Raw genomic sequence first — 57,671 nt, 5'->3', positions numbered from 1 at the left:
CTCGCAGGTAATTCATTCATTAGACCACCTTTTAAACTTATAATCCTAATAAAAAGAATAGCAACCAATAGTATATTGTGGCAGATTTATTTAATAAATATATGGGATTTGTTAACTTCTTCTATTTTCCAGAATAAATAACCGATATTTTTGTAGCATAGTAGCAAAATCATCTAATCCACAAAATGCGATGCTTTCATTATCGTAGTAGCTCATCCCTTCTTCTAAATCATCGGTTTCAAAATGGAGAGTATTCGCCCTTACCATAATTTCCTCATCATCAATAGATAAGCTGTATTCTTTACCAATCAATTGCCACTGTTTCTCACTACCTTTAACTTCGTCCATCTCAGTCAAAATTTGATCGATTAAGCTGATATCACCTTGGATCTCATCATTTAACCAATAACCAATCGCCTCATGATCCATTGAAAAACGGGCCAATATACCGCCAGTAAGATCACGCTGAAATTCATAGTCCATGGTGTATGCCCCTTAAATTAGCTGTCGCCTTTTTCTATATAAAATATCTATTGTTATTATGGCAAAAATAACAAAAAAACAGGAGGCATTGCCTCCTGTTTCAGACTGCTGAACAACGTTATATGTTGGAATGCAGTTGTAATCAATTTTTAGTGAAAAATCAAACTCAGTTATACCGTGGTTTGGAAAATCACTTGTGTTGCTTTATCTGTATATTGCTCTAGTTGGTCAAAATTGAGATAACGGTAAGTATCTTCCGCCGTTTCATCGACTTTATTGATGAAATCAAGATACTCTTGTGGCTCTGGTAGACGTCCTAACAGTGAAGCCACTGCCGCAAGCTCTGCGGATGCAAGGTAGACATTCGCCCCCGCACCTAAACGATTCGGGAAGTTACGTGTTGATGTTGAAACAACCGTTGCCCCATCCGCCACTCGCGCTTGGTTACCCATACATAATGAACATCCCGGCACTTCGATACGAGCGCCACTCTTACCAAAGACGCTGTAATAACCTTCTTCAGTCAGTTGTGCTGCATCCATTTTTGTTGGTGGTGCAACCCATAAGCGTGTCGGTAATTGACCTTTATGTTGATCGAGTAATTTACCCGCCGCACGGAAATGCCCAATATTGGTCATGCAAGAGCCAATAAAGACTTCATCAATTTTGCTGTTTGCAACTTCTGATAATAGACGAGCATCATCAGGATCGTTTGGTGCGCAAAGAATAGGCTCTTTGATTTCGTTTAAGTCGATTTCAATTACAGCAGCATATTCAGCATCCGCATCTGCTTCAAGTAATTGCGGATCAGCTAACCAATTTTCCATTGCCGTAATACGACGCTCAAGTGTACGACGATCACCATAACCTTCTGCTATCATCCATTTTAATAAGACAATGTTAGATTGTAGATATTCGATAATCGGTGCTTTATCTAATTTAATCGTACAACCCGCAGCAGAACGCTCAGCCGATGCATCAGCTAGCTCAAAAGCTTGCTCAACTTTAAGTTCAGGTAAACCTTCAATTTCTAAGATACGACCAGAGAAAATATTCTTTTTACCTTTTTTCTCAACGGTCAATAACCCTTCTTTAATGGCATAAAGTGGGATGGCATGAACCAGATCACGTAGCGTTACCCCCGGTTGCATTTTACCTTTAAAGCGTACTAACACCGATTCTGGCATGTCTAATGGCATTACTCCTGTAGCCGCTGCAAAAGCGACTAAGCCTGAACCTGCAGGGAATGAAATACCAATAGGGAAACGTGTATGTGAGTCACCACCAGTACCAACAGTATCTGGCAATAACATGCGGTTTAACCATGAGTGAATAATGCCATCACCCGGACGCAGTGAAACCCCTCCACGATTCATAATAAAATCAGGTAACGTGTGATGGGTGGTTACATCAACAGGTTTTGGATAAGCGGCGGTATGACAGAATGATTGCATAACCAAATCAGCGGAGAAACCTAAGCATGCTAAATCTTTCAGTTCATCACGTGTCATTGGCCCTGTAGTATCTTGAGAGCCAACGGAGGTCATTTTGGGTTCGCAATATTCACCAGGGCGAATACCATCACGACCACAAGCGCGTCCCACCATTTTTTGTGCAAGTGAGAAACCACGATCGCTCTGTTCCACTGCTTTGGCATGACGGAATAAAGTGCTAGGTGGTAAACCTAAGGCGCTACGAGCTTTTGAGGTCAATCCACGACCGATGATCAAAGGAATACGTCCACCCGCACGCACTTCATCAATCAGTACTTCTGTTTTTAGTGCAAAGGTTTCCAATAACTCATTGGTTTCATGGTTACGGATTTCACCTTTGTATGGGTAAATATCAATAACATCACCCATATTTAATTTAGAAACATCAACCTCAATAGGTAATGCACCGGCATCTTCCATCGTGTTGAAAAAGATAGGGGCAATTTTGCCACCCAATACAACTCCACCACCGCGTTTATTTGGTACATAAGGGATATCATCCCCCATAAACCAAAGTACCGAGTTGGTTGCAGATTTACGTGAAGAGCCTGTTCCGACAACATCCCCCACATAAGCCAGTGGGAAACCTTTTTTATTCAGTGCTTCGATTTGTTTAATCGGGCCAACGCTACCCGGTTGGTCGGGTTCAATGCCTTCGCGGGCATTTTTTAGCATAGCTAGAGCGTGTAATGGGATATCAGGACGAGACCAAGCATCTGGTGCTGGTGATAAATCATCTGTATTGGTTTCACCCGTCACTTTAAACACGGTTACCGTGATTTTTTCAGCAAGTTCTGGACGTTCAGTAAACCACTCTCCATCAGCCCAAGATTGCATAATTTGTTTCGCGTAAACGTTGCCAGCTTTCGCTTTTTCTTCAACGTCATAAAAGCTATCAAACATCAATAAGGTATGAGAAAGTGCTTTTGCCGCAATAGGAGCCAGTTTGTCGTTATCTAGCGCTTCAATTAATGCATGGATATTATAGCCACCTTGCATAGTACCTAATAATTCTACGGCTTTTTCTGGCGTGATAAGCGGTGATGTTGTTTCACCTTTTGCGAGAGCCGTTAAAAAACCTGCTTTAACATAAGCGGCTTCATCAACGCCGGGTGGAACACGGTTAACAATTAAATCAAGAAGGAATTCTTCTTCGCCTTTTGGGGGGGACTTTAATAGCTCAACAAGTGCGGCTGTTTGTGTGGCATCGAGAGGTTTTGGAACGACACCTTCAGCTGCACGCTCTGCTACGTGCTTACGGTATTCTTCTAGCACGACTTTCTCCTCGCTTCTTTGTCATTTTGTATAACCCGGCTGTCTGCACCCTATCTAGTTGGATGCCAGGTCAGAGGATCTTTTGCTCGCATAAAACATCTATGGTTGTGAAATTATGCCCAGCTAAGGGCTATCAGCATAGCAAATTTTCAACACTATGTTAATTCGTTCACATAAAAGCAACATACAACAAACGTAAATCTCACCTTGTTCATATTATGACACTCAATCTAATAGGCATTTTTCACCAGCCTCGTTTTTACCAATAAACTCAGTTAATAAATAGATATCAGTGCTACTCGGTAAACGTAACTTATCTTGTAAATTAAAGTCATTTGATTTAAGTAATAAATAACTAGAACAATAAACCTTACACATACATCCTTTAGAATTATTTTAAATAGAATGCTTATAAAAATAAACCCAACATCACCAACAAATAAAAACTTAATCAATAAACTACTATAAACCCCATATAATAATTATTTTTTGATAGAGTTTTAAAATCTAACATATTAATATGAAATAGCATTACCATGCTAATTATTTAAACAATAATTTCATTAAGTTCATTTACAAATAGCACTTAGCAATTACGTTCAACCTTTACATTTAAAAAAAGAAAATTATCGATTTATTCATTAAAATGATTAATTATATGGAGAAAGTCTTTATGGCAATTAACGAAAAATTTGTCCAAGAAATATCAAGCATTAATTATAATAATAGTATATTTTCACTCTATTTTGTCGGTCAAGATCCTCATAAAATAGCACAAGGTATCATGCCAGAAAAAGATGAAGAATTAGCCCTAAAGTAAGTGATCCACATTCCTGCTTCTGGTTTTATTTATATGGCTTCAATAATTAAAAGCATGCTGGAAAATCCATGCATAAACAAAGAGTTTGAAAAGCTAATTGCAGCAGATCTACTTCCTATTCTTCAAAATGAAACTAATATGACTGAAAATTTTACTGCCCTTCATTTAATAAAAAAAACAAATAATAGAAGAATAATTTTATAGAAGAACTTATTCATCATAAATTAACTCTTACCCTGTTTATTAATAACTGAAATAAATACAACTAATTAAAGAGAGGAAACGATTATTTACAATAATCTTCTCTCTTCAGATTTTTTGTCTTAAAAAGACAATTCAGTCAAGTCAGACGCTAGAAGGGTATATAGAGATGCTAGAACTACTGTATTTAAAAATTACTGTACTTTTTATTAAAAATAAGTTTGAGGGAAAATGATGTCAAAAATTTTAAAAGATTTAGAGTTTACTTTTACAGGAAAACGTTATGGTACAGATGGAAATGACGATATTGATGCCATAGGTTTTGGAGGGATCATTTATGCAGGAAAGGGACACGATACAATCACAGTCGGAACATTTGCAGTTACCGCTTACACCGGAGACGGGCACGATTTTGTCAGAGGGGGAAGTGCTTATCTTAAGATTATTGATGAGAACGGTGATTTAGATGTCAGAGGATTAAATGCATGGGGAGAAATTGAAAAGTCCGGTCATGGCGATCTGAAATATGTTGGTGCTTCTGCCGCGATTAAGATTAATCATACTGGATATGAATATGGAAATATCAATTATTCAGGAGCTGCTATTGCAAATATCATCACCCGTAAAGGCGCAATTAGTAATATCAACTACCAAGGTGCTGGCGGTTACAATCAAATTTGGCATGAAACCAATACTGGCAATATGACGTTTAAAGGGGGGGGGAGGCTATAATAAATTGGTTCGTACTTGGTTTAATAGCTATCAAAATTCAAAAGGAAATATTAATTTTGAAGGATTAGGCGGAGGCAACGGAATCTTCTCTCGCGTTGAAACAGGTGATATTAAATTTACCGGAGGTGGCTTAGAAAACGTCTTAATACGCGAAGGTAAATCAGGCGATATCTTTATGTATGGAGCAGGAGCCAATGATAGGCTTACACGTATCAGCCGAAATACTGATACCTATAAAGAAACAAGTGGCAATATCTATTTTTCGGGGGGGGAGGTTATAATCATATCTATTCCAATATAGCACAAGGCAATATCACATTTTATGGAGCTGGGGCTTACAATGAGATCATTCGTACAACTCAAGTTCATCCTCATAATGATTTATTAGTTGAATATACGAAAGCTGAAAATATTTTTCTAACAAGTGCTTATATGTTAAATCTAGACTTAGATAAAAGTATTAATTTTCTAACAAGTGATAATAAGCAAAATTTCGAATCCGGTAAACCTGTTGAAGTAAAAGCGATTAAATCATTGCGAGAACCAAATACTTATTTGTTTAAAACACCGGGCCCAGGGGATACCAATTTATTCATATCAGACTATGGTCGTCGAGATTATACCTTTAATAAAGTCAAAATTTACAATGATCCTGAAACGGGAAAACTTCAATACGATTCCGAACTTTGGCGTATAACGCCTGATAGTGGGGACATTAGGAACATACGTTTTGATAAAAAAAATTTTGAGGATACCTATAATCTTAGTGTGGTCAATAATTGTTGGAATACATTAGAAAAACAAGAAATTATCGAATCACCACGTTTCACAAAAATAAATGCTGATAGCCACTATCAATTATCTAATTTAAAAGTATTTCAACATATTAATACAGAACAAATCCAAAGAAAGTCTCTAGAAACAATCAAGTTGGGCGTAGCACAAGAACTTTTTAAAGACGATAATTCTGCTGAATGCTCTGGTGATATCAATTTCACAGGTGGTGGCGCTGGTAATGTCATTAAATCTGATGTTACACAAGGTGATATCAATTTTACAGGTGGTGGCATAGCAAATGTAATAAAACATAACTCTAATTATGGTAATACCAACTTTACTGGTGGAGGCGCAGCCAACATCATTGTAAAAAAAGGTCAAAGAGGAGACCTAACATTTGATGGAGGAGGATTAGCAAATGTCTTACTACATCAAAGTAAAGAAGGAAGAATGAACATTAATGCTACTGGTGCCACGAATGTATTAATCCGAATTGGTGACGGTGAATATAAAGCACATCTTACGGCATTAGGGAATGTTTCTATTCACAAAGGACAAGGTGATAGTCATATCACAATGTTAGGAGGATTAAATACCCATACCCAGATTGATAGTCATCAGCGTGATAAGGCTTTATGGCGAGCATTAGGCGGACTTAATGTCATGACACAAGTCGGTGCTGGTACTATTACATCTTTACTCGGCGGCGGTGGAAATGTCCTGACTAAAATGGGTGAAGGCGACCTAAGTAGCATCATGTTAGGTGGTGCTAATATCATTACACATATCAGCAATAACAAAATAAAATCAAACACTTACACTATCACCCTAGGTGGATTAAATATTTTAACAAAAAAAGGTCAAGGTGATATTTTAGCCATAATGGGGGGGAGGTGGCAATGTCCTAACACATATCGGAAACGGTAACATACATGGCGTTATGCTTGGAGGTGCCAATATCTTAACTAAAGTAGGTAATGGTGATCTTTCAGGCATTATGCTAGGTATTGGTAATGTACTAACACATGTTGGCGATGGGCAAACCCTAGGTATAATGGGCGCTGTGGGGAATATTTTCACTAAAGTCGGTAATGGAACCAGTATGGGTGCCATGCTCGGTGGTGGCAATATATTCACCCATATAGGTAATGGTGAAGCTTGGGCACTAATGGGAGGTTTAGGCAACGTCTATACCAAAATAGGCAATGGGAATACTTTGGCACTAATGATCGCCAAAGGGAATGTGTTCACTCATGTGGGTGATGGAATGTCGGTTGCTCTAATGTTAGCGATAGGCAATATAGCCACAAAAGTGGGCGATGGCATGACATTAGCTGCAATGATTGGCAGTGCTAATATTTTTACTCACATTGGGCATGAAGAAACCTTTGCTGCAATGGTGGGTAAAGGTAATGTCCTTACCAAAGTTGGCAATGGATTAACGTTGGGATTAATGCTAGGTGTGGCTAATATTTATACCCATGTCGGTGATGGCATTGGTATTGGGCTGTTTTCTGGTAAAGCAAATATCATGACCAAAGTGGGTAATGGAACCACATTATCAGCGATGTTTGGCAAAGCCAATATTATGACCCATATCGGTGATGGGATAACTGGCATACTTGCATTAGGCCAAGCCAATATCATAACAAAAGTGGGTGATGGCATTGCGGGAATCATTGCTGGTGCAAAAGGAAATATCGTTACTCATGTAGGTGATGGAATAACCGCTGCGATCCTCGGCGGAAAAGCGAATATTTTAACAAAAGTGGGTGATGGGCTCACCGTAGGTCTGCTGATTTCAAAGGTGGGAAATATTATGACCCATATTGGTAATAGCACCACGATTGGTTTTGCCAAAGGCAACGCCAATATCATCACAAAAGTAGGCTATGGTTTAGGCATTAATGCGGCATGGGGTAAAGCTAATATTTTCACTCATATCGGCGATGGTGAACGATATAACTTCGCCAAAGGAAATGCCAACATCATTACCAAAGTAGGTAATGGACAAGAAACCTCTGTTGTTAAAGGTAATATCAATATTATTACACACGTAGGTAGTGGAAATAATTATACTGGTGCATGGGGCAATGGGAATGTTGTAACACAAATTGGTGATGGTCGTCAGGTCGCCTTAGCAAAAGGTCATGCAAATATTGTCACTATGCTCGGAAAAGGTGACAACTATGGCATAGTTTGGGGTAAAGCCAATATTTCGACAAAAGTAGGTAATGGCACGCAAGTCACCATAGCAAAAGGCCAAGCAAATATTACAACAACCGTAGGTGATGGCCTAGGTGTTACCGTTACATACGGCAACGCAAATATCAATACTAAAGTGGGGAATGGTGTATCTGTAAACGTTGCTTGGGGGAAATATAACGTAAGTACCAAAGTGGGTGACGGCTTAAATGTTTCGGTCATGAAAGGTACCGCTAATGCAAATATCCATGTTGGTAACGGTTTAGGTATTAACGCCTCTTACGCAAAAAACAATGTCATCGTTAAAATTGGCAATGGTGATATCTACAGCTTATCGGTTGCTTCTAGTAATACTCAAAGTAATAAACTCGCTACTTTCTTCGGCAATATAAAACAGAGTGTACTTGGTGTGGTCGGGAGTCAGGCTATTAACTATTTAGTACAAGGTGATGATGTAACCACTTCCGGCTCCCGCAAAGGCAAAGGCGCTATTCATTTAATTGAAAAATCTTCAATCGACGGTTTCAAAATGAACAAAATCGACGAAGTGAAGAGTAACATTGATATAAATTTAAAAGGTCATATCACAGAGGTAGAAACCCCTAGTTTAAGTGATGTTAATACAGATGAATCCAACTTAACCAATAACAGTCCGAATTTGATCATAAATGGTGACTTTAAACATGGATTTAAACCTGTAACAGAAGGTTGGAATATTGCATATACTCAGGATAAAATTACAGCAATTAGCCAATATGGACATAGAGCCTCTATTGATACACCAACTAATACTAATAATAAAGATTATTGGGATGGTGGACTTATAGCAGAATACAAGGAAGAATATGAACCAAATATCGCTATATATCAAGATATTAGTGGTTTAATGCAAAATGAGGTGATTGAATTAAGTTTTGAGTATGAACGACAAGATAATACGCCAACAGAGAATAAATTAAGTGTTATCTGGAATGGTGAGGTTGTCTTCACTTCATCAAGTGATGATAAGTCAATAGCATGGCAACAACAACAAATTAAATTAACCGCAAATGCAGAAAATAATCGTCTTATTTTTACCATTCCAGGCTCTGATGGCTTGCAAGGAAATAATTACAGACTAAGAAATATTGTCGCTAAATCAGCTGTAGCAAATATAAACAAGCATATCTCAGATTCTGATGCGACAAAAAATGCCCTCGCTGACAAAAAGAAGGCAGATGCCAATCGTCAAAAACTAACTGATGAAAAACAACGCCTATTAGACCACATCTCTACCACACAGACTGAACTTGAATCGACCGATCACCTTGCACTGGAGAAAAACGGCCATAGAGAACGCGATGCCATTCTTGAAGAAGCTAATTCAGTAACACACAATTTGACCACAGTTGGTCAAACACTGGAAGTACTCAGCGAATATTCACAAGATGCCCCCCTCAGATCAACCATGGAGTGAGCCATTCGCGGAAGGAATTTTAAAGGATGTACAGAAGAGCTTAATTAATACTAAAAAAATTGTTTCAGTGCCTGTTAATAATATTAAAACTCAGTATGTTGCAAACCTTACAAAGGTGAAAAAATCGATAAAAAAATCGGAATATGGCGTTATTCAAAGTGAAGAACATTGTCAAGAAGTGCAACTCGATACTTCCAAAGCAAAAAATGATGCAGATAAAAGATACTCAGACGCGATAGATAAAAAAAATAGTGCTCAAATGGCAGAGAAAAAAGCATCAACCATGGTGGAAGATGCGAGATCACGAGGAGATACGGAGCAAAAAACAGCGACTAGCATATCGGATAAAGCACAAAAAGAAGCTAAATCTGTTCAACTGAAAGAAAGTGATAAACCTAATCGTCACAGGGCGCATGGTAGCGGTTTATCCGGAGAAGCGGCCTATGTAGAGGGGGCTGATGATAATCCATCCAGTTATATCAAACCAATATCAACTAAAAAAAATGATGGTCGTTTCAATAATAAACTGACAACATTTAATCAGGAATTACTTGATGATGCTCAGCAAGCCATTAATCGTTTAAGCATTAATGCTGGGATCCGACAAAAATCGGCAAACGTTCTTCCCTCTTTTACATCAGACCTTAATGGAGATGACGTAGCAACCTATCAACAACCTTCTCTTCGTTCAGGCAATCTTCAATATCACAAAATAGGAGCTATCGCGGTCAATCTTTCTGGATTAGGCGAAAGCCCCATTTTTGAAACGCTAAAACAAAAATTCAATGTAAAAATTAAGAATAGAAATACTTACTTTACTTTTATTTTGGAAAAAAATAGTGGTCGTATCCAAAAAAATATTTATTTGGATAACATCAATGATCCCACTCAGCAAAAAATAATAGAACACTTTATTTTAGCTAATTATTCAAATTTTGAAGCAATGCCTAATGAACTTCATTTAGAAAATGACAAAATTAAATCAAGTCATAACAACAAAGATAGGATACTTGCAGAATACGTAGAACATAAATGGCAAATGCTAACTGATTCAAAAGTCATGTCAGTTGATGAACTACATAAAGTTGCAAGTGTTAAAGGCAAAATACAAGGCGAAAGTTATAAATCAATCATTACAACTCTCTCGGAATACCATGAAAAAGAATCGAATACAAACTGCTTACCAATAGAGAAATTGAGAGTGCTAGCTCAGTTGCGAAACCAAATTGATGGTTACCTATTAGGACACCCCGACTCTGAACGCAATGATGGATTGAAACAGTTACAAACTCAAGTCAATACACGTTATAAACACGCATCAGCTTTAATACAAGATAGTCACACCATCAACGCTGATAGCAGCTTTAGTCGCTTATACGATTCACTTTCAAATGCCAATTTAAAAAGAAGTAAACACATTTATATTGATATTAACGGACACTTTGTCACTGAAGGAAAAAACAATCTGCAAGGGAAAAATAGACTAACCAGCGGAAAAGAAGTGATTGAGCGAGTAAAAAATGCCGTAGAAAAAGAATATGGCGCACCGATTGCCAATAAAGTCTTCAGTCAATTTGCAAATAATGAATTCGCTGAAAACGGCGAGGGTATTGATGTTTCAGGGTTAAAAAAAATTCACAGAGCTATTGAGCGGGAACTATCTCCTCATAGTGCAACCTTATATATCTGGAAACCAAGCAATCATAGTAATTTGGGACACGCCACACTACAAATAGGTCAAGGTCGCTTACTGTTAAACACAGAAGACGCACAAAATAATCATAAAGAAAACTACATCAGTTGGTGGCCTAACAAGGCGAAGTCATATTTTGATGTGATGGGAGTCCCCTCACAACCAAAAGAGTCGTTAGCATCGGATGTTGCAGCAGAAGAAAATGATGGCTTTGGTTTAAATTACAAATATAAAGAACTAAACAGATATGACCGACTCATGAATATTGCGAAAGGTGAAACGGTCACCACTGCAGATGATTTATCTCTTGCAGACGCAAAAAATATATTGACGATCCCAAATTATATAGAAAATTCAAAAATACCGCGAACAATTGGACAGCCTTTTATTGATGAATGGGTAATAACTCAGAAAAAACTCAACAACATCGCCACAAATTTTCTAGAAGCTGTACAAGGTAAATTTAGTGGAAATACCATAACTATAAATGGTGCCATGATACTATTGACAGAGCCCACGTTACTATCAAAAAGAAAAATCCCACTTTCTGTTGCACAGCCTTTTATTGAATAATGGGATAATATAAAAACACAACAAGAAGATATATCTATTCAATTATTAAAAGCGATGAAGACTTGGATACAAGAAGGTAAGGATCCAACGTTAACGAAAAAACGAATTGCTTTAGTAGAAAACGAATTTGCTGAGCAAAAACAAAAAAGTATTGACAGATTTAAAACCAGCTTACCTGATGAAGGACGAGTATTCCGTATTAATTTAGAGGGGTTAGACGTTGCTGCTATGCAAGCTGAATGGCAACGAATTAAAAATTCACCTAATGGTCGTTATCATTTATTAACCCAAAATTGTTCGAGTATCGTAGCGAAAATTTTAAAAGCGGGTGGCGCAGATGAACTGATTGGCTATAACTGGCAACCTAAATATAATATTTGGACACCAAATCAAATGTTCGCATTTGCTCAAGAGTTACAAGAAGCGCAAATGGCACGACAACAAAGTAGAATGATTCCACCTAACTTACACGCGTTGTCAGGTTCTGAAAATATCCGTCAAGAGCTAGAAAACACCTCCCCTCTTATTTCTGCTGAACAAAAGCTCAATATTGTTTTTAGTGAACAGGAAACGGGTTTTCTACTGACACAAGCATCAGATGAAACGAATGAAAAATTTATTTATATAAAAAATGGAGATAATCAAGAACAACAAAAAATAATGAGTAATTTTATACTCACTCATTATCGTGATTTTGACTCTATCCCTGAGCAACTTTATTTCTTAGATAATACAATCGTGTCACTCGATAAAAACCATTCACGAATATTATCAGAAAAAGTCGGTGAAAATTGGCAACCTGTTGCCTATTCGAATCTAATGACTGCTGATGAATTAACCTCCGCTGCAGAGGTGACAGGAAAAGCACGCGGTGAAAATTATAAAGCGATCATTCAATCGCTTAGAGATTATGAATTACAAAGTACAAATACAAACAACACACCAATAGATATATTTCAGCAACTATCCACATTACGTATACAAATTAATAGTTATCTGCTTAAACACCCTGATTCAAAACGTAACGAAGCATTGCAACAATTACGCGACCAAGTTGATATACGTTATAAACATGCTTCTATCTTATTAAGTAATAGCCAGCAAGTTGATTCAAATAATACTTTTAGTTATTTATATGAGATTTTTTCAAATGCTAACTTAAAAATCAACAAACATATTTATCTTGATGAAAACGGCAACTTTGTTACAAAAGGGAAAAATAATTTACAAAACCAAGACAAACTTATCAGTGGTAAAAATGCAATCACAAGCATTAAAAGATTGGTCGAAAAAGAGTATGGCAGTGAAATTACCAATCAGGTATTTAATCAATTTACAGAAAATGAATTTGCCCAAAATGGCCATGGTATTGACCTGTCAGGATTGAAAAAAATTCACCAAGCAATTGAACAACAAGTTTCACCAATCAGTTCTACACTATATATCTGGAAGCCCAGCAAACATAGTCGCTTGGGACATGCTGCGCTACAAATAGGTTCTGGGCGCTTACAATTAGATAGCGATAGTGTGCAGGATAACCATGATAATAATTATGTCAGTTGGTGGCCTGCCGGGAGCAAATCGCTCGCAAACCCACTGAATATTACAACAGAAAAAAATCCTGATTTAAAATTACGCTGGTATGATTTAAGCCAACCAGTGAGTCGCTCAACAAATTTCATGACTTTACAAATTGATATTCAAGAAGAGGAAAAGACGAATTTCAAATTAAATAAAGATGAAGGGGAAAATGACAGACAGTTAAAAGAATTTAGAGATAAAACGAATCTTACCCGAGGTCTCGAAAATATTACACCTGAAATCGCAGGCTTACTGTTGAATGCTCCTCATTGGATACCAGAAACACTTATCCCACCTGAAATTTCACACCCCTTTATTAAACAGTGGAAAAGCCCAAATAGTAATCTACTTGAAGTATCAACAAACTTTTCAATCGCAGTGAAAAACTGGCTAAAAGTCGCCTTTCCAACAGCGATGATTAACCAAACCTTTGCATTGGAAATCAAGAAAATTAAAGAAATTGAAGACCGAAAAACAGAAAATTTCAAAACAAGTGTCGCTGATGATACAAATGATGGCGTGGTGTTTCGCATTAATCTAGAGGGACTTGATGCCGCCGCCATGCAAAAAGAGTGGAAGCGCATTAATAGCCAGTCTGATCCTCGTTACCAATTATTAACCAAGAACTGTTCTAGTATTGTTGCTAGAATATTAAAAGCAGGCGGAGCAGATCAACTGATTGGTCATCATTGGAAACCTCGATTTGGCATATGGACACCAAATGAGTTGTATAAATTTTCTCAAAAGATACAGGAAGCACGCTTAGCCCAAATTGCGGTACAACAAGGCAAACCTATACATTCTAATTTACAAGCATTATCAGACCACAATAAAGTGGCTATTGATAATGACGGTACATCACCAAACGAGAGAAAAAATCTTAGCCCATTAACACGTTTTTTTAATGATCATTTTTTCGGCAGCTATGAACGTCGTAGAGACATGACAACGGTGATGAGAATAAAAAATGAAGAAAAAATAACATTAAAAGGGGATGCAGGCCGTCTTACAGGATCATATTACAGAGGAAACGACAATATTCCAGAAGCTACCGATAAGAAAGTAGTACTATTTTTACATGGTTCAAATTCCCCTACCGAAAAACAATCCTCTAGTTTTTATCATTATTATAACCAACAAGGCATCGATATGTTAGCGATTAACATGAGAGGGTTTGGCGAAAGCGATGGCTCGCCAACAGAGCAAGGAATGTATGCTGATGCACAAACCATGTTCCGTTATCTCGTTAATGATAAAGGTATCGATCCTAAAAATATTATTATTCATGGTTATTCCATGGGGGCACCAATTGCGGCTAAATTAGCCAGCGATATTTCAGCTAACGGTCAGCATATAGCTGGGCTATTCTTAGATAGACCAATGCCAAGTATGTCAAAAGCAATTGAATCTTATGATGAATATAGCCTTAAGAAATTGACTGGACAACTCGCAAAAAAAATCAATGGCCAATTCTCCGTAGAAAAAAATCTACAGGGTTTCTCAAAAGATATCCCCATTATATTGCTCACTGACTGTGGCGAGCTGGGCATTGGTGGTGAAAAAATGCGCACTAAATTACTTGATAAAGGATATCTAGTTAAAGGAGAAAGAACCGATGTTTCTCATTTAGAGAGCCTTAAGTTGATGAATCAATACGGTAAACAAATAATATCAAGTTTACTATCCCCAGAGTATGTAAATAACACCAATCACAGAAATGCGTTAGATTCGATACAAAACCCGATAAAAAAGAATAAGGTGACTGATTGGGGGATGGTATATGTAAAACCCAATGATAATGGGGGTGATAGTCGTTTTGATAGCCAGATTATTATCCAAACAGAGGATGATCCGATAGTCGCTCAAGCAGCTTCGGCACTTGCCGCTAAACATGCCAAAAATAGTATCGTGGTACAATTGGATGCCGATGGTCATTACCGCGTAGCTTATGGCGACCCAGCACAACTTTCAGGTAAAATACGTTGGCAGCTTGTTGGCCATGGTCGTGAAACAACCGAAAATAATCATTTACGCCTTAGCAACCACAATGCTGATGAGCTTTCCAATCAATTGGTTAAATTCAATACCGTATTCAGCAAAGAAAATAATATCAATACAACTCCTGAACATATCAGTATTGTCGGTTGTTCATTAATAAGTAATGACAAGCAGGCAGGATTTGCCCACCAGTTTATCAATGCATTAGATCAACAAGGCATTCGTAGTAGCGTTTCTGCTCGAGTAACAGAGGTCGCCGTTGATAGCAATGGTCACAAATACACCAAAGATAACAACGGAGAGTGGGTAGCCAAACAAAACCAAAACAAGGTAGTGTTAAATTGGAATAAAGAAGGCAAAATCACGACTGAATTTGAGCAAATACATAATGGTGTTGCTGAAGGTGATATTGATTTGACTAAAATAGGTGCTTCAGCTGACAACAAAGTACGTGGCGCAATTGCAGATAATAATGAAGTCTTTACCGCCCCCAAAAAAGGTAAAAAATCAACCAAACAAAGCTCATCAGGAAGTGATAATTCATCACTAAGCTATTCTGGCAATATCCAAGTCAGTGTGGGTGACGGCGAGTTTACAACGGTTAATTGGGGAACCTCTAATCTTGGGATCAAAGTAGGTACTGGCGGATTTAAATCACTGGTTTTCGGTGATAACAATGTGATGGTACACGTTGGTAATGGTGATAGTAAACATAGTGTTGATATTGCTGGCTATCAAGCTTTCGAAGGTATGCAATTATTTGTTGGTACACGTAACGTCAGCTTTAATCTGGGGCGTAGTAATGATCTTATTGTGATGTTAGAAAAATCAATTCCAACCCCTCCACTGATCAACCCTTTTGATGGTGCTGCTAGAATCACCAAAGTTCTAGAGTCAATCGCATGCTCAGGTGAAAATAATGATAATGATTGGTTGTCGGTACAAAACGATCAGTGGACACTCGCTGGCGCTAAAAAATTTGCCATAGATATGTCAGGAATAGACCAAACGAGCAATGTTGACTATAAAACACTGACTGATCTGAATTCACAGAATAAGCGTAGTAGCCGTGGATTAAAGAGTGATCTAGAAGCCACACTAAACAAAAAATATAACCAGTGGTTAGGTGGTAGTGGCAATAACAACGAGATGGGAAAAATCAGCCGAGCTGAGCAACTTCGTCAACTAGATAGTAAAATCGCTTTTAATTTCGCCATTGGTGGTCAAGGTGCTGATATTCAAGTTACTGCCGGGAATTGGAACTTGATGTTTGGTGATAATATCCAGTCTATTATAGACACTAATCTTGGCTCATTATTTGGCTTAATGACGCAGCAATTTACAGCAACTGGTATGGTGGAAACCACCTTTACTTATACCCCCCAAAACTTACCAACTAAGTTAAAAAATAAATTGCTAGGTCGGTTAGCCAGCGTGAGTTCAGACACGACTCTGGGGGATATTTTTGGAGTAAACTCTACCACAGATGGAAAAATAATCTCTCGTAATGGTGAGCCCATTGATGTTGTCGCTATTTTGAAAGATATGCTCGCTGTAGTGACTGAGTTTGGAGGTGAAAAACTGTCCGCATTTACTGATCCGACTAAATTATTAGATAACCTCCAATCATCTATTAATCTGGGCAAGGATGGTATTATTTCATTTGCTGAAAGCCATGGTTTAAAAGAAAAAGCGACAGAAGATCAACAAAATGAATCTGAAGTTTCAATTAATGCCCAAACACCAATAACAACGAGTCAAACTGAAAATAGCAAGATCACAGAGGAAAATGATCGCCCTTTCGGCTTCAATTCGCTAAATATCCCCAATCTATTTGCCACAATCTTTAATAAAGATAAACAAACAGATATGCGTGATCTCGCAGAAAACCTCAAAGAAAATTTAGCAGCTGATGTACTGAACATGGAGAAGAAAACGCTCGATTTCTTGCGTAATAGTGGTCATTTAAAAGGCGATGGTGACATACATGTCTCTCTTGGCAACTATAATTTCAACTGGGGGGGAGATGGTAATGATCTCGGCGCTTACCTAGGAGATAATAATAATTTTTGGGGTGGGCGTGGTTCAGATACTTTCTATGCAACGGGGATCTCAAATATTTTTACTGGGGGTTACGGAAATGATCTCGGCGTCTTGATGGGGCGCTCAAACATGATGTTTGGAGGCGATGGAGATGACACTGCTATTATCGCCGGTCGGATCAATAATGTCTATTTAGGTGACGGACTCGATAAAGCATTTGTCTTTGGGGAAGGCGGTGAAATTCACACTAATGCAGGTAATGACTATGCTGTCACTACCGGTAACTACAATCGCATTTTCAGTGGTAGTGAACAAGATTTTGTTGTCACAATTGGTAACCACAACCAAATATCCTTAGAAGAAGGCAATGATTTTGCCAAAATTTTTGGTAACTACAATAGGTTGAATGGAGGGGGCGGTGATGACGAAATTCAACTAATGGGTTATCACGCCGTAGTTGATGGAGGCGATGGAAATGATCAACTAATTGCAGCTTCATTCTCGAAATTTAGCCTTCTTAATGGTAATACAGGTAATGATATTATCATATTAGGTGGATATCAGAACCACTTCAAAGGTGGAAACGGTATCGATAGCTTCCTGATTAATAATAATGTGATTGATTGTTATATAGACGATATTAGCCAAGAAGATAATATTGTACTTGGAGATATTGATTGGAATAAATTATGGTTTGAACGCAGTGGCTATGATTTAAAGATCTCACATATTCGCTTCCCACAAAATACAGGGGAACAAGCCACATTTGAGCGCATTGGCTCAACTACTTTTACTGATTATTTCAATGGTAATCAGGCAAAAATCGTTATCGCAATGACTGATAAAGATCACTCTGATCAGCGCGAATATACGGCTTTATCAAGCAATGCACTCGCTATTCAAATTCAGGCCATGAGTACATTTCCTATGAAGGCAGGCGCATCCGGATTTTTCGATAATATAAGTGATGAGGCTAAACAAATGATAGCCGTAGCTTGGACAGATACAATTTCAGGAAAAGGCATATTAGTGTAGTTTAACCATACTCTATAACTATAATAAATCCTCTCCGTTGGATATGAACTGTGACGCGAGAGGTTTTTATCTTAAGAGTACTCTCAATGGAAAAATAATATCGTATCAAATTAAATTCCTATGTTGTTTAATCCATCATAATGAAAAAAGAGCCAAGCTCATAATGAACTTGGCTCTTAACATTTACACTTTGTCTTGATTATAAAATCAACTTATTTTTTCTTTTTCGCTTTTGGATTTGGCAGGTCAGTGATGCTACCTTCAAATACTTCCGCAGCCATACCGATTGATTCGTATAGCGTTGGGTGAGCGTGGATGGTTAATGCGATATCTTCAGCATCACAACCCATTTCAATAGCTAGACCAATTTCACCTAACAGTTCACCACCGTTAGAGCCGACAATTGCCCCACCGATAACACGGTTGGTTTCTTTGTCAAAAATCAGTTTAGTCATACCATCTGCACAGTCTGATGCAATTGCACGACCAGATGCTGCCCAAGGGAAAGTTGCTACTTCATAGCTAACACCTTTCTCTTTCGCTTCTTTTTCAGTCATACCAACCCATGCAACTTCTGGCTCAGTATAAGCGATTGATGGAATAACTTTAGGATCAAAGTAATGTTTCTTACCAGAGATAACTTCCGCAGCAACGTGACCTTCATGAACACCTTTGTGTGCCAGCATTGGTTGACCAACAATATCACCAATAGCAAAGATGTGAGGTACATTAGTACGCATTTGTTTATCAACATGGATAAAGCCACGATCATCAACTTCAATACCAGCTTTACCTGCGTCTAATAATTTACCATTTGGTACACGACCGATAGCAACTAATACAGCATCATAACGTTGAGGCTCAGCAGGTGCTTTTTTGCCTTCCATTGTGACATAGATACCATCTTCTTTTGCTTCAACGGCGGTCACTTTGGTTTCTAGCATCAGATTGAATTTTTTGCTGATACGTTTAGTAAAGACTTTAACTACGTCTTTATCTGCCGCTGGGATAACTTGGTCGAACATTTCAACCACGTCAATTTGTGAACCCAACGCATGATAAACGGTACCCATTTCCAAACCGATGATCCCACCACCCATGACCAGTAAACGCTCTGGTACTGTTTTCAGTTGTAGTGCATCTGTTGAATCCCACACACGTGGATCTTCATGTGGAATAAAAGGTAATTCGATTGGACGAGAGCCTGCGGCAACGATAGCATTTTCGAAAGTGATTGTTGTTGTACCTTCACTACCTTCAACAGACAATGTATGTGAGCCTGTGAATCGAGCTTCGCCGTTAACAACATTTACTTTACGGCCTTTAGCCATGCCAGCTAAGCCACCGGTTAACTGAGAAATAACTTTGTCTTTCCAGATGCGAATTTTGTCGATATCTGTTTTCGGTGCATCAAAAACGACACCGTGTTCAGATAATGCTTTCGCTTCTTCGATTACTTTAGCAACGTGGAGTAACGCTTTAGAAGGGATACACCCCACGTTCAGACAAACACCACCTAATGTAGAGTGACGTTCAACTAAAACTGTATCTAAACCTAAGTCAGCGCAACGGAACGCCGCGGAATAACCCGCAGGGCCTGCACCGAGAACCACTACCTGTGCTTTAATTTCAGTACTCATCGTGACCTCATTATTTATTTGTCCGGCGAGTCAGACGATAATCCATATTTAACACCGAGACTTACATACCGCATGCAGTTTACAGAAATGTTAATAAACTGAAAAGCGCTCTAACATGACAGATCTCACAACCTAGAATGTATGACTGCAAAATCTGTCACGGCAATCAGAGAAACCGGCGCTTAGCACCGGTTTAGATGATTACATTACCAAACGACGTAAATCGCTCATGTACTGATTAATCAGAGTGATAAATCGAGCACCGTCAGCACCATCAATCACACGGTGATCGAAAGATAATGACATTGGTAACATTAAGCGTGGTACGAACTCTTTACCGTTCCAGACTGGTTTCATCGAAGAACGAGACAGTCCCATAATCGCAACTTCTGGCGCATTAACGATTGGTGCAAAACCGGTAGTACCGATACCACCAAGGCTAGAAATAGTGAAGCATCCGCCTTGCATATCAGATGCAGTCAGTTTACCTGCACGAGCTTTCTTAGAAACTTCTGCTAATTCATAAGAGAGCTCTAAGATGCCTTTTTTGTTTACATCTTTAAAGACAGGTACAACTAAACCGTTAGGTGTATCTACGGCGATACCGATATTGATGTATTTTTTCAGGATCAGTTTCTGTCCATCTTCTGAAATTGAGCTGTTAAAGCGAGGCATATCAGCCAGTGCTTTAGCCGCAGCTTTCATCACGAAGACTAATGGCGTGATCTTAACATCCAGTTTTTTCTTCTCAGCTTCTTTATTTTGCTGTTTACGGAATTCTTCAACCTCAGTGATATCTGCTTCATCAAACAGGTTAACATGAGGGATCATTACCCAGTTACGGCTTAAGTTAGCGCCAGAGATTTTCTGGATACGGCTTAGTTCAACTTCTTCAATTTCACCAAATTTACTGAAGTCAACTTTCGGCCAAGGCAACATACCTGGTAATCCACCACCGGCATTAGCAGGTGCAGATTCAGCACGTTTAATTAACTCTTTCACATAAGACTGAACGTCTTCACGTAAGATACGTCCTTTACGACCTGTTCCTTTAACTTTCGCTAAGTTCACACCGAATTCACGTGCTAAACGGCGGATAACAGGTGTTGCATGGACATAAGCTTCGTTTTCAACAAATTCTTCTTTTGCTGCTGGTGCAGAAGCAGGCGCTTTTGCTGGAGCAGAAGGTGCTGGTGCTGCTGATGTAGACGCTGCAGGCGCTGCTGGCGCTTGTGCTGCTGGTGCGGCACCGGCAACTTCAAAGGTCATGATCAGTGAGCCTGTTTTCACTTTATCACCGACAGCAATTTTGATCTCTTTTACTACACCGGCAAAAGGTGCTGGAACTTCCATAGAAGCTTTATCACCTTCAACCGTGATCAGAGATTGCTCTTCAGCAATGGTATCACCCACTTTCACCATCACTTCGGTGACTTCAACTTCATCACCACCGATATCTGGCACATTAACATCTTTAATAGCAGAGGCTGCTGGTGCTGATGCTGCAGGAGCCGGAGCTGATGCAGAAGGTGCTGGCGCGCTACCTGCTACTTCAAATACCATGATAAGAGAGCCTGTGCTCACTTTATCACCGACAGCAATTTTGATCTCTTTTACTACGCCAGCAAAAGGTGCAGGGACTTCCATTGAAGCCTTGTCACCTTCAACCGTGATCAGAGATTGCTCTTCTGCAATGGTATCACCTACATTGACCATCACCTCGGTGACTTCAACTTCATCACCACCGATATCTGGTACATGAACTTCTTTCAGTTCGCTCGCAGCAGGTGCGGCAGCAGAAGGCGCAGGAGCGGCTTCTTGAGCGGGTGCCTGAGCACCCTCTTCAGTATCAAAGATCATGATAAGAGAGCCAGTTTCGACTTTGTCGCCCACGGCAATTTTGATCTCTTTAACAATACCCGCTTGTGGTGATGGCACTTCCATAGACGCTTTATCGCCTTCTACGGTGATCAAGGATTGTTCTTCCTCAATACGATCACCGACTTTCACCATCACTTCGGTGACTTCAACTTCATCTGCACCGATATCAGGGACTTTAATTTCAATAGACATTCACTTTACCTCTTACGCCAGACGTGGGTTTACTTTTTCAGGGTTGATGTTGTATTTTTTGATTGCTTCTTCAACAACCTTCACATCAATCTCACCACGTTTAGCTAATTCGCCTAATGCAGCAACAATCACATAAGAAGTATCAACTTCAAAGTGGTGACGCAGATTTTCACGGCTATCTGAACGACCGAAACCATCTGTACCTAAGACACGATAGTCGTCAGCTGGCACATAAGTGCGAACTTGTTCTGCAAACAGTTTCATATAGTCTGTTGAAGCAACAGCTGGTGCATCATTCATGATTTGAGCAATGTATGGTACACGAGGCTCTTCTGATGGATGTAGCATGTTCCAACGTTCACAATCTTGACCATCACGAGCCAATTCAGTGAATGATGTTACACTGTACACATCGGAACCAATACCATATTCAGTTGACAGAATTTGTGCCGCTTCACGTACGTGACGTAAAATAGAGCCAGAACCCAGTAACTGAACTTTACCTTTCGCGCCTTCCAGAGATTCCAGTTTATAGATACCTTTACGGATACCCTCTTCTGCTCCAGCTGGCATTGCTGGCATATGATAGTTTTCGTTTAACGTTGTGATGTAGTAATAAACGTTTTCTTGTTTATCACCATACATACGCTCTAAACCATCTTGCATAATGACAGCAACTTCATACGCGAAGGCCGGATCGTAAGAGATACAGTTAGGAATAGTCAGTGATTGAATATGGCTATGACCATCTTCGTGTTGTAAACCTTCACCGTTTAGCGTTGTACGACCTGAAGTACCACCAATTAAGAAACCGCGTGCTTGTTGGTCACCCGCAGCCCAACATAGGTCACCAATACGTTGGAAACCAAACATTGAGTAGTAGATATAGAATGGGATCATTGGCAAGTTGTTAGTGCTGTAAGATGTTGCAGCCGCTAACCAAGATGCACCCGCACCCAGTTCGTTAATACCTTCTTGCAGGATCTGACCTTTAACGTCTTCTTTATAGTAAGCAACTTGCTCACGATCTTGAGGCGTATATTGCTGGCCATTCGGGCTGTAGATACCGATTTGACGGAACAGACCTTCCATACCAAAAGTACGTGCTTCATCAGCAATAATAGGGACTAAACGATCTTTAATAGATTTGTTTTTCAACATTACGTTCAACGCACGAACGAATGCGATAGTAGTAGAAATCTCTTTAGATTGTTCTTCTAATAACTGGCTGAAATCTTCCAGTGTAGGAATTTCTAATTTTTCATCAAAACGAGTACGACGAGCAGGTAAGTAACCTTCTAGTTCCTGACGGCGAGCATGCAGATATTTGTACTCTTCTGAATCTTTATCAAAAGTGATATAAGGCAGTTCTGCTACTTTCTTATCGCTAACAGGGATATTGAAACGATCACGGAAATGTTTCACACCGTCCATGTTCATTTTTTTCACTTGGTGAGCGATGTTTTTACCTTCTGCCGTTTCACCCATACCATAACCTTTGATGGTCTGAGCTAAAATAACGGTTGGTTTATCTTTGGTTTCTTTGGCTTTTTGGAATGCCGCAAAAACTTTCTTCGGATCGTGACCACCACGGTTTAACGCCCAAATTTCGTCATCAGTCATATCTTTAACTAATGCGGCAGTTTCTGGGTAACGATTGAAGAAATGCTCACGAACATAAGCACCGTCGCGAGATTTGAAAGTCTGGTAGTCACCATCCAGTGTTTCATTCATTAACTGGATCAGTTTACCGGAAGTGTCTTTACGTAGTAGTGCATCCCAACGGTCGCCCCACATCACTTTGATCACGTTCCAGCCAGCACCGGCGAAGATACCTTCTAATTCGTTAACAATTTTGCCGTTACCTGTAACTGGGCCATCAAGACGCTGTAAGTTACAGTTAACCACGAAGCACAGGTTATCTAATTTTTCGCGTACAGCGATAGTGATAGCACCTTTAGATTCTGGCTCGTCCATTTCACCATCACCTAAGAACGCATAAACACGTTGCTTAGTGGTATCTTTTAAGCCACGGTGATCTAAATATTTCAAGAATTTTGCTTGATAAATCGCAGATAGTGGCCCCAAGCCCATTGAAACGGTTGGGAACTGCCAGAATTCAGGCATTAATTTAGGGTGTGGATAAGAGGATAAACCTTTACCACCAATTTCTTGACGGAAGTTATTTAATTGCTCTTCAGTCAGACGCCCTTCTAAGAATGCACGTGCGTAGATCCCCGGAGAGATATGACCTTGGAAGTAAACTAAGTCACCGCCATCATTGTCATTATGAGCACGGAAGAAGTGGTTAAAGCAAACTTCATATAAAGTTGCAGAAGACTGGTATGACGCCATGTGCCCGCCGAGTTCCAAATCTTTTTTGGACGCGCGCAGAACCATCATTACTGCGTTCCAGCGAATAGCAGAACGGATACGACGTTCCAATTCCAGATTGCCAGGGTAAGCGGGTTCATCTTCAACAGGAATAGTATTGATATAATCACTGTGTACAGAGCCACCTAAAGCAATATCAAGACCGCCATTACGGGCTTGTTTTAATACCTGATCAATCAGGAACTGTGCACGCTCAACACCTTCTTCACGGATGACCGAGTCGATCGCTTGTAACCAATCGCGAGTTTCGATCGGATCCACGTCATTTTTCAGCATATCTGACATGGTGTATTCCTTATCTGTTATCTGTTTCTAATGGTTATAGGAGCCTATCTTCCCGTGATACCACGGGGATATGACGGGAAGATAGGCCCTGCTGTTATTACCGCTACCCCTGAATATTGCAGGGAGATAGGTAGTACAGACTCAGCGGTCAGGATCTGTGCTACTAAAATAAATCAGGATGTTGTTGGAGCCGGCGCAAAGAACGCTCACGACGAGTATGTTCACGACTCATATCCAACAAAACATCTTCAATAAAGGCCAGATGGCGGTGTGAAGCTTCACGGGCTGCTTCTGGCTCTCTATTAATAATCGCCTGATAAATCTGTGTGCGATGCTCACTTACAGCAGTTAACATCTCTTTACGTGTATAAAGAAACTCAAAATTTTGTCGGATATTCTGCTCAAGCATTGGCACCATACACCTTAATAAGTGTAGCAAAACGACATTATGAGCAGCTTCCGTAACGATTAATTGGTATTGCAATACCGCATCCGACTCCGCTGCGATATCCCCTTTATCATGAGCATCAATAATGCGAGCATGACTGGCTTTAATACGCTCAAGATCATCATCAGTACCGCGTAATGCAGCATAATAAGCCGCAATACCTTCAAGGGCATGGCGTGTTTCTAACAGATCAAATTGAGATTCTGGATGCCCACTGAGGAGTTGAGCGAGAGGATCGCTAAAGCTTTGCCAAAGGTTATCTTGCACAAAGGTTCCACCACCTTGGCGGCGTAATAAAAAACCTTTTGCTTCCAATTTTTGGATTGCTTCACGCAATGAAGGACACGATACATCAAATTGCTTTGCCAGCTCACGTTCAGGCAGGAGTTTTCCCCCGGACGTAGGGTGCCTTCTAAAATAAGATGCTCAAGTTGTTGTTCTATCACATCAGAAAGCTTTGGTTGGCGGATCTTTGTGTAAGCCATATTGCTAGAAGCCATTATTGGATAACTATTACCTTGGTTATTGAAATGTCAATTGGTAATACCAATTTAATGTAATGGATAATAAAGTAACAAAGTATTTACTAACTGTCCATACAGTTGTTGAGCGAAATCATAAAAACCTGCAAATTTTAACAAATTATTTGATAAATTCATCAAATTTGATAACTAGATCGCATTATTAGAAAAGATTAAAAACACTATTTTTTAACATTGATTAAACACATAAACAGTCACACTGAAGCGTGACAGCATTCATATATTGATTATCAATGCAAAAATATCAATTATTAATGCATTTTGTTGTGTTATTTTGCTAATAGTGCTCGGTAATATGACCAATTAAAATGAGGTCCTGGATCTGTTTTCCGACCAGGTGCGACATCACTATGTCCGGTAATATTTTCTTTAATGCCCGGATAGTGTTCAATAAGTTGCTGAGTGAGTGTCGATAATTGCTGATATTGCTGCGGCGTAAAGTCACACTCATCGGTTCCTTCTAGCTCAATACCAATCGAGAAATCATTGCATTTCTCTCGCCCTTTATAGAAGGAAACCCCGGCATGCCACGCTCGTGCCGTAAAAGGCACATATTGCACAATTTCACCATCACGGCGAATTAAACAGTGCGCAGAAACACGCAGGTGCGCAATCTCATTAAAAAAAGGATGATCATCAACAGCAAGCGTATTGGTAAACAGTTGATCAATATAAGGTCCACCGAATTGCCCAGGAGGAAGACTGATATTGTGGATAATCAACAATGAAGGGATTTCACCTTCAGGTCTATTGTCATAATTTGGCGATGGAACGAGCTTTACTCCCGTTAGCCAGCCTTGCTTAATCTCCACAACACCCCTCTTTTTTCTACATTTAAAATCATATTAGCTATTTTTATTAATAATATCCGCCAATTAATGCGAACTTGCTCTCAATAATAGTGGTTAATTTTGTATCACGCCTTTTTCTTTTCGATATTTTACTCAATTCTTAGCTTCTCTATTCGCCAATAAAACGCTTTTTTCTCATACTTCAACAGGTTATTTATCAAGGAGAGAAAAATGAATACATTAAATTATCACTCAACAGAGAATGGATTCACGCTAATGGAATTGATGATTGTGATTGCCATTATCTCAATTTTAAGCTCAGTGGCGATCCCTGCTTATCATGGTTATATCCAAAAGGCCGCCTTAACTGATGTATTACAAACCCTGTCGCCTTATCGTTCTGCAGTGGAACTTTGTCACTATGAACATCAATATAACCAATGCCATGCTGATGCCAGTTTTATGCCTCAACAATTTCGTAGTCGATACCTTACTGATATTCATGTTGCCAATGGCGTTATTAGTGCAAAAGGTAAGGCTCAACTAGAAGGGCTAACCATCGTAATGACTCCTGCAACAAACAGTAAAGAGACACTTCCCCATTGGCAAATTAACTGCACATCAACTAACACCGCGTTACAAACGCTATGCCATAAGGTTTTTAAATCTCATTAAACCAATCTAACGACAACCTCAACCAAGGTGGAAAAGCCAATAGGCTCTGTTTCTAGCCCTTACCATCCATAAATCATTTATCGTAAAAAAAGAGCTTTCATGAATAATACTATCCATACAGCAACAGAGTTTATTGAGCAATTGTTACGTCACAGCCTTGCTCAACGTGTTTCTGATCTTCATTTAGAGCCACAACAAAATAGCCTGAGAATTCGCGCGAGAATTGATAATCATCTAGTGTTATTTTCTCCCCCTGACAATCAATTAGCTAACGAGATCCTGACACGTTTAAAAATCCTCGCGAATATTAATATTGCCGAAAAACGCCTACCACAAGATGGTCAATTTAATTGGTCTTACCAGAAAAACAATTATTCAATACGTGTTGCGACACTTCCTACTTTATATGGAGAAAAAATAGTTTTACGGCTCATGAATAATCTGCAACAGCCACAATTAGCACAGTTAGGTTTTCAAACAATTCACCTAACACTATTAAAAAAATATCTTACTCAACCTCAGGGAATGATTTTAGTCACCGGCCCCACAGGGAGTGGTAAAACTTTAACACTCTATAGTTGTTTACAATATTTAAATAAAGATAATCGTAATATTAATAGTATTGAAGATCCTATTGAGTTACCTCTCCATGGCATTAATCAAACACAAATAACAGAAAAAGCTGGTATTACTTTTGCAACAATATTACGGGCACTATTACGCCAAGATCCCGATGTTATTATGATAGGTGAAATACGTGATCAACAAACAGCAGAAATAGCAATAAAAGCGGCACAAACAGGCCACCTAGTTTTATCAACACTGCATACTAACTCTACCCAAGCAACACTCGCCCGTTTGGCTAATTTAGGCATCGCAAAAGATTTAATCGACTCTTGTGTAAAATTAATTATTTCTCAACGTTTAGTTCGTTGCTTATGTAGCAACTGTAAATACCCATCACCTGAACAGAAAAATTTCATTATTAATAATCAACAAATTATATTACCCAATTGGCAAGCAACAGGTTGTCAATTTTGTTATTCCGGCTACAAAGGCAGAACAGCTATTTATGATTGTTTTGAACTTGCCAAGCAATCACTCCCCTCACCTTACGCACTATTTAACTCAGGTATTGAACTGATAAAAAAGGGGATCACGTCTTTAGATGAAGTTTATCAAGTAGTCGGAGATATTGAATGAAATTACATTTTATCTATCGCTATAATGCATTAACTTATCAAGGAAAATGGCTAAGTGGCAACGTTGTCGCTCAATCTAAACATGAAGTTATTGATCAACTTATTCAACAACAAAAATTACCAGTAAAAATTCGCCTATATAGGGTAATAATCTTTCAAAATAGTGATAAACAATACCGCATTCAACTTCTTGAACAGTTAGCGTTATTACTTCATTCAGGCTTAGCACTTTTGCCCGCATTAACACTGCTTAAAGAAGAATGTCGTTATTTACATTGGCAATGTGTTTTAAATGATATTATTTTTCACCTAAATCAAGGAGGCGCACTATCTAAACAGTTAAGTCGTTATCCACTCTATTTTCCTGCTAATTTAACCCATTTTATTTATATTGGCGAAGAGAGTGGTAAGCTTGATGGAGTTCTCTTATTACAAACAACACAATTAAAAAAACAGCGGGATTTAATAAAAAAAATAATAAAAGCTTTTCAGTATCCTCTATTCTTATTATTAACATTAATCGTTATTACAATATCTATGTTGATCTATGTTTTACCTGAATATCAATCTTTATACAGTGCATTTAATACTGAGCTACCGACACTAACATTAACCTTAATTAGATGTTCTCAATGGTTTTCTCAATATAGTTTAATTATTCTGCTGTTTATATTAATAATTTCTTATAGCTATTACACTATTAAACATCACAATGCTAAATTTCGCGACATTGAACAACGATGTTGGCTTAATCTTCCTTGCTTAGGCATCTTATTAAGATATCACCAGCTACATATTATTTTTCAGATAATGACGATTACACAACAAGCTGGATTACCACTATTACAGGGGTTAAAAATTATTACAGAGCAATTAACGCATTCACTGTATCAACGAGCACTCACTGATATGATAGCGCATATTACTCAAGGAAAATCACTTAGCTCATTTATGCGACATAATCCTCTATTCCCGCCAATCTGTTATCAATTTATCTCTTCAGCAGAAAATTCTGGACAACTACAGTTTTTTTGCCAGCAACTTACCCACTGGTTTTATCATCAATTAGAAGAACGCCTTGATAGTGTAAAAACATGGCTTGAGCCTATTTTAATGACACTGATCGCATTGATTACTGGCACGCTTATTATTGCGATGTATCTTCCGGTGTTACAACTAGGTGATACCATACATTGATGCTAGCAATATCCTAAAGTCATTAACAATGCGTCTAATAATCAAAACATCAGTGATACAATGCATCATCATTACATTTTGATATATTAATAGCCGATTAAGCGAAGATTTAGCCACTTACTGTAAGCTAGGCTGTCAGGGTAGCAGAAAATCGCTTATCATAATAACTGAATAAAACCCAAATATTGCGGTTATTATCTTGTGATAAAAATCAGTTTAAGCTTTAGAATATCGCAATCAACAGTAAATTTTGATTAATTAAAAATAGACGAACGCAATGACTTATACAGTTGCTCTTACAGGTGGTATTGGTAGTGGTAAAACGACCATCGCTAATGGTTTTGCCTCACTCGGCGTCCCTCTTGTGGATGCGGATGTCATTGCACGATTAGTGGTAGAGCCAGATTCGCCGGGATTAAAAGCCTTACAGCAACACTTCGGTGACACAATTTTATTGCCTGATGGCAAGTTAAATAGAGCGCAATTACGTCATATTATTTTTCAAAATCAACAAGAAAAAGCGTGGGTAAACCAGTTACTCCATCCACTTATACAACAAGAGACGCAAAAACAAATTCAACAAATTCGCGCCCCTTATTTTATTTGGGTTGTTCCTTTATTAGTTGAAAATAAACTAACACATTTAGCCGATCGTATTCTTGTGGTTGATGTGACTGAAGAAGAACAAATTACCAGAACTATGCAACGTGATGGTGTAAGCCGAGATCATGTACTCAAAATTTTACAAGCCCAAGCTAAAAGAGAACAACGATTAGCCGTTGCTGATGATATTATTGAAAATCACGATAATAGCTTAAATCAAGATGAACAAATAAAACAACTTCATCAGCATTACTTAGAATTAGCTCAAAAAAGCAATACAGGACAATAGCCATGAGTGAAGAAACCTCAACAATTATTTTTGAACACCCGCTTAATGAGAAAATGCGTTCATGGCTTAGAATTGAAAACTCATTAATTCAATTAAATAGTTTTCAATCTATTAATTCATTATCTTCTGCATTATCTTTTTTTCGTGCCGTTTCAGAATTTATTGAAGTTTTAGATCGCGGAGAGATCCGCGCAGAGCTACTTAAAGAGTTAGAAAAAAGACAAAAAAAACTGCAACAGTGGTTATCCTTTCCTAATGTCGATAAAGAGATTGTCAGTCATATTATTAATGAGTTATCAGAAAGTGCTTGCGCATTAAGTAAAGCACCACGTATTGGACAACATTTAAAACAAGATAAAATCATCAGCTTAGTAAAACAACGCCTCAGTATTCCGGGAGGATGTTGTAGCTTTGATGTCCCTACTTTGCATTTGTGGTTAAATCTTCCTCAAACGGTGCGTACTGAAAAGTTAACTTGTTGGCAGGAAGGGTTATATCCTCTACAAAATGCATTAAATGCCCTATTAACACTTATTCGTCAATCAGATACATTTAAACCGGTATTAAGCCATAATGGTTTTTATCAAGACAGTACGGAAGAAGGTGAATTATTACGGATCAAGCTACTTACCAGCCAGCAAATTTACCCTCAAGTCTCAGGACACAAAAACCGTTATGCTATTCGCTTTTTGCCTCTTGATAGTGAGCATGGCACAATCCCTTCTGAACTACCTTTTGAGATTTCATGTTGTTAATATAGCTTAATATCAACAACAGAAATCATCTCAATTAAATTCAGGAGAGATAATGAGCGAAAAATTAATAGTGAAATGCCCAACATGCCGAACCGAGGTAATATGGGATGAAAGTAGCCCTTATCGTCCTTTTTGTTGTAAGCGTTGCCAGTTAATCGATTTAGGCGAATGGGCGGCTGAAGAGAAGCGAATTCCAAGTCAAAGCGAAAGCAATGACAGCGATGAATGGAGTGAAATGCCAGAGCAAGATCCCAAGCCGTTTAATTAAACGCCCACAGCATACTCATACAGCCACAACAATCATGAAGTGGCTGTATTGATTATTTTTGCAATAAGGCAACAATAGAGCGATTAGCTGGCGGAAAATCTTCAGCATTTAAGGACATAATAGGTACCCAGCGGGAAAGTTGCCCCTCTTTACCGTAAGGTTTATTTTCCCACTCTGTGACTAAAAAGAATGATAATGTAATATGCCTATCAATAAAATCATGCTCTACCGTTTCAAGCAACTGGCATTGCGTCACATTAATACCTATTTCTTCTTGCAATTCACGGTATAATGCCTGCTCTGGCGTCTCTTTATCTTCTAGTTTTCCACCAGGAAACTCCCAATATCCTCCCATATGAGATGTCAAAGGGCGTTGGGTAATAAATACATTATTTTGCTTATCACAAATCACACCTGCAGCAATATGTAGTTTTTTTTATCTATCATAAACAGCCTTATTAGATCATACGTTTCACTGACAAACTTCACCATTATACCGTAGATCCAATAGTATGAGGTTGATTTTCTTTCTTCACTATTCGGCATCTGCTCCCCCCCCTGATGAACGACCCGCAAAAGTTGGACTCTTTTCGTTTAAACTCAATCATCACTATTTATTAAGATAAATAAATAGTAAAAGTATAAATGCTTTTATATTTTATTTATTAAAATGAAATAATTATTCACAGAATGAATATTTTATATAATGAAATAAATAAATCACTGCCAACAAATGAAAAGTCACTTTTAACTTAATTAAATTTTTTCAAAACCGCTCTCAGTATTCTTCTTTTTTCTCTAAAAAACCTATTTTTTGGTTAATTGATTTTTTCTAACTGGTAATTTACATAGCAAAAATCACAACAAATACAATAACAATAAAAATTAAACAAATGATTTTATTTGTAGATAACGCTTATTCTCTCTAACAAAATCATACTGATTATTTTACGTTTATTGATAGTTAATACTAAAAAAAGGGAAAGTTTTACTTAAATCCATCAATTTTAAAAATATATTCAATTAAAGAGTAACTGGTATTTATTATTTTTAATTTCAATATAATAATAAAACATTATTTATTATCTATATATATTAAAGCCCTATTATTATATTTGAATTAATACCTTTATCTCGAGGTAAAATGAAAAAAAAAGTTGTTTTATTAACACTATTAAGCTGTTTTTCTACCAGTGGATTAAGCGCAAATGAAACAGGAAATTTAGGCTCAATCAGTGAATCAAGGCGTGCATTGCAAGATAGCCAACGTGAAATTAATCAATTAATAGAACAAAATCGCTATCAGCAACTGCAAGAAAAAGCGGTAAATATTTCACCTACCCCAACTTTAATTACTGAGTCAGAACATTGTTTGCCTATAAAAGGCGTTTATATTCAAGGTATTACTTTACTTACTGAGAAGGATCTCAATTCATTATCTCCGTTACCAGATCAATGTATTAAGAGTGCTGATATTAATCGCCTCGTAAAAGAACTCACACAGCGTTATCTTCAACATGGTTATATTACCGCACGTATCCAATTTTTACGTCCTAACCAACATGGCGAATTAGGTCTGTATGCTATTGAAGGGTTTGTTGAACGTATTGAAGGAGGTGATCGAGGTGTTAACACCACACTACTATTTCCTCGAATCAAAGGGCAACCATTAAAACTCGCTACACTCGATCAAGGCTTAGATCAAGCTAACCGTTTGCAATCAAATAAAGTCACAGTGGATATTCTTCCCGGTACCGAATTGGGAGGATCTGTCATTAAGTTGTCTAATCAACGAAAATCACCTTGGCATCTCAATATCGCTAGTGACAATTATGGACAGAAAAATTCAGGCCGCTGGTTAATACGAACGAATGCTAGTTTAGATAGCCCATTAGGTTTATCTGATTTTGTAAGCTTAAATGCCAACATAACAACAGATAACCCGAATACCCATTTTAATCGCGCTTATACTTTGCTCTATTCAATTCCTTATGGTGGTTTTACTTTTAGCTCTTTTGGTAGTTATTCGGAGTACCAATTTCACCAAAAATTACAAACACGTACTGTCAGCTTATATGGCGATACCACTCAAGTAGGTATTAGAGGCGATTATGCTTTTAGTCGTAGCCAAAAACAAATTGATACCTTAAATATTCAAGTCACTCATAAACGTATACGCAACTACTTTAGCCAAATTCGTTTAGATCTCAGTAGCCCTAAATTAACCACGATTGAATTAGGGATTAATCATTTGCAGATTATTCCAAATGGCGTATTGAGCACTAATTTAAGTGTTGAAAAAGCGGTCGGCTGGTTTGGCGCAGAGGAAACACCCTATATCGCTAACGGTAATGGTAACGACTATCGCTTTACAAAAGTTAAGCTATTTGCCAATTGGTATCAACGCTTTTCTCTATGGCATTCTACATTTTTATTCAATAGTTCTTTTTTAGGCCAATACAGCCACGACACACTCCCCGGCGTTGAATGGCTAAGTTTAACAGACAAAAACGCCATTCGTGGTTTTGATCAAAGCACACTTTCTGGTGATAACGGTGGCTATTTACGCAATACCCTCTCCTATCCCTATCGACTTAACCACTTTTCTATCACACCTCGTATAGGGATAGATATCGGTCAAGTAAAACAACATGGTAACTACAAAGGATGGCAAGGTGGTTACGGCCTAAGCTCCGGCTTAAATATTCAATATCAACAAGCACAACTCGACCTTGAAGTTGCAAAAGGCGAGTTACTGTATCACCAAACAAATTCCAATAAAACCAAAGATCCTACTCAACTACTGGTTAAATTTTCATACTTATTTTGATCTACATTCATAGCAACAAATGGAGATAACTCTATGAAATCAAAAAACTTTAAACTTTCACCCTCCGGGCGACTTGCTGCGTCTTTAGCAATAATTTTTGTCTCTCTTAATGCTTATGGCAATGGCATCGTGCCCGATGCAGGCCATCAAGGGCCGGATGTCTCTGCTGTTAATGGTGGTACGCAAGTGATTAATATAGTCACGCCAAATAACGAAGGGATTTCTCATAACCAATACCAAGACTTCAATGTTGGCAAGCCTGGGGCTGTATTTAATAACGCATTAGAAGCGGGACAATCTCAACTTGCGGGTCATTTAAACGCTAACAGCAATTTAAATGGTCAAGCTGCCTCTTTAATTTTGAATGAAGTTGTTAGCCGCAACCCATCATTCTTATTAGGTCAGCAAGAGGTCTTTGGTATCGCTGCTGAATATGTGCTTTCTAACCCAAATGGTATCACATGTGATGGTTGTGGTTTTATAAATACCAGCCGCTCTTCATTAGTTGTTGGTAATCCGCTCTTTGAAAATGGTCAGCTAAAAGGCTATAGCACCCTCAACAACACAAATTTACTATCGCTTGGTAAAAATGGCTTAAATACAACAGGGTTGTTAGACTTAATTGCTCCTCGTATTGATAGTAGAGGGAAAATCACTGCTGCTGAAATTTCAGCCTTTACTGGACAAAACACCTTCTCACAACATTTTGATATTCTCTCTTCACAAAAACCCGTTTCAGCATTAGATAGCTATTTCTTTGGTAGTATGCAATCGGGTCGTATCCGCATTATTAATACGGCTGAAGGTAGTGGAGTTAAATTAGCAGGTAAATTTACCGCAGATAACGACCTAAGTGTTAAAGCCGATAATATTCAAACAGATAGTCAAGTCCGTTATGACAGTTACGATAAAGATGGCAGTGAAAATTACCAAAACTATCGTGGCGGGATCACGGTTAATAATAGTGGCTCTAGTCAAACACTCACTAAAACCGAATTAAAAGGTAAAAACATCACATTAGTAGCGAGTAGCCATAATCAAATCAAAGCCTCTGATTTAATGGGGGATGATATCACTTTACAAGGTGCTGATTTAACTATCGATGGTAAACAGCTACAGCAAAAAGAGACCGATATTGATAATCGCTGGTTCTACTCGTGGAAATACGATGTGACTAAAGAGAAAGAACAAATACAGCAAATTGATAGCCAAATTGATGCTAAAAATAATGCAACATTAACCGCAACTAAAGGAAATGTTACCTTAGACGCGGCTAAAATTAATGCGGGGAATAACCTTGCAATTAATGCCAATAAAGATATCCATATCAATGGATTAGTTGAGAAAGAAAGTCGTAGTGAAAATGGCAATAAACGTAATCATACTTCTCGCTTAGAAAGTGGTAGTTGGAGTAACAGCCACCAAACTGAGACGTTGAAAGCCAGTGAATTAACGGCAGGTAAAGATCTTGGTTTAGATGCTCAAGGCTCAATAACAGCGCAAGGTGCTAAACTGCATGCGAATGAAAATGTGCTGGTCAATGCCAAAGATAACATTAATTTAAACGTCCAAAAAACCAATAATGATAAAACAGTCACCGATAATCATGTTATGTGGGGAGGTATTAGTGGTGGTCAGAATAAAAATAATAATAATCAACAACAAGTTAGTCATGCAACACAATTAACCGCTGATGGTCAATTGCTCCTTGCTGCAGATAACAATGTCAACATTACCGGTAGCCAAGTAAAAGGCAACCAAGGTGCTTTTGTTAAAACCACACAAGGTGATGTCGTCATTGATAATGCGCTGAGTGAAACCATCAGTAAAATCGATGAACGCACAGGAACCGCGTTTAATATCACTAAAAGTTCACATAAAAATGAAACTAATAAACAAACATCTACAGGTAGTGAACTCATTTCCGATGCACAATTGACCGTTGTCAGTGGCAATGATGTTAATGTCATTGGTAGTTTGATCAAAAGCGCTGATAAATTAGGTATTCATTCTTTAGGTGATATCAACGTTAAATCAGCACAACAAGTCACTAAGATTGATGATGAAAAAACATCATTAGCCATTACTGGGCACGCCAAAGAAGTTGAAGACAAGCAATATAGTGCGGGCTTTCATATCACTCATACCACCAATAAAAATACTAGTACTGAAACAGAGCAAGCTAACTCAACCATTAGTGGCGCCAATGTTGATCTGCAAGCGAATAAAGATGTGACTTTTGCGGGATCTGATCTAAAGACTACCGCAGGGAATGCCTCTATTACGGGTGATAATGTTGCCTTTGTTAGCACGGAAAATAAAAAACAAACGGACAACACAGATACCACTATTTCAGGAGGTTTTAGCTACACAGGAGGTGTAGATAAAGTCGGTTCTAAAGCCGATTTTCAATATGACAAACAACATACACAAACAGAGGTAACAAAAAATAGAGGCAGCCAAACAGAGGTTGCAGGTGATTTGACTATTACCGCGAACAAAGATTTGCTTCACGAAGGGGCTTCTCACCATGTTGAGGGGCGTTATCAAGAGTCTGGTGAAAATATTCAGCATCTTGCCGTCAATGATAGTGAAACATCTAAAACTGACAGCTTAAATGTTGGTATCGATGTTGGCGTTAATCTTGATTATAGCGGTGTAACGAAGCCAGTTAAGAAAGCAATCGAAGATGGTGTTAACACAACCAAACCGGGTAACAATACCGATTTAACTAAAAAAGTTACAGCAAGAGATGCAATTGCTAATTTAGCTAACCTTAGCAATTTAGAGACCCCCAATGTCGGTGTTGAAGTTGGTATTAAAGGTGGTGGTAGTCAGAAATCACAAACCGATAGCCAAGCCGTTTCAACCTCTATCAATGCAGGAAAAATCAACATTGATAGTAATAATAAGTTACATGATCAAGGTACTCACTATCAATCAACCCAAGAGGGTATTTCTCTCACAGCAAACACCCACACAAGTGAGGTCGCGCAAGATAAACATCAAACAACATTCCATGAAACAAAAGGCGGTGGACAAGTTGGTGTCAGTACCAAAACGGGCAGTGATATTACCGTTGCTATTAAAGGTGAAGGCCAAACAACTGATAACGCCTTAATGGAAACAAAGGCTAAAGGTAGCCAATTTACCTCAAATGGCGATATTTCGATTAATGTAGGTGAAGATGCCCATTATGAAGGTGCTCAATTTGATGCACAAAAGGGCAAAACAGTTATCAATGCGGGGGTGATCTCACTCTTGCACAGGCGACTGATACTCATAGCGAAAGTCAATCTAATGTTAATGGTAGTGCAAATCTGAAAGTGGGCACCACGCCAGAGAGTAAAGACTATGGTGGAGGTTTCAATGCAGGGACCACTCATCACAGCAAAGAGCAGACTACCGCAAAAGTGGGCGCTATCACTGGCTCTCAAGGTATTGAATTAAACGCTGGGCATAACCTGACTTTACAAGGTACTCATTTAAGTAGCGAACAAGATATTGCATTAAATGCAACTAATAAAGTCGACCTACAATCAGCGAGCTCTGAGCGTACTGAAAAAGGCAATAATTTATCTGGAGGAGTACAAGCAGGCTTTGGTAAAAAAATGACCGATGATGCTTCATCTGTGAATGGTTTAGGTAGTGCCCAATTTGCTATTGGTAAACAAGATGAGAAAAGCGTATCTCGAGAAGGAGGAACGATTAATAACTCAGGAAACTTAACGATTAATGGCAATAGCGTCCATCTTCAAGGAGTACAAGTTAATAGTAAAGATACTCAGCTAACATCACAATCCGGTGATATCGAGATCACATCTGCGCAGTCTACTGATTATAAAAACAATTGGGGAACAGATATTGGCTTTAATGGCAAAAAAACCAATACCACCCCAAAAGAAGTTACAGAGGAGAAACCTGCTACCTCTATTCATAACATAGGGGGTAAATTACTGGTTAACGTGGAAGATCAACAAAAAACGAGCCACCAAAATGCAACCTTAGAAACAGGTACATTAACGATTAATAGTAATAAAGATCTGACACTATCTGGTGCTAATGTGACTGCTGATAGCATTACGGGTAATGTCGGTGGTTCACTCAATATTGCTAGCCAAAAAGAGAGTGATCGCCATGTCACTGTTGGCGTCAATGTTGGCTATAACCACACCAATGATCCTAAATCAAGCCAAGTGAATAAAACGGCTAAAGCCGGAGGGTCATTATTAGAGAAAACTATCAAAGATACGATTGATTCAGGAATTAAATCATCAACCGATGCTATCTCTGATAAATACAATTCCCTCTCTTCAACTATTGCAGATAAAACAGGTATCAGTGATGAAACTAAAGCCAAAATTGATCAAGGTTTTGGTAAAGTTGGTAATGGTATTAAGAATATCGTAACAGGTGCTGAGGGTCATACTGCTAATGCAGATATCAAAGTCACTCATGTAGATAATGATGCTGTCACTAAAACCACCTCCTTAACTAGCAACAACAACCTATCATTAAATGTGAATGGCTCGACAAAACTCACCGGAGCAGAAATTGCGAGTAAACAAGGCCAAGTTGATTTAGGGGGAAGTAGCGTTAAATTAGAAAATATTGAAGGACATCATTATGAAGCCGGCGCTGATCTTGATCTGAAATCCTCTGTGGTGGATTTAGCAAAACAACTGGTAGGTGGAGATATTTCTTTTAAATCCCCCGTTAAAACGAATGAAACCGTCAATACAAAAGCATCTATTTCTGAAAAATAGTCGATACTTCATAAAAGAGTAACTGCCTATTTTTTGTAAGCTAAGCCCACTTGATTGTCATTATTACAAGTGGGCTTTTTATTATCGTACTTATGGCATCTGCTCCCGATAAACTTACAATTCTTTAATATTTAAAATAAACCAAGAAAATATAACCAATTGAATATAAACAAAATAAAAGCAAACAAAATAATTATATAATCCTTGACCTTCCCCTATTGGTAAAGCTTAAGCTTTGTCCCATACCATATTTAAGAGGGAAAGTTTGATGAATACACCTACAACATTATCCTCAGCAAATAGGCTGAGCTTACCTGTAGAAGGTATGACATGTGCTTCATGTGTCGGACGTGTTGAACGAGCATTAAAGGCAGTACCTGAAATAAAAGATGCTGTCGTGAATCTTGCAACAGAACGTGCTGATATTACATTTAGCAGTACCCCCAATCCTGTACTTGCTGTAAGCGCGATTGAAAGCTCTGGCTATAAAGTTCCTGAAGAGATCACTGAATTAGCTATTGAAGAAATGACCTGCGCTTCCTGTGTCGGGCGTGTTGAGAAAGCATTAGCTCAAATTCCTGGTGTATTAGAAGCCACCGTGAATCTTGCCACTGAGCGTGCTCGTGTGCGTCATTTATCCGGCGTAGTATCTATTACTGATTTAGAAGTGGCGGTTGTCCATGCCGGTTATAAACCACGGCGGCTATCAGATAATCCAGCCAATACTCGTGATTTAAGTGAAGAGCGTCGTGAAAAAGAAGCCCGCTCGTTACGCCGAGCATTACTTATTGCCACTATCTTCACATTACCAGTGTTCGTTATTGAGATGGGCTCACATTTTATCCCCGGAGTCCATCATTGGGTAACGCAAACATTAGGGCAACAGCTCAACTGGTATATTCAATTTGTTCTTGCCACCATAGTGATGTTTGGCCCTGGCTTACGCTTTTTCAAAAAAGGAATACCCGCATTATTACGCGGTGCTCCTGATATGAACTCATTAGTATCAGTCGGTACAGTAGCCGCTTACGGGTATTCTGTCGTTTCAACCTTTATACCCCAAGTCTTACCTGCAGGTACGGCAAATATCTATTTTGAGGCTGCTGTCGTGATTGTTACCTTGATCTTATTAGGGCGAAATCTTGAGGCAAAAGCCAAAGGAAATACCTCACAAGCGATTAAGCGTTTAGTGGGTCTTCAAGCCAAAACAGCACGTGTTTCACGTCATGGTGAAATACTAGAAATTCCATTAGATCAAGTTATGATGGGCGATATCGTTGTTGTTCGTCCTGGTGAAAAAATCCCTGTTGATGGTGAGGTTGTAGAAGGCCATTCTTATGTTGATGAGAGCATGATAACCGGTGAACCCGTTCCTGTAGCAAAAGAGATAGGGGCTGAGGTTGTCGGTGGCACCATCAATAAAACAGGTGCTTTTAGTTTTAAAGTGACCAAAGTGGGTGCCAATACGATACTCGCACAAATAATTCGCTTAGTTGAGGAAGCTCAAGGTTCAAAATTACCAATCCAAGCGCTTGTTGATAAAGTTACCATGTGGTTTGTGCCCGCAGTAATGATAGGTGCAACGATCACATTCTTTATTTGGCTCGCATTTGGTCCTGAGCCTGCACTAACCTTTGCGCTCATCAATGCTGTTGCGGTACTCATTATTGCTTGTCCGTGTGCAATGGGATTAGCAACACCAACATCAATTATGGTTGGCACAGGACGAGCTGCTGAATTAGGAATACTTTTCCGTAAAGGTGAAGCTTTGCAAGCCTTACGTGATGTTAGTGTGGTCGCACTCGACAAAACTGGTACATTGACAAAAGGCCGCCCTGAGCTAACTGATCTGATCCCAGCAGAAAAATTTGAATATAACGAGATATTAAGTCTTGTCGCTTCAATTGAAACTTATTCAGAACACCCTATTGCACAAGCAATTGTTAATGCAGCAAACGAGGCAAAATTAACGCTTGCTAGTGTGGATAATTTTGAAGCTATTCCTGGTTTTGGTGTTAGTGCAACAGTTGATGGAAGATCTGTCTCTGTGGGTGCCGACCGCTTTATGAAACAGCTTGGGTTAGATGTCAGTCAGTTCGCTTCATCCGCTCAAAAATTAGGTGAGCAAGGTAAAACACCACTGTATACCGCCATTGATGGCCGTCTTGCTGCGATTATTGCCGTTGCAGACCCAATAAAAGAAACAACACCTGAAGCTATTAAAGCATTACATGCATTAGGTTTGAAAGTAGCAATGATCACAGGTGATAACAAAGCAACAGCAAAAGCAATAGCAAAACAACTTGGTATTGATGAAATAGTTGTAGAAGTCCTTCCTGATGGAAAAGTTGCGGCATTAAAACAACTTAGTCAGAAAGGAGATAAAGTTGCATTTGTCGGAGATGGTATCAATGATGCCCCAGCGCTTGCACAAGCTGATGTAGGATTGGCAATTGGTACAGGAACTGACGTTGCCATTGAAGCTGCTGACGTAGTACTAATGTCAGGTGATTTACGCGGTGTTGTTGATGCGATTGCACTTAGCCAAGCAACCATTCGTAATATCAAACAAAACTTATTCTGGGCATTTGCTTATAACGCATTATTAATCCCAGTCGCTGCGGGTATGCTTTATCCTATCAATGGCATGTTACTTTCGCCTATATTCGCTGCCGCAGCAATGGCGCTTTCTAGTGTATTTGTTTTAGGAAATGCACTACGACTAAAACGTTTTCAAGCGCCCATGAAAACACATTAAACATAAATTATCTTTATTGCCAGATCCGAAAAAGATCTGGCTCATGCTGATAAAGCAATTATCTCTACTTAGAAGAAAAGCGCTTTATTATCAGATAAGGAGAATAAGATGAATATTGGTCAAGCTGCAAAAAAATCCGGTATTTCAAGTAAAATGATCCGATATTATGAGCAAATTGGTTTAATACCTAAGGCAATTCGTACTGACGGAGGTTATCGCGATTACAATGATAGCGATGTAGATTGTTTTCGCTTTATCCGCCATTCACGTGCTCTTGGTTTTTCAACAGAGCAAATATCAACATTATTAGTTTTATGGAATAACAGAGAACGGACAAGTGCTGATGTAAAAGCTATTGCCCTTTCTCATATCGATGAATTAAACCGTAAAATAGCGCAATTGCAACGAATGACGCAAACATTATCGCATTTAGCACAAGAGTGCCAAGGTGATAATAATCCTGATTGCCCAATTATTGCTAAGCTAGTCGAACCCCAAACAGGGACAGAACATTAAACAACAAAAAAACAACCTTTATTACCTCCACTCTCCTATTTTATGGTTTTTTATCCATGATAAAAAAAGTCCACCTTTATTCGAAGGTGGGCTTTCTATTTTTAAAATGGTGTTACATTCTTACCCATATAATAAGCAATAAGTAATTAACCTAATTTACCGTGACAATGCTTATATTTTTTACCTGAACCACAAGGGCAAGGTTCGTTACGACCCACTTTTTTGCCTGATGCCACTTGGCCATCAACGGCTGACATTTGTGATTCTTTTGTCACTTCATGGCTAAGTTGTTGCTGTTTAGCTAAACGCTCCGCCTCTTCACGACGACGACGCTCTAACTCTTCAACTTCTTCAGGTAAACGAACTTGTACTTTACTTAATGTGCTGATCACTTCATATTTCAGTGATTCCAACATATTAGCGAACATAGCAAAAGATTCACGTTTGTACTCTTGTTTTGGATCTTTTTGTGCATAACCACGTAAATGGATACCTTGACGCAGATAATCCATCGCCGCTAAGTGCTCTTTCCACAGTGAATCCAGTGTTTGTAACATGACACCTTTTTCAAAGTTACGCATCATTTCAGCACTGACAATCTCTTCTTTTGCTTTATAGACTTCGATTGATTTTTCTAAAATACGTTCGCGCAGTGTTTCTTCGTGTAGTTCAGGCTCTTTATCTAACCACTCTTTGATAGGTAAATTTAAATCAAAGTCATTTTGCAGACAGGCCGTTAAACCTTCAATATCCCACATCTCTTCTAGTGATTGAGGTGGAATATAGTTATCAATCATCGAAGTAAACACATCTTGGCGAATACTGTCGATAGTTTCACTGACATCAGCAACATCTAACAACTCATTACGTTGAGTATAAATAGCTCGACGCTGATCATTGGCTACATCATCATACTCAAGTAATTGTTTACGAATATCGAAGTTACGATTTTCTACTTTACGTTGTGCATTAGCAATCGCTTTAGTTACCCATGGATGCTCAATAGCTTCTGTTTCGTTCATTCCCAGTTTACGCATCATGCCTGATACTTTATCAGAGGCAAAAATACGCATTAAGGAGTCTTCCATTGACAGATAGAAACGAGAAGAACCCTCATCCCCTTGACGCCCCGCACGACCACGTAACTGGTTATCGATACGACGTGATTCATGGCGTTCAGTACCAATAATATGTAAACCACCAGAAGCTAATACCGCATCATGGCGTTTTTGCCATTGTGCTTTGATCTCTTCAATTTGCTCTTCTGTTGGATTTTCCAGCTTCGCAACTTCAGTCTGCCAACTTCCCCCTAATACGATATCGGTACCACGACCAGCCATATTAGTTGCGATGGTCACCGCTGATGGTAATCCTGCATTAGCAATGATATCTGCTTCCATAGCATGGAATTTGGCATTCAGGACATTATGATGAATATTCGCTTTTGTGAGTGCTTGGGAGATCTCTTCAGATTTTTCAATCGAGATGGTCCCCACCAGTACCGGCTGTCCATTTTTAGTACGTTCACGAATATCTTCAATAATCGCGGCAAATTTACCTTTTTCATTCATATAAACTAAATCAGGTAAATCTTTACGTACCATTGGGCGGTTAGTTGGAATAACGATAGTTTCTAAACGGTAGATAGAGTTAAATTCAAAAGCTTCGGTATCTGCAGTACCGGTCATCCCCGCTAATTTCTCATATAAACGGAAATAGTTCTGGAATGTAATGGACGCTAATGTTTGGTTCTCATTTTGGATCTTCACACCTTCTTTTGCTTCTACCGCTTGGTGTAAACCATCCGACCAACGACGGCCTTGCATGGTACGACCGGTATGTTCGTCAACAATGATAACTTCGCCATCTTTAACAATGTAATCAACATCTTTTGTAAATAATGCATGGGCACGTAAGGCTGCCGTTACATGGTGCATAAGCATGATGTTAGCAGGTGAGTAAAGTGACTCGCCCTCTTTCATCATACCTGCTTCGGCTAATAGCCCTTCAATTTTAACTAAGCCACGCTCAGTAATATTCACTTGACGCGTTTTTTCGTCGACAGAGTAATCCCCTTCTCCTTGGAAGGTATCTGAATCTTCTTTTTCTTGAGGCACTAAATGAGGAATAACTTTATTCATTTTAATATAAAGTTCAGAGCTATCCTCAGCAGGCCCTGAAATAATCAGTGGAGTACGAGCTTCATCAATTAAAATGGAGTCAACCTCATCCACTAATGCATAGTGTAATTTACGTTGGACACGCTCTTCAGGGCTAAACGCCATATTGTCACGCAAATAGTCGAAACCAAATTCGTTATTTGTACCGTAAGTGATATCTGCGTTATAAGCTTCACGTTTTGCTGGTGGTGCCATATTAGGGAGGTTGATACCAACACTTAACCCTAAGAATTCAAATAGTGGGCGGTTATTTTCCGCATCCCGTTGCGCCAAATAGTCATTGACGGTAACAACATGCACCCCTTTACCTGATAGCGCATTTAAATAAGCAGGCAGTGTTGCAGTTAAGGTTTTACCTTCCCCTGTACGCATCTCTGCGATACAGCGATCATTTAATACCATACCGCCAATAAGCTGTACGTCAAAGTGACGCATACCAAAAACACGTTTACTCGCTTCACGTACAGTGGCAAAAGCTTCAGGTAAAATATCCTCTTCTTTTTCACCTTTTTTTAAACGCTCACGAAATTCATCTGTTTTGGCTTTCAATTCATCGTCGGTTAATTTTTCAAATTCTGGCTCTAGTTGATTGATTTGAGCAACCACTTTACGCATACGACGAATAGCGCGTTCATTACGACTACCAAAAATTTTGGTTACAATTTTACCTAACATAACTCTTTATTCTCATTTATGGCGTAAATACGCCGAATACAGCCTCTATGTTTATCGACGATAAATCATAGAGATAAGCATAATCTAACAAAGATTAACAAACTCAATTAAGCTGTTAGGTAAGGTCCAGCACGGATACCGCGGATCTGAGCAAGCCATAATCCGGTATGATAGGAAATACGATTTTCCGTTAATACGCCACGGGAAATCGGTAAATTAACCAGGGTAGAAGATGGCGCTTGAGTCAGTAACGCATAAAGCGTATCAAGCATGACCTCAGCAACATTCGCAACAGGTGATGGCTCATCTTTTGCTTTTACCATCAATTCAGGTGAATGAATGGTAAAAGCAAAAGAGAGCTGCTTAATCACATTTTTAACGGCATGCTGTTGCCAGTAATTAAAGGTGAAGGATGAAGCAGGATTCTGTACACTCTGGCGTAAGAATAAATTATCAAAAGCGATTAATGCTTGGCTTTGACGATTTTGTGAGGAAGGTGTATCCGTTTGTGATGGATTTTCAGCATGGGCAGACACCAGCGAAGGCATACCAATACCTGCTGCTACCATCCCTAATAGCAGATGCGACCAAAAATATCGTCTGCCAAATTGTCGCCAAAAATTTATAATGCTCATTAACCTTCGTTATTTAATTTTATAATTTGTGGAGTCAAAATCTATGCGGGATAGCTACCCACAATCATTGGAAAACATCCTAAAAGAGCTTGAAGGTTCCAATAAAAGCACATTACAGCTTATACAACAGCGTGCAACAATTTTACTCAAATTAAATCGTACAGTCATGGCACTTTTACCAGCACCGTTACAAGGTAAATGCCGTGTCGCCAATTATCGCAATGCTATTTTAATTATTGAAGTCACAAACGCAAGTTGGATGACCCGATTACGTTATGAAATTCCATCATTACTTTCTGCATTAAGAAAGGAAATTTTACCATCGTTATCCTCAATAGACATCAAAATAAATCCTTCTTTAAGCATAAAAGCGGGAAAAAAGAGTGTCACTTCATCATTAAAAGATCTAACACCCGTAAAAAAACGCCATTTAAGTGTAGAGAGTGCACAATCATTGAAATATTTGGCAGAGAAAAGCCCGAAGAAATTAAGAGAAAGATTAGAACGGTTGGCTGCACTTGCCGGAGAGAGTACAAGTACAGCCAAAGATGACGCTAATTAGAGATAATTAACGTGCTTTACAATTGAGCGATTAAGCAAAAACTGTCGATGGCGCTTTAAATGCCACTGGCATTTTCGCTTCGTCTTCAAAGGTGACGAATTCCCAAGCAGACTCTTTTGCTAAAACAGCTTGGAGCAATTTATTATTTAGTGCATGACCTGATTTAAACGCGGTAAATTCACCGATAATGTTATAGCCACACATAAATAAATCACCGATTGCATCTAACATTTTATGACGAACAAATTCATCTTCAAAACGTAAACCATCATCGTTGAGGACACGATAGTCATCAACCACGATAGCGCAATCAAAGCTACCGCCTAAACACAATCCTTTCGATTGTAAATATTCAATATCACGCATAAATCCAAATGTACGAGCACGACTTATTTGACTCATAAAGGATTCAGCAGAGAAATCTAATTTATAACGCTGAGTACTTGCATCGATAGCAGGATGGTTAAAATCGATAGTAAAATCTAATTTAAAACCATTATAAGGACGCATTTCCGCCCATTTATCGCCATCTTCAACACGTACTGTTTCCTTGATACGGATGAATTTTTTCGCAGTGCGAAGCTCTTCAATACCTGCATCAAGCAATAAGAAAACAAAAGGTGCTGCACTGCCATCCATAATAGGAATTTCAGGTGCATCCACTTCAATTACGATATTATCAATGCCTAAACCAGCCAGTGCTGCATTTAAATGCTCAACGGTTGATATACGCACATCATCTTCATTCACTAAGCAAGTACATAACATAGTGTCACGAACTGATTTTGCGTCTGCTGGAAAATCCACCGGTGGATTTAAGTCAGTACGACGGTAGATGACCCCAGTATTAGCTGGCGCCGGACGCATTGTAAGCGTAACTTTTTTACCCGTGTGGAGCCCCACACCAGTTGCTTGTACAATTCGTTTTAATGTCCGTTGTTTGATCATCATTTTATCTCGCAATATTATCCGTCCTACCAATTATTATACTTATAATTGGCAGGACAGTTTAGCACAAAAAGCGGAGATGCCAATCTTTTTGACGATTAATCAGCCTGTTTTCTTAAGAAAGCAGGGATATCTAAATAATCTGGCTCTTTGTTAGCTTGAGTAGATTGTTCATTAACCGCTTTAGCTGCAGGCTTGCTCTCTTCTACTGTAGAGAAAGAGGACATGCTATTTTGCATTTGCTGATAACGATTTTCCATAGCGTTTTGTTGATTTTGCTTATTAGTTACCAGCGTAATTTCTGGACGTTTATCCATGCCGATACCTGTAGCAACCACAGTAACACGCAGTTCATCGTTCATTTCAGGGTCAAGAGAAGTACCAATCACCACTGTGGCGTTATCTGATGCAAATGCACGAATGGTGTTACCGACGGTTTCAAACTCATCAAGACGTAAATCAAAGCCTGCTGTAATATTAACTAACACACCACGTGCGCCAGACAGGTCGATATCTTCCAGTAATGGACTTGAAATCGCCATTTCAGCGGCTTCTTCAGCACGATCTTCGCCTTTAGCTGCACCAGATCCCATCATGGCATAACCCATCTCTGACATCACCGTTCTCACGTCAGCAAAGTCGACGTTCATCAAACCTGGGCGAGTGATCAGTTCTGCGATACCTTGAACAGCACCTTTTAATACATCATTTGCCGCACCAAATGCGTCAAGTAACGAAATACCACGGCCGAGTACTTTTAGCAGCTTGTCATTTGGAATAGTGATTAATGAGTCAACATGCTTAGATAACTCAGTAATTCCCTGCTCAGCAAATGCCATACGCTTTTTGCCTTCAAAATTAAAAGGCTTAGTCACAACAGCAACCGTTAAAATACCTAACTCTTTCGCAACTTCAGCAACGACTGGCGCAGCACCGGTACCAGTACCACCGCCCATACCCGCAGCGATAAATACCATATCCGCACCTTCTAGTGCAGCGCGTAACGCTTCACGATCTTCTTCGGCAGCATTACGGCCTACCTCAGGGTTTGCACCTGCACCTAAGCCTTTCGTAATGGCATTACCGATTTGGATAGTTTGTCCAACTGCTGTTTTACGTAATGCTTGAGCATCAGTATTGACCGCGAAGAAATCAACGCCTTCAATACGTTCACGAACCATGTGCTCAACCGCATTACCGCCGCCGCCACCAACGCCGATGACTTTGATCACCGCATCGTTGGTTAATTCCATAGGTTCAAACATAATTTCTCTCCGTTTTGTGCCTTTTAGGGTCGCTTGCTCAAACGACCTCTTTTTAAATTTGTCTGATGATTAAAACTCTCTTTTTAACCAGCCAGTGAGTTTTTTTAGCCAACCACTAACTGCAGAGCGTTTTTCGGTTTCAGTTTCCTCACCAAAGTGAGATTCTTTACCGTAATGCAAAAGCCCGACTGCCGTAGAATAGAAGGGATCCTGCGCATAATCTGTTAGCCCGGTAATATTTAACGGTTTACCGATCCGTACTTGCGTGTGGAAAACACGTTGAGCACATTCAACAAGTCCATCTATTTGTGCAGCACCACCTGTTAAAACAATACCTGCCGCTAAATGGTGCTTTATTCCTTGCTGACGTAATTGTTCCTGAACACTCAAAATCTCTTCATTAACAAGATTTAAAAGCTCGGTATAACGCGGTTCAATCACCTCAGCAAGTGTTTGCCGTTGTAGACTTCTTGGTGGTCTACCTCCGACACTTGGAACTTCGACATTTTCATCTTTGCCAACTAAAGAGCCTAATGCACAGCCATGACGCACTTTTATTGCTTCGGCATCATTTGGTGGTGTACCAAAAGCGTAAGCAATATCGCTAGTCACAACGTTGCCTGCATAAGGAATGACACGAGTATGTCTTAATGCACCACCGGTATATATGGCGATATCCATGGTTCCGCCACCCATATCAACGACACAAACACCTAATTCGCGCTCATCTTCTGTTAGCACAGCAAAACTTGAAGCCAGTCCTGCAAAAATCAGTTGATCCACTTTTAAACCACAGCGCTCAACTGCTTTTACTATATTCTTCGCCATATCGTTATGGCAGGTAATCAGATGTACTTTAGCCTGCATACGTACACCAGATAACCCAACAGGGTTTTTGATCCCTTCTTGGTAATCAATGGCGTACTCTTGCGGTATTACGTGTAAAACACGGTGTTCATCTTTTACTTTGACGGATTTCGCAGTATGCACCACGCTATCAACATCATCTTGTGTTACTTCTTCTTCTGAAATTGGCACCATACCAATTTCATTTTGGCAGCTAATATGTTTGCCTGATAACGCCAAATATACTGACGATATTTGGCAATCTGCCATCAATTCAGCCTGATCTACAGCCCGTTGTACACATTTTACGACGGATTCGAGATCGTTCACGCCACCTTTGTCCATACCCCGAGATGGGCAACTTCCCACCCCGATAATATTCACTACGCCATCAGGCAGGATCTCACCGACAAGGGTGGCTACTTTGGCCGTACCAATCTCAAGACCAACTACTAATTTTCTGTCCGTCGCTTTGATCATTATTGTTCTGCCTTCGCCTTCATCGTGTCATCTGCCACGTCTTGTTTATTCATTCACATCAAGTAATAAAGGAGCCCATCCAACTGCACCACCACTGTCATAACGTAAATCGACATAATCAACCCGTTTGTCAGTCTGTTGTTGCAAGATAGGATACAGCTCAATAAAGCGAGCAATCCGTTTTTCGGTATCCTTACGCCCTAACTCCAATCGGACATCATTGTCTAAGACTAATTGCCATCCTTGACGAGCTGACATTGATGCTGCTTTTAATTTCAGATTACTGGCAAGAAGCTGATCTCTCATTGCTAAATAACCTGCTAATACCATTTTCTCACTTCCTTGCGGCCCATATAATAGTGGGTAATTTCCTTGTGTTTCCAATCGCGTTGGCAGACTGAAAATTCGGCCTTCTCTATCAAGAAAATGTGTGTCATTCCAACGGGTAAATGGCACATACTCCACCAGATGGATTTTTAATTCGTCTGGCCATTGTTTACGTACGGTCACTTGCCTGATCCATGGCATACGTTCAATTTGTTGCTGAATGATATTGACATCCTGTGTCATAAAAGTGCCTGGTTGGCCTAAAGATAAAATGGCCTGACGCACATCATCATTCGTTGTGTAATGCCGCTCACCAGTAAGTACAAGCTTTGATATCGGTAGACGATTAGCATCTTTCATCCAATTCACAACTTGTATTCCGCCCCAAATAATGGTGGCAATCACACATAAGAAGAAGATTAATCCTGATAAATAGCTACCATTACTCGGTCTATCAGAATGACGTTTCTCTTTTATCTCTTTATTATTTAGCGCTGCTTGTGACATAGTAAATTCATTCACCCCTGCGCAACATTCAAATAAGAGAATCGGCTATTCTTTTGTACGATATTCCTACGATTAATACTTCCACTAGATATATATACTCTATAAATACCTTTAGCTTTGATAATTAAATCACTAAATTGTTCAATCTGTTGAGAATTATTTACCTTAAAAGTCAAAATAGCGAGTTTTTCTTTAAATTTCGCTACTTTTAACTGATAAATTTTTCCCACATCTCTTTGAGCAAGCAAATTACCGATCGTATTTTTCGCAAATAAGATCTCTTTTTGACTAAAATCTCCCACCATTACAGTCATTTTCTTAACCATTTCACCATAAATGATGTTCACTTACTCAAACATCCGTCTTAATCCTCGCTTAAAGATGGTTGTAATTTTGTTTCTGCTAAGCGACGCGCTATTTTACCAATATTTCCAGCACCTTGAACTAAAACAAGATCATTATCTGTTAATACACCCGCTAATATTGAGGAGATGTTCTCAACATCAGAAACCCAAATCGGATCTAGTTTGCCACGTTGACGAATAGTACGACACAGTGAACGACTATCTGCACCGGGAATAGGCGCCTCTCCTGCTGCATAAACATCGGTTAATAATAAAATATCAACTTGATTAAGCACCGTTGCAAAATCTTCATATAAATCACGAGTACGTGTATAACGATGTGGTTGAAATAACATCACTAAACGTTTATCAGGCCAACCTGCTCGTGCCGCTTTTATCGTTGCATCAACTTCTGTTGGGTGATGTCCATAGTCATCCACCAGCATGACTTCCCCTTCTTGGCCATTCACATGCTCAAGACTGAAATTTCCCAAGAAATCGAAACGACGCCCAGTGCCTTGGAAATTAAGTAGTGCGGCTAAAATATGCTCATCCGCAATCCCTTCTTCTGTAGCAACAGCCACAGCTGCGGTTGCATTTAAGGCGTTATGACGTCCCGGCGCATTTAATACCACATCTAAATCAGGCATATCTTCACGAGAAATAGTGAAAAATCCTTGCGCACCTTTTTGTTCGTAATGAGTAATGCGTACATCAGCATCTTCACTAAAACCATAGGTAGTAATATAACGCCCTACTTTAGGAATAATTGACCGAATAACATCGTCATCAATACACATCACTGCGCGACCATAAAACGGTAAGTTGTGTAAAAAAGTAATAAAAGTCTCTTTTAAATTATCAAAATTACCGTGATAAGTGTCCATATGGTCAGCTTCAATATTCGTTACCACCGCAACCATAGGTTGAAGATGTAAGAAAGAAGCATCACTCTCATCCGCTTCTGCAATTAAATAGCGGCTACAACCTAAACGAGCATGGGTACCGGCTGATTTCACTAAACCGCCATTAACAAAGGTTGGATCTAATCCTGCTTGTGCATAAATGTTCGAAATCATCGCCGTTGTTGTTGTTTTACCGTGGGTTCCTGCAATCGCAACCCCGTGACGATAACGCATTAACTCCGCTAACATTTCTGCACGACGTATCACAGGAATACGCGCTTCTCTTGCTGCAATAATTTCTGGATTATCTGCACTAATTGCGGTAGAAACCACCACAACACTAGCATCACGAATATTTTCAGGGCGATGATTAAAATAGATTGTCGCCCCTAATGCAACGAGTTGTTGTGTGACTACGTTAGGCGCTAAATCAGAACCACTGATTGCATAGCCTTCATTAGCCAACACTTCAGCGATCCCGCCCATGCCAGCACCACCAATGCCAACAAAGTGGATATGCCTAACTTTTCTCATCTCAGGCACAAAAGATCTTAATTTCGCCAGCTGTTGTGTATTCACTATTTACTTCTTCACTCTAAGTTAATGGTTACAAGTTACGTTTATTTTTTAGCCACTTCGATAATTACATTAGCGACTCGCTCAGTAGCATCCGTAATCGCAACACTTTGTGCTTTTTCTGCCATTAGCATTAGCTGATGTCTATCCCAATTTTCTAGGGTGTCAGCTATCGCTTCTGGCGTTAAATCATTCTGTTCAATAATACGCGCCGCACCGGCATTTTCTAATGGCAATGCATTCCAATATTGCTGTCTATCTTTATGTTGAAAAGGAACAAAAATAGCGGGTAACCCCGCAGCGGCAATCTCGCTAACTGTTAATGCACCTGAACGACATACAACAACATCAGCCCATTGATAAGCTTGCGCTATATCATCAATAAATTCAGTAACTTTATACTCAGATTTAACTGAATTTTTAGAAAGTTCATTTTGATAGCGTAATTTGGTATCACTTTCGCTCCCTTTGCCGGCCTGATGCCAAATTGTAACCCGCTCTCCTAATAATCCAGCCACCACGGGCATTGTATGATTTAAGATACGCGCACCTTGGCTACCACCAATAACCAGCACTCGGACAGCACCTTCTCTGCCTTTTAATCTCTCTGCTGGGGCTTCAAGTGCTAAGACATCGTCACGAACCGGATTACCAACAACAGGCGCATTAGCAAACGCACCGGGGAATGCTTGTAACACACGTTTGGCTATTTTTGACAACCAACGGTTAGTTAAGCCTGCAATACCATTTTGTTCATGTAAAACAACGGGAATACCACAGCTCCATGCTGCAACACCGCCTGGTCCAGAAACATAGCCCCCCATGCCTAATACGGCATCAGGCTGATAGCGCTTCATAATCCGACGGGCTTGAAAAATCGCTTTTATAATACGAATAGGTGCCGCAATTAACGCTTTTACCCCTTTACCTCGCAGACCCGAAATACGGATATACTCGATTTCAATGCCATGCTTAGGCACTAATTGTGCTTCCATTCTATCCGCGGTTCCTAACCAACGAATATCCCAACCTTGGGATTGCAGATAATGAGCAACTGCTAATCCAGGAAAGACGTGCCCTCCTGTTCCGCCGGCCATCACCATTAATCGGCGTTTACGTTCGCTCATTTAGGACTCCTTACAAACGCCTGAGCCTGTGCTAGGCGTGATTCATAATCAATTCGTAACAACATCACGATAGCCGTTGACATAATAATCAAACTCGAACCACCGTAACTAATAAGAGGTAATGTTAACCCTTTCGTTGGCAACATACCTGCTGCCGCACCGACGTTGACCAAAGTCTGGAAGGTAAACCAGATCCCAATCGAACAGGCTAAAAAGCCTGAAAAACGTTGATCGAGCAGCAAAGCACGGCGTCCAATTTGCATCGCACGAAAAGCGATGAAGAATACCATTAAAAGCACTAAAACCACACCGATATAACCAAGTTCTTCTGCTAAAATGGAGAAAATAAAGTCAGTATGAGCTTCAGGTAGATACTCTAACTTTTGTACTGAATTTCCTAACCCTTGCCCCAGTAGATCACCGCGTCCAAAAGCCATCAAGGATTGTGTTAACTGATAACCACTACCAAAAGGATCTTCCCAAGGTTCTAAGAACGAAGTGATACGTCGTACACGGTAAGGCTCAACAATAATTAACATCACAACAGCGGCAATACCTGTACCAATAATGGCGAGGAATTGCCAAATTTTTGCACCGGCTAAAAAAAGCAACGCTAATGTGGTCACAAACAGCACGACCACCGTACCTAAGTCGGGTTGTAATAGCAGTAACACGGCTAATATTAACATCACCCCCATAGGTTTACAGAATCCCCAAAAGTTGTTTCTCACTTCTTCTACTTTTCTCACCAAATAACTGGAGAGATAACAAAACAGTGCCAATTTAGAAAGCTCTGCTGGCTGAATACGTAAAGGCCCAAATGCAATCCAACGTGATGCGCCATTTACTGAGCTACCCACAGCCAATACCACGAGTAATAGCAAAATAGAACCAAACAGCATTAAGCTACTGTAGCGTTGCCATACCGCCATTGGCACTCGCATTGTCACTAATGCAAGGCAAAGGGCAACAATCATATAAATGCCGTCACGTTTAGCAAATAGAAAAGGATCTTCTGCTAAACGTTGTCCAACAGGCATTGACGCCGAGGTTACCATCACAAACCCGACAACCGCTAATCCGAATGTAAACCAGAGCAAAGTGCGATCATAAGGCACGAACGCGCTGTTATCTGTTTGATAACTTCCCACCAGCCACTGTTTTAATCTTCGCATTGCGTATACACTCATCAGCCAAGCTCCTGCGCTAAACGGGCAAACTCATCACCACGTTGTTCGAAACTTTTAAACTGATCTAGACTTGCACAAGCGGGTGAAAGTAGCACCATATCGCCAGTTTGCACTGTTGGTGCAAGTAATCGCATCGCCTCTTCCATAGTCGCGGTTAATTGTGAGACTTGTGGTCGTAAATTTGCCAATGCTTGACCATCTTGTCCGAAGCAATATAAGCGAATATTATCGCCACTGAGATAAGGTAATAGCGCGCTAAAATCAGCAGACTTACCGTCCCCACCTAACAACAGGTGCAAAGTCCCTTCTACTTCAAGCCCTCTTAAAGCTGCTTCTGTGCTACCTACATTAGTCGCTTTAGAATCATTGATCCAACGTACCCCATTATGGGAGTAAACTAATTGGAAACGATGAGCAAGGCCATGATAGGTGTTTAAAACAGCCAGTGATGCTTTACGAGAAATTCCCACCGCATCAGCTAACGCTAATGCGGCTAATGCATTGGTGTAATTGTGTTGACCAGAAAGGAACATCTGTGAAGTGGCAAGAATATTTTCACCATTTACGTTCAAGTAACGATTGGTATTATCAAGTTGATAATCACCTTGTCCGATACCAAAACTCACACAACGTGCATCTTTGCCAGCTAAAGGCAATGTCAGAACATCATCTGCGTTATAGACACAGGTTTTAGCATTATCATAAATACGTAATTTAGCTTCACGGTATTGTTCTAATCCTAACGGATAGCGATTCATATGATCTTCGCTAATATTTAATACCGTGGCAGCCGCCGCTGTTAAGCTATAGGTTGTCTCTAATTGAAAGCTCGATAGCTCTAAGACATATAAGTCATAAGGCTGTGTTAATAACGTTAAAGCAGGTACACCAATATTGCCACCGACACCGACAGGGATCCCGTCAGCTTTAGCCATTTCCCCCACCAACGTCGTTACGGTACTTTTGCCATTAGAGCCTGTTATCGCAACAATAGGTGCTTTTGCCTCACGGCAAAATAGCTCAATATCACCGACAATTTCCACTCCATGATCTCGCGCTTCAACTAACTCAGGCGTTGATAACGCAATACCCGGACTTGAGACAATTAAATCAGCATCATTAAGCCATACTTGATGAAAACTCCCCGTATGATACTCAACATCAGCAGGTAGCTTATCTAAACCCGCGGGATGCTGGCGAGTATCTATCACTTTAGGTGTTACACCTTGGCGGATAAAAAAGTCAACGCAGGATAGACCAGTAATGCCTAGTCCCACGATAACAACTTTTTTCCCCTGATAATTTGCCATGTTAACGTACCTTTAATGTCGCTAAACCAATAAGGACTAACATAAGAGAGATGATCCAAAAGCGGACAATCACACGAGGCTCTGGCCAACCTTTTAATTCATAGTGATGATGGATTGGCGCCATACGGAAAATACGTTGGCCGCGCAGTTTAAATGAACCTACTTGTAAAATAACCGAGAGCGTTTCAACAACGAACACGCCCCCCATAATCACTAATAAAAATTCTTGGCGTAATAACACGGCGATAGTACCTAATGCGCCACCTAATGCTAAAGAGCCAACATCACCCATAAAGACTTGGGCAGGATAAGTATTAAACCAAAGGAAGCCTAATCCCGCGCCGACAATGGCGGTACAAACAATCACCAATTCGCCTGCATGCATTAAATAAGGAATTTTTAGGTAGCTGGCAAAATTGACATTACCTGTAGCCCATGCAACTAATGCAAATCCAGCCGCTACAAACACCGTAGGCATAATGGCTAAGCCATCTAAACCATCGGTTAAATTTACCGCGTTACTGGTGCCAACAATGACAAAATAAGCCAGTAAGATATACAACATGCCAAGTTGTGGCATGACATCTTTAAAGAAAGGCACGACAAGTTGCGTTGCTGGGGTATCTTTACCAATCGCGTACATACTAAATGCAACCGCTAAAGCTAATACCGATTGCCAGAAATATTTCCAACGCGCTATTAAGCCTCGAGTATCTTTACGCACTACTTTGCGATAATCATCGATAAAACCGATGATGCCATAACCAATTAGCACCAAGAGTACACACCATACATAAGGATTATCTAATCGCGCCCACAATAAGGTTGATACAGCGATAGAAAATAGGATCATGATCCCACCCATGGTCGGCGTACCACGTTTGCTAAAGTGTGACTCAGGGCCTTCGTTACGCACCACTTGCCCGATTTGCATTTTTTGTAACCATGCAATTAAATGGGGTCCCATCCATAACGCAATAATTAATGCCGTCAATAAACCAACAATCGCTCTGAATGTCAGATAAGAAAACACATTAAAAAATGTATGATATTTAACCAAATATTCGGCTAGCCAAACTAACATTCAAAGCACTCCTTTAATGCGTTCACGATATCCTCCATTGCTGAGCTTCGTGAACCTTTTACTAAAACTGAAACAACATCATGCTGCTGTAATAATGGAATTAATTGGGTAAGCAAATCAGCTTTAAATGAAAAATGCTCACCGCCTTCATTTTCTTGACTAATAAACTGGCTGTAATGACCCACGGTTAATACCCGATCGATACCGACTTGATGAGCAAAGCGTCCCACATCACGGTGACATTTTTCTGAATCCTCGCCTAGTTCAGCCATATCTCCAGCAACAAAGATTTTATATCCTGGTAATTGAGATA

General features: G+C 39.4%; 34 protein-coding genes and 4 pseudogenes (1 of these 38 running past the window's edge). 16 read left to right on the top strand and 22 right to left on the bottom strand.

Going from position 1 to position 57,671, the window contains the following annotated elements; translation table 11 throughout:
* From mscS to acnB, 3 genes are all read right to left on the bottom strand, one after another.
* Nucleotides 1-20 carry the 5' portion of a small-conductance mechanosensitive channel MscS gene (gene mscS / locus ACYUCW_RS06915; RefSeq protein ID WP_004248539.1) on the bottom strand. It extends 841 nt beyond the left edge of the window, so 20 of the gene's 861 nt are visible here — the first part of the coding sequence; it begins with the start codon at nt 18-20; its stop codon lies beyond the left edge, outside the window.
* 91 nt (nt 21-111) lie between these two features.
* Complete coding sequence (locus tag ACYUCW_RS06910) at nt 112-483, bottom strand: YacL family protein (RefSeq protein ID WP_004244066.1); 372 nt, start codon at nt 481-483, stop codon at nt 112-114.
* Between the two features lie 170 nt (nt 484-653).
* Nucleotides 654-3,251: a bifunctional aconitate hydratase 2/2-methylisocitrate dehydratase gene (acnB, locus tag ACYUCW_RS06905; protein WP_460408310.1), complete on the bottom strand. Its 2,598-nt coding sequence runs from the start codon at nt 3,249-3,251 to the stop codon at nt 654-656.
* A gap of 673 nt (nt 3,252-3,924) precedes the next feature.
* Between acnB and ACYUCW_RS06900 the strand changes: the two genes are divergently transcribed.
* The 5 genes and pseudogenes from ACYUCW_RS06900 (at nt 3,925) to rtxA (ending at nt 18,365) form a co-directional block, all read left to right on the top strand.
* A complete protein-coding gene (locus ACYUCW_RS06900; RefSeq protein WP_004248541.1) occupies nt 3,925-4,071 on the top strand; it encodes a hypothetical protein in 147 nt (48 codons plus the stop codon).
* A gap of 33 nt (nt 4,072-4,104) precedes the next feature.
* Nucleotides 4,105-4,275 (top strand): hypothetical protein, encoded by a 171-nt coding sequence (locus ACYUCW_RS06895; protein WP_017827182.1) that lies wholly within the window; start codon nt 4,105-4,107, stop codon nt 4,273-4,275.
* Between the two features lie 228 nt (nt 4,276-4,503).
* Nucleotides 4,504-5,004, top strand: a complete 501-nt coding sequence (locus ACYUCW_RS06890; protein ID WP_226894320.1) for a hypothetical protein — start codon at nt 4,504-4,506, stop codon at nt 5,002-5,004.
* 4 nt (nt 5,005-5,008) lie between these two features.
* Complete coding sequence (locus ACYUCW_RS06885) at nt 5,009-5,305, top strand: hypothetical protein (RefSeq protein ID WP_460408309.1); 297 nt, start codon at nt 5,009-5,011, stop codon at nt 5,303-5,305.
* A pseudogene (rtxA, locus tag ACYUCW_RS06880) lies at nt 5,290-18,365 on the top strand (MARTX multifunctional-autoprocessing repeats-in-toxin holotoxin RtxA). Before ACYUCW_RS06885 ends, rtxA begins: the two are co-directional and overlap by 16 nt.
* A 212-nt stretch (nt 18,366-18,577) precedes the next feature.
* Here rtxA and lpdA read toward each other — a convergent pair.
* The 5 genes and pseudogenes from lpdA to ampD all read right to left on the bottom strand — a co-directional run bounded on the left by lpdA (nt 18,578) and on the right by ampD (nt 26,559).
* A complete protein-coding gene (gene lpdA / locus ACYUCW_RS06875; protein WP_004244077.1) occupies nt 18,578-20,005 on the bottom strand; it encodes a dihydrolipoyl dehydrogenase in 1,428 nt (475 codons plus the stop codon).
* Between the two features lie 201 nt (nt 20,006-20,206).
* Nucleotides 20,207-22,078: a pyruvate dehydrogenase complex dihydrolipoyllysine-residue acetyltransferase gene (aceF, locus tag ACYUCW_RS06870; RefSeq protein ID WP_004250364.1), complete on the bottom strand. Its 1,872-nt coding sequence runs from the start codon at nt 22,076-22,078 to the stop codon at nt 20,207-20,209.
* Nucleotides 22,079-22,090: 12 nt separating this feature from the next.
* Nucleotides 22,091-24,757 (bottom strand): pyruvate dehydrogenase (acetyl-transferring), homodimeric type, encoded by a 2,667-nt coding sequence (gene aceE, locus ACYUCW_RS06865; protein WP_460408308.1) that lies wholly within the window; start codon nt 24,755-24,757, stop codon nt 22,091-22,093.
* A 163-nt stretch (nt 24,758-24,920) separates the two neighbouring features.
* Nucleotides 24,921-25,690 (bottom strand): annotated as a pseudogene (gene pdhR / locus ACYUCW_RS06860) (pyruvate dehydrogenase complex transcriptional repressor PdhR).
* A 326-nt stretch (nt 25,691-26,016) separates the two neighbouring features.
* Nucleotides 26,017-26,559: a 1,6-anhydro-N-acetylmuramyl-L-alanine amidase AmpD gene (ampD, locus tag ACYUCW_RS06855; protein ID WP_004248546.1), complete on the bottom strand. Its 543-nt coding sequence runs from the start codon at nt 26,557-26,559 to the stop codon at nt 26,017-26,019.
* 210 nt (nt 26,560-26,769) lie between these two features.
* On the opposite strand from ampD, the gene ppdD reads away from it, so the two are divergent.
* The 6 genes from ppdD to yacG all read left to right on the top strand — a co-directional run bounded on the left by ppdD (nt 26,770) and on the right by yacG (nt 31,527).
* Nucleotides 26,770-27,213 carry a prepilin peptidase-dependent pilin gene (ppdD, locus tag ACYUCW_RS06850; protein ID WP_004244084.1) on the top strand — a complete coding sequence of 148 codons (444 nt, stop codon included), beginning with the start codon at nt 26,770-26,772 and terminating at the stop codon, nt 27,211-27,213.
* A 99-nt stretch (nt 27,214-27,312) separates the two neighbouring features.
* Nucleotides 27,313-28,416 (top strand): ATPase, T2SS/T4P/T4SS family, encoded by a 1,104-nt coding sequence (locus ACYUCW_RS06845; RefSeq protein ID WP_004250359.1) that lies wholly within the window; start codon nt 27,313-27,315, stop codon nt 28,414-28,416.
* Complete coding sequence (locus ACYUCW_RS06840; RefSeq protein ID WP_460408307.1) at nt 28,413-29,612, top strand: type II secretion system F family protein; 1,200 nt, start codon at nt 28,413-28,415, stop codon at nt 29,610-29,612. Before ACYUCW_RS06845 ends, ACYUCW_RS06840 begins: the two co-directional genes overlap by 4 nt.
* A gap of 277 nt (nt 29,613-29,889) precedes the next feature.
* The gene (coaE, locus tag ACYUCW_RS06835) at nt 29,890-30,504 is read left to right on the top strand and encodes a dephospho-CoA kinase (RefSeq protein WP_004244087.1); all 615 of its coding nucleotides are present in this window, start codon (nt 29,890-29,892) and stop codon (nt 30,502-30,504) included.
* Nucleotides 30,505-30,506: 2 nt separating this feature from the next.
* Nucleotides 30,507-31,259 carry a cell division protein ZapD gene (gene zapD, locus ACYUCW_RS06830; protein WP_163748236.1) on the top strand — a complete coding sequence of 251 codons (753 nt, stop codon included), beginning with the start codon at nt 30,507-30,509 and terminating at the stop codon, nt 31,257-31,259.
* Nucleotides 31,260-31,311: 52 nt separating this feature from the next.
* A complete protein-coding gene (yacG, locus tag ACYUCW_RS06825; RefSeq protein WP_004244091.1) occupies nt 31,312-31,527 on the top strand; it encodes a DNA gyrase inhibitor YacG in 216 nt (71 codons plus the stop codon).
* 52 nt (nt 31,528-31,579) lie between these two features.
* Here yacG and mutT read toward each other — a convergent pair whose 3' ends face one another.
* Nucleotides 31,580-31,951: an 8-oxo-dGTP diphosphatase MutT gene (mutT, locus tag ACYUCW_RS06820; RefSeq protein WP_053867599.1), complete on the bottom strand. Its 372-nt coding sequence runs from the start codon at nt 31,949-31,951 to the stop codon at nt 31,580-31,582.
* A 720-nt stretch (nt 31,952-32,671) separates the two neighbouring features.
* On the opposite strand from mutT, the gene hpmB reads away from it, so the two are divergent.
* The 4 genes and pseudogenes from hpmB (at nt 32,672) to cueR (ending at nt 42,397) form a co-directional block, all read left to right on the top strand.
* A complete protein-coding gene (hpmB, locus tag ACYUCW_RS06815) occupies nt 32,672-34,357 on the top strand; it encodes a hemolysin secretion/activation protein HpmB (RefSeq protein ID WP_460408306.1) in 1,686 nt (561 codons plus the stop codon).
* Nucleotides 34,358-34,390: 33 nt separating this feature from the next.
* A pseudogene (gene hpmA, locus ACYUCW_RS06810) lies at nt 34,391-39,123 on the top strand (calcium-independent hemolysin HpmA).
* A gap of 268 nt (nt 39,124-39,391) precedes the next feature.
* Nucleotides 39,392-41,881 (top strand): heavy metal translocating P-type ATPase, encoded by a 2,490-nt coding sequence (locus ACYUCW_RS06805; protein WP_460408305.1) that lies wholly within the window; start codon nt 39,392-39,394, stop codon nt 41,879-41,881.
* A gap of 108 nt (nt 41,882-41,989) precedes the next feature.
* The gene (gene cueR / locus ACYUCW_RS06800; RefSeq protein WP_004250349.1) at nt 41,990-42,397 is read left to right on the top strand and encodes a Cu(I)-responsive transcriptional regulator; all 408 of its coding nucleotides are present in this window, start codon (nt 41,990-41,992) and stop codon (nt 42,395-42,397) included.
* Between the two features lie 146 nt (nt 42,398-42,543).
* Here cueR and secA read toward each other — a convergent pair whose 3' ends face one another.
* Both secA and secM read right to left on the bottom strand, forming a co-directional pair.
* Entirely contained in the window at nt 42,544-45,252 is a 2,709-nt protein-coding gene (secA, locus tag ACYUCW_RS06795) for a preprotein translocase subunit SecA (protein WP_004244101.1), read from the bottom strand.
* A 107-nt stretch (nt 45,253-45,359) separates the two neighbouring features.
* Nucleotides 45,360-45,887: a secA translation cis-regulator SecM gene (secM, locus tag ACYUCW_RS06790; RefSeq protein WP_004244104.1), complete on the bottom strand. Its 528-nt coding sequence runs from the start codon at nt 45,885-45,887 to the stop codon at nt 45,360-45,362.
* 43 nt (nt 45,888-45,930) lie between these two features.
* On the opposite strand from secM, the gene ACYUCW_RS06785 reads away from it, so the two are divergent.
* Entirely contained in the window at nt 45,931-46,449 is a 519-nt protein-coding gene (locus ACYUCW_RS06785) for a DUF721 domain-containing protein (RefSeq protein ID WP_049201797.1), read from the top strand.
* A 30-nt stretch (nt 46,450-46,479) separates the two neighbouring features.
* Here the strand turns inward: ACYUCW_RS06785 and lpxC are convergent, their stop codons facing one another.
* The 11 genes and pseudogenes from lpxC to ACYUCW_RS06730 all read right to left on the bottom strand — a co-directional run.
* Nucleotides 46,480-47,397, bottom strand: a complete 918-nt coding sequence (gene lpxC / locus ACYUCW_RS06780) for a UDP-3-O-acyl-N-acetylglucosamine deacetylase (RefSeq protein ID WP_012368233.1) — start codon at nt 47,395-47,397, stop codon at nt 46,480-46,482.
* 98 nt (nt 47,398-47,495) lie between these two features.
* Complete coding sequence (gene ftsZ, locus ACYUCW_RS06775; protein ID WP_004244108.1) at nt 47,496-48,662, bottom strand: cell division protein FtsZ; 1,167 nt, start codon at nt 48,660-48,662, stop codon at nt 47,496-47,498.
* A 69-nt stretch (nt 48,663-48,731) separates the two neighbouring features.
* On the bottom strand, nt 48,732-49,988 hold the full coding sequence (gene ftsA, locus ACYUCW_RS06770) for a cell division protein FtsA (protein WP_004244110.1): 1,257 nt from the start codon (nt 49,986-49,988) through the stop codon (nt 48,732-48,734).
* A gap of 45 nt (nt 49,989-50,033) precedes the next feature.
* Nucleotides 50,034-50,822, bottom strand: a complete 789-nt coding sequence (gene ftsQ, locus ACYUCW_RS06765) for a cell division protein FtsQ (RefSeq protein WP_012368234.1) — start codon at nt 50,820-50,822, stop codon at nt 50,034-50,036.
* Nucleotides 50,823-50,833: 11 nt separating this feature from the next.
* A complete protein-coding gene (locus ACYUCW_RS06760) occupies nt 50,834-51,169 on the bottom strand; it encodes a hypothetical protein (protein ID WP_460408304.1) in 336 nt (111 codons plus the stop codon).
* Between the two features lie 17 nt (nt 51,170-51,186).
* Nucleotides 51,187-52,650 (bottom strand): UDP-N-acetylmuramate--L-alanine ligase, encoded by a 1,464-nt coding sequence (gene murC / locus ACYUCW_RS06755; protein ID WP_004244115.1) that lies wholly within the window; start codon nt 52,648-52,650, stop codon nt 51,187-51,189.
* 41 nt (nt 52,651-52,691) lie between these two features.
* Nucleotides 52,692-53,774: an undecaprenyldiphospho-muramoylpentapeptide beta-N-acetylglucosaminyltransferase gene (gene murG / locus ACYUCW_RS06750; protein WP_004244116.1), complete on the bottom strand. Its 1,083-nt coding sequence runs from the start codon at nt 53,772-53,774 to the stop codon at nt 52,692-52,694.
* Nucleotides 53,771-54,964 (bottom strand): cell division protein FtsW, encoded by a 1,194-nt coding sequence (gene ftsW, locus ACYUCW_RS06745; RefSeq protein WP_004244117.1) that lies wholly within the window; start codon nt 54,962-54,964, stop codon nt 53,771-53,773. Before ftsW ends, murG begins: the two co-directional genes overlap by 4 nt.
* On the bottom strand, nt 54,964-56,274 hold the full coding sequence (gene murD / locus ACYUCW_RS06740) for a UDP-N-acetylmuramoyl-L-alanine--D-glutamate ligase (protein ID WP_004244118.1): 1,311 nt from the start codon (nt 56,272-56,274) through the stop codon (nt 54,964-54,966). Before murD ends, ftsW begins: the two co-directional genes overlap by 1 nt.
* 1 nt (nt 56,275) lies before the next feature.
* Nucleotides 56,276-57,358 (bottom strand): phospho-N-acetylmuramoyl-pentapeptide-transferase, encoded by a 1,083-nt coding sequence (mraY, locus tag ACYUCW_RS06735; protein WP_004248563.1) that lies wholly within the window; start codon nt 57,356-57,358, stop codon nt 56,276-56,278.
* Nucleotides 57,352-57,671 (bottom strand): annotated as a pseudogene (locus tag ACYUCW_RS06730) (UDP-N-acetylmuramoyl-tripeptide--D-alanyl-D-alanine ligase); the annotation flags it as partial. The pseudogene ACYUCW_RS06730 and the gene mraY, both read right to left, overlap by 7 nt.

The sequence above is a fragment of the Proteus sp. MB838 genome (assembly GCF_054767435.1).
This window is presented reverse-complemented; position numbering and strand designations above follow the sequence as displayed.

Bases quoted from the DNA above. Each gene is read 5' to 3' on its own strand.
- ACYUCW_RS06910 (WP_004244066.1), bottom strand. From the start codon at position 483: ATGGACTATGAATTTCAGCGTGATCTTACTGGCGGTATATTGGCCCGT.
- ACYUCW_RS06900 (WP_004248541.1), top strand. From the start codon at position 3,925: ATGGCAATTAACGAAAAATTTGTCCAAGAAATATCAAGCATTAATTAT.
- ACYUCW_RS06895 (WP_017827182.1), top strand. From the start codon at position 4,105: ATGGCTTCAATAATTAAAAGCATGCTGGAAAATCCATGCATAAACAAA.
- ACYUCW_RS06890 (WP_226894320.1), top strand. From the start codon at position 4,504: ATGATGTCAAAAATTTTAAAAGATTTAGAGTTTACTTTTACAGGAAAA.
- lpdA (WP_004244077.1), bottom strand. From the start codon at position 20,005: ATGAGTACTGAAATTAAAGCACAGGTAGTGGTTCTCGGTGCAGGCCCT.
- aceF (WP_004250364.1), bottom strand. From the start codon at position 22,078: ATGTCTATTGAAATTAAAGTCCCTGATATCGGTGCAGATGAAGTTGAA.
- aceE (WP_460408308.1), bottom strand. From the start codon at position 24,757: ATGTCAGATATGCTGAAAAATGACGTGGATCCGATCGAAACTCGCGAT.
- ppdD (WP_004244084.1), top strand. From the start codon at position 26,770: ATGAATACATTAAATTATCACTCAACAGAGAATGGATTCACGCTAATG.
- ACYUCW_RS06845 (WP_004250359.1), top strand. From the start codon at position 27,313: ATGAATAATACTATCCATACAGCAACAGAGTTTATTGAGCAATTGTTA.
- ACYUCW_RS06840 (WP_460408307.1), top strand. From the start codon at position 28,413: ATGAAATTACATTTTATCTATCGCTATAATGCATTAACTTATCAAGGA.
- coaE (WP_004244087.1), top strand. From the start codon at position 29,890: ATGACTTATACAGTTGCTCTTACAGGTGGTATTGGTAGTGGTAAAACG.
- zapD (WP_163748236.1), top strand. From the start codon at position 30,507: ATGAGTGAAGAAACCTCAACAATTATTTTTGAACACCCGCTTAATGAG.
- yacG (WP_004244091.1), top strand. From the start codon at position 31,312: ATGAGCGAAAAATTAATAGTGAAATGCCCAACATGCCGAACCGAGGTA.
- hpmB (WP_460408306.1), top strand. From the start codon at position 32,672: ATGAAAAAAAAAGTTGTTTTATTAACACTATTAAGCTGTTTTTCTACC.
- ACYUCW_RS06805 (WP_460408305.1), top strand. From the start codon at position 39,392: ATGAATACACCTACAACATTATCCTCAGCAAATAGGCTGAGCTTACCT.
- cueR (WP_004250349.1), top strand. From the start codon at position 41,990: ATGAATATTGGTCAAGCTGCAAAAAAATCCGGTATTTCAAGTAAAATG.
- secA (WP_004244101.1), bottom strand. From the start codon at position 45,252: ATGTTAGGTAAAATTGTAACCAAAATTTTTGGTAGTCGTAATGAACGC.
- secM (WP_004244104.1), bottom strand. From the start codon at position 45,887: ATGAGCATTATAAATTTTTGGCGACAATTTGGCAGACGATATTTTTGG.
- ACYUCW_RS06785 (WP_049201797.1), top strand. From the start codon at position 45,931: ATGCGGGATAGCTACCCACAATCATTGGAAAACATCCTAAAAGAGCTT.
- lpxC (WP_012368233.1), bottom strand. From the start codon at position 47,397: ATGATCAAACAACGGACATTAAAACGAATTGTACAAGCAACTGGTGTG.
- ftsZ (WP_004244108.1), bottom strand. From the start codon at position 48,662: ATGTTTGAACCTATGGAATTAACCAACGATGCGGTGATCAAAGTCATC.
- ftsA (WP_004244110.1), bottom strand. From the start codon at position 49,988: ATGATCAAAGCGACGGACAGAAAATTAGTAGTTGGTCTTGAGATTGGT.
- ftsQ (WP_012368234.1), bottom strand. From the start codon at position 50,822: ATGTCACAAGCAGCGCTAAATAATAAAGAGATAAAAGAGAAACGTCAT.
- murG (WP_004244116.1), bottom strand. From the start codon at position 53,774: ATGAGCGAACGTAAACGCCGATTAATGGTGATGGCCGGCGGAACAGGA.
- ftsW (WP_004244117.1), bottom strand. From the start codon at position 54,964: ATGAGTGTATACGCAATGCGAAGATTAAAACAGTGGCTGGTGGGAAGT.
- murD (WP_004244118.1), bottom strand. From the start codon at position 56,274: ATGGCAAATTATCAGGGGAAAAAAGTTGTTATCGTGGGACTAGGCATT.
- mraY (WP_004248563.1), bottom strand. From the start codon at position 57,358: ATGTTAGTTTGGCTAGCCGAATATTTGGTTAAATATCATACATTTTTT.